Source organism: Qipengyuania sp. NPDC077563 (assembly GCF_044901345.1).
GTDB classification, from domain to species: Bacteria; Pseudomonadota; Alphaproteobacteria; order Sphingomonadales; family Sphingomonadaceae; genus Qipengyuania; species Qipengyuania aestuarii.
In genome coordinates, this window is record NZ_JBJDPC010000002.1 from 782051 (window position 1) to 838510 (window position 56460).

Annotated in this window: 54 protein-coding genes (2 of these 54 only partly in view); 30 read left to right on the plus strand and 24 right to left on the minus strand. The window is 63.0% G+C overall.

From position 1 onward, the window contains the following. The 6 genes from ACI2I1_RS09815 to rlmN all read right to left on the minus strand — a co-directional run. Positions 1-352, minus strand: the 5' portion of a protein-coding gene (locus ACI2I1_RS09815) for a glycine zipper 2TM domain-containing protein (protein WP_221541718.1). The gene continues 44 nt to the left of window position 1, outside the view; the window shows 352 of its 396 coding nt (coding positions 1-352); the start codon lies at positions 350-352; its stop codon lies beyond the left edge, outside the window. A gap of 127 nt (positions 353-479) precedes the next feature. Beyond that, a complete protein-coding gene (locus tag ACI2I1_RS09820; protein ID WP_404678944.1) occupies positions 480-1124 on the minus strand; it encodes an MOSC domain-containing protein in 645 nt (214 codons plus the stop codon). A gap of 164 nt (positions 1125-1288) precedes the next feature. Beyond that, positions 1289-1888, minus strand: a complete 600-nt coding sequence (locus tag ACI2I1_RS09825) for a class I SAM-dependent methyltransferase (RefSeq protein ID WP_404678945.1) — start codon at positions 1886-1888, stop codon at positions 1289-1291. Next, the gene (locus ACI2I1_RS09830) at positions 1885-2865 is read right to left on the minus strand and encodes an acyl-CoA thioester hydrolase/BAAT C-terminal domain-containing protein (protein ID WP_404678946.1); all 981 of its coding nucleotides are present in this window, start codon (positions 2863-2865) and stop codon (positions 1885-1887) included. Before ACI2I1_RS09830 ends, ACI2I1_RS09825 begins: the two co-directional genes overlap by 4 nt. Before the next feature lie 66 nt (positions 2866-2931). Next, positions 2932-3960, minus strand: a complete 1029-nt coding sequence (locus tag ACI2I1_RS09835) for a septation protein IspZ (protein WP_404678947.1) — start codon at positions 3958-3960, stop codon at positions 2932-2934. Between the two features lie 4 nt (positions 3961-3964). Next, the gene (rlmN, locus tag ACI2I1_RS09840) at positions 3965-5221 is read right to left on the minus strand and encodes a 23S rRNA (adenine(2503)-C(2))-methyltransferase RlmN (protein WP_404678948.1); all 1257 of its coding nucleotides are present in this window, start codon (positions 5219-5221) and stop codon (positions 3965-3967) included. A 296-nt stretch (positions 5222-5517) separates the two neighbouring features. Between rlmN and ACI2I1_RS09845 the strand changes: the two genes are divergently transcribed. Beyond that, positions 5518-6189 (plus strand): outer membrane protein, encoded by a 672-nt coding sequence (locus ACI2I1_RS09845; protein ID WP_404678949.1) that lies wholly within the window; start codon positions 5518-5520, stop codon positions 6187-6189. A gap of 110 nt (positions 6190-6299) precedes the next feature. Here the strand turns inward: ACI2I1_RS09845 and greB are convergent, their stop codons facing one another. Both greB and ACI2I1_RS09855 read right to left on the minus strand, forming a co-directional pair. Continuing rightward, positions 6300-6779, minus strand: a complete 480-nt coding sequence (gene greB, locus ACI2I1_RS09850; RefSeq protein ID WP_221541711.1) for a transcription elongation factor GreB — start codon at positions 6777-6779, stop codon at positions 6300-6302. 23 nt (positions 6780-6802) lie between these two features. Next, entirely contained in the window at positions 6803-8722 is a 1920-nt protein-coding gene (locus ACI2I1_RS09855; RefSeq protein ID WP_404678950.1) for a lytic transglycosylase domain-containing protein, read from the minus strand. A 137-nt stretch (positions 8723-8859) separates the two neighbouring features. Here ACI2I1_RS09855 and dapA point away from each other — a divergent pair, with 137 nt between their 5' ends. Beyond that, a complete protein-coding gene (dapA, locus tag ACI2I1_RS09860; RefSeq protein ID WP_221541709.1) occupies positions 8860-9741 on the plus strand; it encodes a 4-hydroxy-tetrahydrodipicolinate synthase in 882 nt (293 codons plus the stop codon). Positions 9742-9762: 21 nt separating this feature from the next. Here dapA and ACI2I1_RS09865 read toward each other — a convergent pair whose 3' ends face one another. Next, complete coding sequence (locus ACI2I1_RS09865) at positions 9763-11706, minus strand: alpha/beta hydrolase family protein (RefSeq protein WP_404678951.1); 1944 nt, start codon at positions 11704-11706, stop codon at positions 9763-9765. Positions 11707-11819: 113 nt separating this feature from the next. Between ACI2I1_RS09865 and smpB the strand changes: the two genes are divergently transcribed. From smpB to recA, 4 genes are all read left to right on the plus strand, one after another. Further along, positions 11820-12302 (plus strand): SsrA-binding protein SmpB, encoded by a 483-nt coding sequence (gene smpB / locus ACI2I1_RS09870; RefSeq protein ID WP_221541707.1) that lies wholly within the window; start codon positions 11820-11822, stop codon positions 12300-12302. Positions 12303-12433: 131 nt separating this feature from the next. Continuing rightward, entirely contained in the window at positions 12434-13009 is a 576-nt protein-coding gene (locus ACI2I1_RS09875) for a DUF2062 domain-containing protein (protein ID WP_404679164.1), read from the plus strand. Further along, positions 13006-15477, plus strand: coding sequence for a response regulator (locus tag ACI2I1_RS09880; RefSeq protein ID WP_404678952.1), 2472 nt, complete (start codon positions 13006-13008; stop codon positions 15475-15477). The genes ACI2I1_RS09875 and ACI2I1_RS09880 overlap by 4 nt, the downstream gene beginning before the upstream one ends. 157 nt (positions 15478-15634) lie before the next feature. Further along, positions 15635-16696 (plus strand): recombinase RecA, encoded by a 1062-nt coding sequence (gene recA, locus ACI2I1_RS09885; protein WP_221541706.1) that lies wholly within the window; start codon positions 15635-15637, stop codon positions 16694-16696. Positions 16697-17163: 467 nt separating this feature from the next. On the opposite strand, the gene ACI2I1_RS09890 is transcribed toward recA, so the two are convergent. The 3 genes from ACI2I1_RS09890 to purF all read right to left on the minus strand — a co-directional run bounded on the left by ACI2I1_RS09890 (position 17164) and on the right by purF (position 19810). Further along, the gene (locus tag ACI2I1_RS09890) at positions 17164-17511 is read right to left on the minus strand and encodes a PilZ domain-containing protein (RefSeq protein ID WP_221541705.1); all 348 of its coding nucleotides are present in this window, start codon (positions 17509-17511) and stop codon (positions 17164-17166) included. A 117-nt stretch (positions 17512-17628) separates the two neighbouring features. Next, positions 17629-18336 (minus strand): SDR family NAD(P)-dependent oxidoreductase, encoded by a 708-nt coding sequence (locus tag ACI2I1_RS09895; protein WP_404678953.1) that lies wholly within the window; start codon positions 18334-18336, stop codon positions 17629-17631. A 1-nt stretch (position 18337) separates the two neighbouring features. Further along, on the minus strand, positions 18338-19810 hold the full coding sequence (gene purF, locus ACI2I1_RS09900; RefSeq protein ID WP_404678954.1) for an amidophosphoribosyltransferase: 1473 nt from the start codon (positions 19808-19810) through the stop codon (positions 18338-18340). 179 nt (positions 19811-19989) lie between these two features. Here purF and ACI2I1_RS09905 point away from each other — a divergent pair, with 179 nt between their 5' ends. The 12 genes from ACI2I1_RS09905 (at position 19990) to ACI2I1_RS09960 (ending at position 31575) form a co-directional block, all read left to right on the plus strand. Continuing rightward, positions 19990-21231 carry a lipoprotein-releasing ABC transporter permease subunit gene (locus tag ACI2I1_RS09905; protein WP_221541702.1) on the plus strand — a complete coding sequence of 414 codons (1242 nt, stop codon included), beginning with the start codon at positions 19990-19992 and terminating at the stop codon, positions 21229-21231. Then, positions 21224-21898: an ABC transporter ATP-binding protein gene (locus ACI2I1_RS09910; protein ID WP_221541701.1), complete on the plus strand. Its 675-nt coding sequence runs from the start codon at positions 21224-21226 to the stop codon at positions 21896-21898. The genes ACI2I1_RS09905 and ACI2I1_RS09910 overlap by 8 nt, the downstream gene beginning before the upstream one ends. A 50-nt stretch (positions 21899-21948) precedes the next feature. Beyond that, complete coding sequence (locus tag ACI2I1_RS09915; protein WP_221541700.1) at positions 21949-22227, plus strand: hypothetical protein; 279 nt, start codon at positions 21949-21951, stop codon at positions 22225-22227. 16 nt (positions 22228-22243) lie between these two features. Further along, positions 22244-22723 carry a glutathione peroxidase gene (locus tag ACI2I1_RS09920; protein WP_404678955.1) on the plus strand — a complete coding sequence of 160 codons (480 nt, stop codon included), beginning with the start codon at positions 22244-22246 and terminating at the stop codon, positions 22721-22723. Between the two features lie 6 nt (positions 22724-22729). Continuing rightward, complete coding sequence (locus ACI2I1_RS09925; RefSeq protein ID WP_404678956.1) at positions 22730-23059, plus strand: hypothetical protein; 330 nt, start codon at positions 22730-22732, stop codon at positions 23057-23059. Between the two features lie 75 nt (positions 23060-23134). Next, on the plus strand, positions 23135-26608 hold the full coding sequence (gene dnaE, locus ACI2I1_RS09930) for a DNA polymerase III subunit alpha (RefSeq protein ID WP_404678957.1): 3474 nt from the start codon (positions 23135-23137) through the stop codon (positions 26606-26608). 47 nt (positions 26609-26655) lie between these two features. After that, a complete protein-coding gene (locus tag ACI2I1_RS09935) occupies positions 26656-28272 on the plus strand; it encodes a long-chain fatty acid--CoA ligase (RefSeq protein WP_404678958.1) in 1617 nt (538 codons plus the stop codon). 3 nt (positions 28273-28275) lie between these two features. After that, positions 28276-28821, plus strand: coding sequence for a pseudouridine synthase (locus ACI2I1_RS09940; RefSeq protein WP_404678959.1), 546 nt, complete (start codon positions 28276-28278; stop codon positions 28819-28821). A 78-nt stretch (positions 28822-28899) separates the two neighbouring features. Next, positions 28900-29331, plus strand: coding sequence for a DUF1330 domain-containing protein (locus ACI2I1_RS09945; RefSeq protein ID WP_404678960.1), 432 nt, complete (start codon positions 28900-28902; stop codon positions 29329-29331). A gap of 206 nt (positions 29332-29537) precedes the next feature. After that, positions 29538-30251 (plus strand): hypothetical protein, encoded by a 714-nt coding sequence (locus ACI2I1_RS09950; RefSeq protein ID WP_404678961.1) that lies wholly within the window; start codon positions 29538-29540, stop codon positions 30249-30251. A 253-nt stretch (positions 30252-30504) separates the two neighbouring features. Beyond that, complete coding sequence (locus tag ACI2I1_RS09955; protein WP_404678962.1) at positions 30505-31014, plus strand: hypothetical protein; 510 nt, start codon at positions 30505-30507, stop codon at positions 31012-31014. Between the two features lie 93 nt (positions 31015-31107). Then, entirely contained in the window at positions 31108-31575 is a 468-nt protein-coding gene (locus ACI2I1_RS09960; protein ID WP_404678963.1) for a DUF411 domain-containing protein, read from the plus strand. Here the strand turns inward: ACI2I1_RS09960 and ACI2I1_RS09965 are convergent. The 5 genes from ACI2I1_RS09965 to ACI2I1_RS09985 all read right to left on the minus strand — a co-directional run bounded on the left by ACI2I1_RS09965 (position 31572) and on the right by ACI2I1_RS09985 (position 36897). Beyond that, positions 31572-32669: a PA0069 family radical SAM protein gene (locus ACI2I1_RS09965; RefSeq protein WP_404678964.1), complete on the minus strand. Its 1098-nt coding sequence runs from the start codon at positions 32667-32669 to the stop codon at positions 31572-31574. The genes ACI2I1_RS09960 and ACI2I1_RS09965 overlap by 4 nt on opposite strands. A gap of 48 nt (positions 32670-32717) precedes the next feature. Next, a complete protein-coding gene (locus tag ACI2I1_RS09970) occupies positions 32718-33704 on the minus strand; it encodes a hypothetical protein (protein WP_404678965.1) in 987 nt (328 codons plus the stop codon). A gap of 133 nt (positions 33705-33837) precedes the next feature. After that, entirely contained in the window at positions 33838-34365 is a 528-nt protein-coding gene (gene moaB, locus ACI2I1_RS09975) for a molybdenum cofactor biosynthesis protein B (RefSeq protein ID WP_404678966.1), read from the minus strand. Positions 34366-34393: 28 nt separating this feature from the next. Beyond that, on the minus strand, positions 34394-36115 hold the full coding sequence (locus ACI2I1_RS09980) for a transglycosylase SLT domain-containing protein (protein ID WP_404678967.1): 1722 nt from the start codon (positions 36113-36115) through the stop codon (positions 34394-34396). Beyond that, a complete protein-coding gene (locus ACI2I1_RS09985; RefSeq protein ID WP_404678968.1) occupies positions 36112-36897 on the minus strand; it encodes a hypothetical protein in 786 nt (261 codons plus the stop codon). The genes ACI2I1_RS09980 and ACI2I1_RS09985 overlap by 4 nt, the downstream gene beginning before the upstream one ends. A gap of 82 nt (positions 36898-36979) precedes the next feature. Between ACI2I1_RS09985 and ACI2I1_RS09990 the strand changes: the two genes are divergently transcribed. The 6 genes from ACI2I1_RS09990 to ACI2I1_RS10015 all read left to right on the plus strand — a co-directional run bounded on the left by ACI2I1_RS09990 (position 36980) and on the right by ACI2I1_RS10015 (position 44892). Further along, the gene (locus ACI2I1_RS09990) at positions 36980-38626 is read left to right on the plus strand and encodes a 4Fe-4S dicluster domain-containing protein (protein ID WP_404678969.1); all 1647 of its coding nucleotides are present in this window, start codon (positions 36980-36982) and stop codon (positions 38624-38626) included. Between the two features lie 165 nt (positions 38627-38791). After that, entirely contained in the window at positions 38792-39601 is an 810-nt protein-coding gene (locus tag ACI2I1_RS09995) for a 4-(cytidine 5'-diphospho)-2-C-methyl-D-erythritol kinase (RefSeq protein WP_404678970.1), read from the plus strand. Next, complete coding sequence (locus ACI2I1_RS10000; RefSeq protein WP_404679165.1) at positions 39601-40326, plus strand: N-formylglutamate amidohydrolase; 726 nt, start codon at positions 39601-39603, stop codon at positions 40324-40326. The genes ACI2I1_RS09995 and ACI2I1_RS10000 overlap by 1 nt, the downstream gene beginning before the upstream one ends. Positions 40327-40415: 89 nt before the next feature. Next, positions 40416-42272 (plus strand): dihydroxy-acid dehydratase, encoded by a 1857-nt coding sequence (gene ilvD, locus ACI2I1_RS10005; protein WP_404678971.1) that lies wholly within the window; start codon positions 40416-40418, stop codon positions 42270-42272. A gap of 38 nt (positions 42273-42310) precedes the next feature. Continuing rightward, positions 42311-43699, plus strand: a complete 1389-nt coding sequence (locus ACI2I1_RS10010) for an NAD(P)H-hydrate epimerase (RefSeq protein ID WP_404678972.1) — start codon at positions 42311-42313, stop codon at positions 43697-43699. After that, positions 43696-44892 (plus strand): class I SAM-dependent RNA methyltransferase, encoded by a 1197-nt coding sequence (locus tag ACI2I1_RS10015; protein WP_404678973.1) that lies wholly within the window; start codon positions 43696-43698, stop codon positions 44890-44892. Before ACI2I1_RS10010 ends, ACI2I1_RS10015 begins: the two co-directional genes overlap by 4 nt. 3 nt (positions 44893-44895) lie before the next feature. Here the strand turns inward: ACI2I1_RS10015 and ACI2I1_RS10020 are convergent, their stop codons facing one another. Further along, positions 44896-45198, minus strand: coding sequence for an acyl carrier protein (locus ACI2I1_RS10020; protein ID WP_404678974.1), 303 nt, complete (start codon positions 45196-45198; stop codon positions 44896-44898). Between the two features lie 123 nt (positions 45199-45321). Between ACI2I1_RS10020 and ACI2I1_RS10025 the strand changes: the two genes are divergently transcribed. The 3 genes from ACI2I1_RS10025 to ACI2I1_RS10035 all read left to right on the plus strand — a co-directional run bounded on the left by ACI2I1_RS10025 (position 45322) and on the right by ACI2I1_RS10035 (position 49367). Continuing rightward, positions 45322-46851 (plus strand): acyl-CoA ligase (AMP-forming), exosortase A system-associated, encoded by a 1530-nt coding sequence (locus tag ACI2I1_RS10025; RefSeq protein ID WP_404678975.1) that lies wholly within the window; start codon positions 45322-45324, stop codon positions 46849-46851. Continuing rightward, entirely contained in the window at positions 46848-48074 is a 1227-nt protein-coding gene (locus ACI2I1_RS10030; RefSeq protein ID WP_404678976.1) for a pyridoxal-dependent decarboxylase, exosortase A system-associated, read from the plus strand. Before ACI2I1_RS10025 ends, ACI2I1_RS10030 begins: the two co-directional genes overlap by 4 nt. Before the next feature lie 72 nt (positions 48075-48146). Continuing rightward, positions 48147-49367 (plus strand): ExeA family protein, encoded by a 1221-nt coding sequence (locus tag ACI2I1_RS10035; RefSeq protein ID WP_404678977.1) that lies wholly within the window; start codon positions 48147-48149, stop codon positions 49365-49367. On the opposite strand, the gene zapE is transcribed toward ACI2I1_RS10035, so the two are convergent. From zapE to ACI2I1_RS10050, 3 genes are read right to left on the minus strand one after another with little or no spacing between them, the layout of a single operon-like run. Then, positions 49364-50479 carry a cell division protein ZapE gene (gene zapE / locus ACI2I1_RS10040; RefSeq protein ID WP_404678978.1) on the minus strand — a complete coding sequence of 372 codons (1116 nt, stop codon included), beginning with the start codon at positions 50477-50479 and terminating at the stop codon, positions 49364-49366. The genes ACI2I1_RS10035 and zapE overlap by 4 nt on opposite strands. Then, complete coding sequence (locus ACI2I1_RS10045) at positions 50476-50934, minus strand: PaaI family thioesterase (RefSeq protein WP_404678979.1); 459 nt, start codon at positions 50932-50934, stop codon at positions 50476-50478. The genes zapE and ACI2I1_RS10045 overlap by 4 nt, the downstream gene beginning before the upstream one ends. A 1-nt stretch (position 50935) precedes the next feature. Then, entirely contained in the window at positions 50936-51718 is a 783-nt protein-coding gene (locus ACI2I1_RS10050; protein ID WP_404678980.1) for a succinate dehydrogenase iron-sulfur subunit, read from the minus strand. Between the two features lie 103 nt (positions 51719-51821). On the opposite strand from ACI2I1_RS10050, the gene ACI2I1_RS10055 reads away from it, so the two are divergent. Next, positions 51822-52487, plus strand: coding sequence for an HAD family hydrolase (locus ACI2I1_RS10055; protein ID WP_404678981.1), 666 nt, complete (start codon positions 51822-51824; stop codon positions 52485-52487). Here ACI2I1_RS10055 and ACI2I1_RS10060 read toward each other — a convergent pair. After that, positions 52484-53833, minus strand: coding sequence for a lipopolysaccharide biosynthesis protein (locus ACI2I1_RS10060; RefSeq protein ID WP_404678982.1), 1350 nt, complete (start codon positions 53831-53833; stop codon positions 52484-52486). The two genes, ACI2I1_RS10055 and ACI2I1_RS10060, sit on opposite strands and share 4 nt — an antisense overlap. A gap of 107 nt (positions 53834-53940) precedes the next feature. On the opposite strand from ACI2I1_RS10060, the gene ACI2I1_RS10065 reads away from it, so the two are divergent. Beyond that, positions 53941-54687 (plus strand): sugar phosphate nucleotidyltransferase, encoded by a 747-nt coding sequence (locus ACI2I1_RS10065; protein WP_404678983.1) that lies wholly within the window; start codon positions 53941-53943, stop codon positions 54685-54687. On the opposite strand, the gene ACI2I1_RS10070 is transcribed toward ACI2I1_RS10065, so the two are convergent. Further along, positions 54688-55116, minus strand: coding sequence for an HIT family protein (locus ACI2I1_RS10070; protein WP_404678984.1), 429 nt, complete (start codon positions 55114-55116; stop codon positions 54688-54690). Then, positions 55113-56249 (minus strand): CDP-alcohol phosphatidyltransferase family protein, encoded by a 1137-nt coding sequence (locus ACI2I1_RS10075; RefSeq protein ID WP_404678985.1) that lies wholly within the window; start codon positions 56247-56249, stop codon positions 55113-55115. The genes ACI2I1_RS10070 and ACI2I1_RS10075 overlap by 4 nt, the downstream gene beginning before the upstream one ends. 177 nt (positions 56250-56426) lie before the next feature. On the opposite strand from ACI2I1_RS10075, the gene ACI2I1_RS10080 reads away from it, so the two are divergent. Next, positions 56427-56460: the start of a nucleotidyltransferase family protein gene (locus ACI2I1_RS10080; protein ID WP_404678986.1), read on the plus strand. It continues 716 nt past the right edge of the window; only the first 34 of its 750 coding nucleotides appear in the window; its start codon is at positions 56427-56429; its stop codon lies beyond the right edge, outside the window.

Sequence of the window (56460 nt, forward strand, 5' to 3'; positions counted from 1 at the left end):
CCGCACCCACGGCACCGCCGAGGATTGCGCCCAGCGTCCGGTCGCCACGGCCCGCCAGTTCATGTCCGGCGAGCGCGCCGACACCGGCGCCGATCACCAGACCGGTCGTGCCATTGTCGCGCTTGCAGTAATAGCGGCCATCGCGGCCGCGCCACATGTAGCTGTCGCGGGTGATGCGGCGCGGGGAGGAGTAATAGCCGCGATCGTCATACATGCGGTGCTGGGCCCGATCCTTGGCGCGCTTGCCATGCGCGGGCGCCCATGACGGCGGATCGGCTGCGGCCGGGGCTGCGGTTCCGATGCCGGTGAGTGCGAGAGTGGCTGCTCCAAGAGCGATGGCGACCTGTTTCATGTTACGTCCTTGTGTTCTCAACTTCGCCGCGCAATCTGCCGCCGCATTTACAACGGCGCATGAACGAATGCGCTTTACGGCATATTAGCGATGAGCCGACATATCCCGTGAGACGGGCCGTGGCCGCTCAGCGCAGCCTGGCGCGCAGCTTGTCTTGCCACTGCGGCCCGAGCTGCGGGACGGCGAGCAGATCGCGAATCTCCTCCTGCCCCGGCTTGCGTGCCTTGTCGAAGAGCAGGGCGAAGGCGTCCGCCACGCTCCAGCGATCCTGGCTGCGGGCGATGAGGGTGAGATTGTCACCCGCCTCCGCTTCGCCTTCCTCGATCACCCGGAAGTAGATGCCGCAGCGATGGTTGGCGATGATGCGTTTGACCATGTCCTTGCGCTGGAAATGTCGTTCCAGCGTGCTGCACGGCTGCCGGCCCATGCTGAGTTCGAGCAGCGCCGTGCCCATGCGGAAGCGGTCGCCGATATAGGCTTCGCCTTCCATCAGGCCCCGCGTGTGGAGGTTTTCGCCGAAAGCCCCCGGCGAAGCGAGCCGCGCCACGTCGGGAATCTCCTCGCGCCAATAGGCATAGTGGTCCGCCGCGTAGAGATGCACGGCCATGTGCTCGCCGCCGTGATATTTGCGGTTGGTCTGGGTATCTCCTTCGAGCCCCATGCGGGTGATGCGCACCGGCCCTTCCACGGCATGCTTGTCGATCGAACTGAGCTTTCCGTCGGCAAGCGGCGCAGGCTTGCCGGTGCATAGCGCGAGGACTTCGGCCGTCATGCCGCAGACCCCTTTCCTACAGGATGGAGCACATGGAGCACGGTCCAGGGGGTAAATAAGTCACCCCCCGCAAGCTGGCGGAAACCGGGGGTTTGAGGGCTATTCAAGAGGCGCATGAGAGCCTTCCAGCACAGCGGGCAAATGTAGGAAAGCGATATTCTGCCTCAGCGCGGCGGGCGGCGCAGGGTGAGGGCATACCAGTCGCGCTGGACGCCGTCGGCACCCCTGCCGGGATAGCGCTCGCTCGCGGCGATCTCGAAGCCGGCGGCGCGGTAGACCTGCTCCAGCCAGCCTTCGCCGGGCAGATTGGTGAGGCGGCCCAGCGGATCGCGTCCCTCGCCGCTGCCGAGCTTATAATTGGCGAAATGCCAGCCCCCCGGCCTCAGCGCGGCATGGATCGCGGACAGCACCTGCGGCAGATCGGCCCGGGCGACATGGAGCAGGCAGGCATGCGCCCAGACCGCGGCATAGGCTTCCTCGGCGCAAAGCTCGTCGAAGCGCATGACCCGGGCGCCGATGCCGAAGCGTTCATTGGCCTTGCGGACCATGGCCGGTGTGCCGTCGGTCGCATCGAGATCGAAACCGCGCTCGATGATCCGCGCCGAATCCCGCCCCGCGCCGCAGCCCAGTTCCAGGATGCGCGCGCCTGTATCGAGCCGGTCCAGAAATCCATCGAGATGGCGGCTGGGCGCCTGCTCGAAGCTCAAAGTGTAATGCGGCGCATTTGCCTCGTAATAGGCAATGGTCGCAGGATCGGCGCTCATGGCCGTTTGAGATGCGCAGCGAAGAAATCCAGCGTGGCGGGCCAGATCTGCTGCTGCGCCTCCAGCGTCGGCTCGTCATAGCGGAAGTCGCCTTCGGTCCGCTGGACCCCGGTGCCGGAGAGGGCATGCGTGGCGTCGGGAAAGATCAGGGCGACGGTTTCGAGATTGCCCGCCTCGGCCCGGCGCTCGGCAATGTTTTGCGCCATCGCGCCCGAATTCCACGTATTGTCTTGATCTCCGCCCGCAACCAGAACGGGCTCGTCGATATTTTCTACCTTGATACGCGCGTCCACCACCCGGTCGGGATGGGCGCGCCGTCCGGCATCCTGCGGAGTGCGCAGGCGGACGGTGGCACCGGGAATGGCGTATTTCTTGAACTCTTCTTCCATGCCGAGATAGGGCACGAAGGGCAGGGGGCGGCCCTGCCAGGAGAAACTGCTGACTTCGCCCGGCTTGGCATTCGGGCCCCAACCTTCCCAGATCACATCGCTGGGCACGATCGCGGCGACGGCGGCAAAGCCGTCGATCCGGCTGGCCCCTGCCAGAACGAATTCGGCACCTTTCGATACGCCATAAAGCCCGATGCTGTCGGCCTGCACATCCTTGCGTTTCCTCAGCCAGTCGCGGGCGATCTCCAGTTTTTCGAGTGGAATGGAATCGAAGGCCACCGGAAGGTCCGGCAATTGCCGTTCCTTGGGCAGATAGGCGGGCGAATAATAAGGCAGGCCCAAAATGGCATAGCCTTCGGACAGAAAGTGGGGGGCAGAGCCGCGCGATCCGAAATCACCGCCTTCGCTGCCGCCAAGGATGATAATGGCCGGAAAAGGCCCATCGCCTTCAGGCGTGGCGAAATAGGCATAGGGCAGGCTGTCGCCCACCATGACTTCGGTCGGCGCGACGGGCGGGCCGGGCTCGGCCGCGAGCGGTGAGGCGAGGGCGACGCACATTGCCGTAACGACACCAAACAGCTTGATCATGATAATGCCCTTCCTTGTGTATCAGTTGTATAATACACCTCGGAAGAGTTCATGCAAGACAGATATCTAGGGCTGACCTGGCCTTTCGGCGTGGGCGTGGCGGTATCTGGGATAGGTATCGGGCAGGACCTTGCCCTGCGAATAGCGGAAGACCAGCAGGATCAGGACCATCGAGACCGGGAAATCGGCAAAAGTGCTGTAGAAGAGCCAGACATCGGTCGAGGCATAGAGCGCCACCAGCAGATTGAGCGCCGCCAGAACGGCGCCGAACACGCCCATGCCGATCCCCAGCCTTGCGGCATCGATATCGCGATAGGGCAGATAGGCCATCAGCCTCGCCGCCAGCCGGTTGCCCCCGGCCAGACCGTCGACGAAGAACAGCGCGGCGCTCACCACGCCGACGATGGAGGAGCGGTATTTCACGGCCTCGTCCGACTGGAACACCAGCGCGAGCACGGCGGAAAGCAGCAACAGGCCGATGCCGAAAAGCGCCAGCCCGCCCAGCAAATCGACCTTGGTGATTTTCTGCGCGGCGAGCAGGGCAACCCCGAGCGCAGCACCGACGAATGCCGCAGTCGTCAGATCGGTCAGCTTGGCGACGACGAAGAACAGCAGGCCCAGCGCGATGTCGATCGCCAGCGGGATGCGGTTGCGCTTGAACGCGGACATATCGAGCGCGCCGGAAGAGGAGGCGCCGGAGGGGCCACCACCGAAATCTTGCGACAGCGCGCTGCCCATGGTCCCGTTCGCATAGGCTGCCATAGCCTCGCGATATTTTTCCGGATAGGCGATCGTGCGGCCGGGATGGCTTTCGTGGATCAGCTGCCCGTCGCGGCGCACTGCAATCCCGATGTTGACCGAGCTGACATAGCCTGCCTCGACCTCGATCGCGGAGCCGTCGGGCAGCGTGGCGGACAGATGGTGATTGCGCACCGCATCGGGGCCGACAGCCGGGGTGAAATCGCTCGCCGCGATCCGGCCATCCAGTTCGAGTTCGGAATCCAGCCCCGCGGTGCGCGAACGCGCCGTGACGGTTGCCCGCACGCCGTCCACCATAAAGCGGCGGCGATAGCGCCAGAGCGTCAGTCCGCCCATCGGCTTACGCTTCGACTGCCTCTGCCGCCTCGCGGTCCCTTTGTGCGCGGCTCTTCTTTTCGGCCGCGGTCTTAAGCTGGCCGCAAGCGGCATCGATGTCGCGGCCGCGCGGCGTGCGGACAGGGGCGGAAATGCCGCCTTCGAAGACGATGTTGGAAAAGCTGCGCACACGCTCCGGAGTAGAGGTATCGTATTGCGCGCCGGGCCAAGGGTTGAACGGAATGAGGTTCACCTTGGCGGGCAGATTATACTGCTTGAGCAGGCGAACGAGTTCGCGCGCATGTTCGTCGCTATCGTTCTTGTCCTTCAGCATCACATATTCGAACGTGATGCGGCGGGCATTGCTGGCGCCGGGATAGGCGGCGCAAGCCTCGAGCAGTTCCTCGATGCCGTATTTCTTGTTCAGCGGCACGATCTCGTCGCGGATTTCCTTGGTCACCGCGTGGAGCGAGACGGCAAGGTTGACGCCGATTTCCTCGCCGCATTTCTCCATCATCGGGACCACACCGCTGGTCGACAGCGTGATGCGGCGCTTGGACAGGGCCAGGCCTTCGCCGTCCATCACCAGCTTCAGTGCGCCTTTGACATTGTCGAAATTATAAAGCGGTTCGCCCATGCCCATCATCACGATGTTGGTGAGCAGACGGCCATCGGACCTGTATTCGGAGCTTTCCTCGATCTCGTCGAGATCGGCCCCGTAATCGAACTTCATATTGCCTTTGGGCCATTCGCCCAGCGCATCGCGCGCCAGCATGACCTGGCCGACGATCTCGCCCGGGGTGAGATTGCGGACCAGCTTCATCGTGCCGGTGTGGCAGAAGCGGCAATTCAGCGTGCAGCCGACCTGGCTGGAGACGCACAACGTGCCGCGATCGGCATCGGGGATGAACACCATTTCGAATTCGTGGCCATCGGCGGTCTTGAGCAACCATTTGCGCGTGCCGTCGGTCGAATGCTGCGCCTCGACCACCTCGGGGCGGCCGATCACGAACCGCTCGGTCAGCCAGGGGCGCATGGTCTTGGCGATATCGGTCATCGCTTCGAAATCGGTGACGCCGCGGTGATAGAGCCAGTGGAACACCTGCTTGGCGCGCAGCTTGGCCTGTTTGGCATCGAGGCCCGCTTCTTCGAACAGGTCGCGGATGCGGTCCTTGGGAAGGCCGATCAGATCCACGCGGCCATCGGCGCGCGGCGTGATGTCACGCGCGACGGGAACCGGGTCGATCTGCCCGGGAATGCTCATCAAAGTCGTATCTGTCATGGAGCCTGCGCATATAATAGGAGGCGCGCCGCTTTACCACCCACATCCTTTTACGGCCTTCAGACAGTATCATTGAGGATGCGAGGAGGGTGCGCGGAGAGCTTCCGCATTCAGGTTCCCGCCGGGGCAGGGTGTTTCCCCCACGGCTCATCGCCCCAATCGTTCATCTCGGCGCAATAATGTGTCTTTCTGGCAACATTTCCAAGTTGTCTGAGGTTAATGAAACTACTTCTGAAAACCTCCGTTTCATCAGTCCACGCGGCCGGAAAGCCGCGGGTAATAACGGAGTTAAAGTAATGAAAAAGACAGTCGCAATCATGGTCGCAACTTCGGCAGCAGCCCTTGCAGTGCCTGCCGCAGCGCAGGACGCAACCGCCGGAACCTTCACCGGTCCGCGCGCCGAAGTTCTGCTCGGCTATGACATCAGCAAGGCTGGCAGCACCGTCGATGACGACGTGAACGCTGACAATGACGAATCCATCGACGGTTTCGGCTACGGCGTGGGCGTCGGTTACGACTTCAATGCCGGCGGCGTTGTCCTGGGTGTCGAAGGCGAATGGACCGATTCCACCGCCAAGACCGAATTCACCGATGGCGATTTCGAAGGCTTTGGCCTCGGTAACGTCGAAACCGGCCGCGACCTTTATGTCGGCGCCCGCGTCGGTGTGCTCGCACAGCCCGACCTGCTGCTCTATGCGAAGGGTGGTTATACGAACGCACGCTACAACATCGAAAGCTCGTTCGACGGTGAAGAATACAACGCCAAGATCGATGCCGACGGCTACCGTCTCGGTGCCGGTGCGGAATACGCTTTGAGCACCAACACCTTCGCCAAGCTCGAGTACCGTTATTCGAACTACAGCGACGCTGAAGTCGATTTCGAGAACGACAACCTGGCCGACCAGGACATCGGCGAAATCGACACCGATCGTCACCAGGTGATGGTTGGCTTCGGCTACCGCTTCTAATCGAAGTGATCTGAACAACGAAGGCCCGGGGCGTGATTGCCCCGGGCCTTTCGTTTGTGCGGTGTGCGAATGCGTAAGTAGGGGAGAGCGCGCCGATCTGGCGGCTCTCTCTATACGTAGGTGATGGCCATCACTTCCCAGTCGCGCAGGCCTGCGGGCAGGCGCACCGAGCGGACATCGCCCACCGATGCGCCCTTGAGCGCGCGGGCGAGCGGGCTCGACCAGCCGATCTTCCCGCTGCCGGCATCCTGTTCGTCGTCACCCACCAGCGTGAAGGTCTTGCGGGCATCGTCCTCGTCGGCGACTTCGACCGTCGCTCCGAAGAACACGCGGTCCTTATCGGGCTGATCCGCCGGGGCGATCACTCTGGCCGCCTTCATCCGGCGCGCAAGATGCGCGAGCTCGCGGTCGATCTCGCGCATGCGCTTGCGGCCGTAAAGATAGTCGCCATTCTCGCTGCGGTCGCCGTTCCCGGCGGCCCAGCTGACGATTTCCACGATCTCCGGCCGCTCCGTGCCCAGCAGGTGGTCATACCTTGCCTGCAGCGCCCTGTAGCCTGCCGGAGTTATCGGATTTGTTCGTCCCGTCATGGGCGCGCCTTAGGCGCTAATCCTCAGGGAAGGTAGTGCTTCACATTGCGCTGCGCAGGATTGGATTTGTCCGGGTTCATGTTGGCATAGCTCACGGCGTTGCCGATCACGCGCATGACGTAATAGCGGGTCTCGAAATTGGACGGGATCTGCTCGATCCAGGTCACCCAGTCGACCGCGCCCGTGCGAGGATCGCCGTTGAGCGCCAGCCATTCGTTCACCCGGCCCGGCCCGGCATTATAGGCCGCGATGGCCAGCGGATAGGCACCGTTGTACCGGCTCATCAGCCGCGCGAAATGCTGGTCGCCCAAGCGGATATTGTAGGACGGATCGCCGGTGAGGCTGGCGGACATGTACTGGATACCGGCCTTCTGCGCTTCTTCGCGGGCCGTGCCCGGCATCAGCTGCATCATGCCGCGCGCGCCGGCGTGGCTAACGCGGGTGCGGTCGAATTCGCTTTCCTGCCGAGCGATGGCGTGGACCATGGTCCAGTTCGCGCCCGAATGAGTGGGAACGGTCGGGAAGCCGAGCCGCTCGAACCCGTCGACACCCTGTTCGCCCGCGACCATTCCGGCAACCACCGCCATCTCGTCGAGACCGGTCTCGCGCGCCAGTTCGGCGACGAGCGCCATTCTTTCGGGCGTCTTCGCATTTTCTGCGATCGCTTCGAAAAACGCACGCTCGGTCCGCCAGTCGCGGCGATCGCGCGCCATTGCCCGCAGCGCCTTGGTCAGCGGCTCATCATTGAACTGCGAGCGGGCCTGTTCGCTGATACCCGCAGTGAGAACCGGCGAGAAGGTCGGCACCGACCGGCCGAGTTCGCTCAGGGCAAGCTGGCCATAATAATAATCGGGATATTCGGCCGCCATATTCCAATAGCGCTGAGCTTCCTGCTGATTGCCCGAGCGCGCAGCGGCACGGCCAGCCCAGAAGAAGCCCTTGGAGCGGGTAAGGGGGGTCTTGGCCGCCGCACCGTAACGATAGAACAGCGGCGCAGCGCGCGAACCGTCACCGAGCGACCACAGCGCCTTGGTGCCGCCGAGCCACATCAGATCGGTATATTTGTCGCGCAGCGTGAAAGAGCCGTCCGAAATATCGGTACCCGGCGCAAAGAGATCGTCCACCTTGGATGCGATGTTCACCGCACTGCGGGCATCGGCACCCTGTGCCACACGCAGGGATTCGACCACGAAATCCGTGCCGTCATAGGCAGGGGTGGTGAAATTCGCCCGCGAGGACAGCAGGTTGATCGCGCTGGGCAGCTGTCCGCTGCTGCGATAATAGCGCGCCAGATTATAGACATAGCCGCTATCGCTCATGGCCGAAGCGGGGACCGGAAGACCGGCATTGGCCGGCATGCTTCCCTGCAGAAGGGCTAGGCGGGCCTGCGCCATTTCGCGATAGGCCGGCGAAACGCGCAGGATCTGGCGCGATGCGGCTTCGAGATTTTCCTGCCACAAAAGCGCGTCCATCCGCGCGTCCTGGTCTTCAGGAGAGAAGTTCTGGCCGAACAGGCCTTGCATGTAAGCTTCCGCCGGGCCGCTCATGGTGCCGTTGCGCCATGCCTCGCGGGCGAGTTCGCGTGCCTCGCCGCGGTTCATTGCGGCCAGCGCCAAGGCATAACGTGCCTTGGCGGAATTGGTGAGGGGCGGGTTGCTGTCGAAGAACTGGACCAGCGCCTGCGGCGTTGCCGCATCGCGATCAAGCGCGTTCTCCGCGCGCAGCTGCAGCAATTCCTGCTTCGGGAAATTGGGATAGCTGGTGATGAAGCCGGCATAATCGGCGAAAGACAGATTTTCCGCCTTGGTCAGATATTCCCAGCGATTGATCGCGGATGCAGCCTGCGTCGGCTGCTGCGCAACCATGGTGTTGCTGCCGTCAGGCCAGCTGGTGGGCGTCTGCGCGTGAGCGGCGACAGGAATGGCCAACGCGGAGCTTGCCATTAAAGCGTATGAAATATTTGTTTTTAGACCCATGCTGGACATAGTGCCCGGCCCCTCCTTATCAGGCGCTGAATGAAATGTGTTCGCGGATGCCTGAAAGGCCCGCTTTTCATACCTCTAACGCAGGACTGACGTAAATGTTCTCAGGCTCAATTCCGGCTCTGGCGACTCCCTTTCGCGACGGAGCGTTCGACGAGGCCGCTTTTCGCAAACTGGTCGACTGGCAGATAGAGAACGGGAGCAAGGGGCTGGTACCCTGCGGCACCACGGGCGAGGCGTCGACCCTGTCGAACGCGGAACATCACCGCGTGATCGAAGTCTGCATCGAACAGGCGGCCGGCCGAGTGCCGGTAATTGCCGGTTGCGGTTCTAACGATACGCGCAACGCCTTGTTGCACATGCAATTTTCCAAGAAGGCGGGGGCGGCGGCCGGGCTGTGCGTGGCGCCCTATTACAATCGTCCCAGCCAGGCGGGCCTCATCGCGCATTTCAGCTTCCTTGCCGAAAACAGCGACCTGCCGATTGTACTGTACAATGTGCCGGGCCGCACCGTGACCGATATCGAGGACGAGACCGTGGTCGAATTGGTGCGCAAATATCCCGACCGCATCGTTGCCATCAAGGACGCGAGCGGAGATCTCTCCCGCGTCGCCGATCACCGTATGGGAATTGGGCGCGACTTCTGCCAGCTGTCCGGCAATGACGAGCTCTGGCTGCCCCACTCGGCGGCAGGTGGATCGGGCTGCATTTCCGTCACTGCCAATGTGGCTCCTGCGCTATGTTCAGAATTCCACGATGCCATCGCGGCCAATGATCTGGTCAAGGCGCGCGAGATCAACGACCGGCTGTTCCCGCTGCATTACGCCATGTTCTCCGACGCAAGTCCTGCGCCGGTCAAATATGCGCTGAGCCGCGTACACGACTGGGTAAGCTGCGACGTTCGGCTGCCGCTTTGCAGTGCGAGCGAAGCAAGCCGCAAAGCGGTGGACGAAGCGCTGGAGCACGCGGGACTGCTCTAACGCAGCCCCGCGAGCGAGAACCTAGTCGGCCGGATTGTGCTTCTGCACGAAGCCGACTGCGGCTTCGAGCATCTGGAGGCGTGTCGTCGAGAGCGACAGCCAGTGATCTTCGCCTTCAAGCGCGATGATTTCGTACGGCTTGCCGGCATCTTTCAGCGCATCCGCCATCTTGTGGGAATGTGAATACGGCACCACCGTGTCGTCCTTGCCGTGGATCAGCATGATCGGAGCGTCAGCGCGATCGGCAAAGCGGCGCGGCGACACATCGTGCCACCTGTCCTTCGGTCCCAACTGATCGAGCAGCGCCGCCTTGGTGATCGGCTGCCCGCCCGAGGCGCGATAGTCTTCGTTGAACATGGCGGAGATATCGCTGACCGGAGCGACGGCGACTGCGCAGCGATAGAGATCCTGCTGCAATGTCACCCCGGCAAGAGCAGCATACCCGCCGTAGCTCGCGCCGACGATACAGGCGCGATCCGGATCCACGATCCCCTTGTCCGCCAACGCCGCCAGGCCATCCGAAAGATCGGTCTGCATCTTTCGGCCCCATTCGCCGTAGCCGGCGAGCTTGAAGGACTGGGAACGATTGGTCGAACCCCGGAAGTTTGGCTGGAACACGGCATAGCCGCGTGACGCGAAGGCCTGCGCCCACCAGTCGAACTGTTCGCGATCATGAGAGTGCGGCCCGCCGTGAGGCAGCATGACGAGTGGCAAATTACTGGCCTCCGTTCCCGGCGGAAGAGTCAGGATACCGTCCATCTCGAGGCCGTCAGCTGCGGTGAATTCGAAGGTGGAAACCTCACCTACGCGCTGGGGCGTGAGCGCTTCGCGTTCATAGGCAATTGCCTGCGCCTTGCCATTGGTGAGATCCACCACAAACCAAGAGCCACTGTCACCATTGCCGCTGGTCCGCACCAGGACCTTCTTGAAGTCCGGCGACCAGTCGACCATCCGGAGATCGAAATCGGCAAACGCCTTGCGTATTCCGGTGGCGGCTTTCTGATGCGCTGGGTCGTTGAAAACGGGGCCCTTTTCCACATCGAGATATCCGATCAGATGGCCCGTGCTTTCGTCCCAATACAGACGTTCGATATCGACTTCCCTCAGGAAAGGTCGCGCTTCACCACCTGCCAGAGGGATTTCGTACCATCTCGAGATGTTTTCCTCATCGCGGGCGGAGTAGATGACGGACCGACCATCGTAACCCAATCCGACGAGGCCGACCCGGCCATTACGCTCGTTACCTTGGGCGATGATGGTGTCATTGGCCTTCAGCACCCAGTCGCCGTCCTTGAGGCTTACGTCGAGTGTGGCGGCGACGTTTCCTGAGGCATCCACGACCCAGTCGCGGGATTCATCCTGTCGCGCCGAGTTGGAGATCCTGCGGGCCTGGCCCGAACGCGTGCCGAACTGATAGAGAAAAGGGCGTCCGTTATCCCAATTGTATCCGCCGGTGCGCCCTGTTCTCTGCAATTCGATGGCACCGAAATAGGCGGCCCATTCGCCATCGACTTTCCTCACACCGTAATTGCCGAGAACCGAATTCACGAGATCCCGGCGCTTGGCAAAAACCGTCTCGATTTCACCTTCGTAAGTCACCGGAATGAGCCGCGCGACCGAGAATTCTGCCTTGTCGGTGGTGAAGCCCCAGAGATCTTCCGTCTGACTGGTGACCAACAGCAACTGGTCATCACCGATCCAGTCGAAATAGCGCACCTTCGTCTCACCTGCGGCAACCCGCCGGATCAGCTTCATATCGGAATCGAAAAAGACCACCTGGCGCGTGCCATGGGCGGTAAGAAGTATCGCAATGTTGTTCCCGCTCGAAGATATGGCCGCGTCTTCGACCTCGGGAAGCGCGCCGTAAGCAGACAGGGGCGCAGGCTCCTGTGCATGGGCGTGTGGACTTGCGAACGTAGTAAAAAGTGCGGCAAATACTGCCAAAAAGTGAATGACGACTTTCATTTGAATCCCCCAATTCAATATCTTGTCTCTGGCGCGGGATTTTTCACAAAGCAAGTGTTGTGCGAAGCAGGGGGTTGGCGTTTTCAGCCTCAGCGCCTAAATGCGCCCGTTCTATGGCCCGTCCCAAACCCGCAACCTTCGACAAGCAGAAAACCGTCGCCGACAATCGGCGTGTGCGGTTCGATTATCACGTCGAGGAAACCTTCGAGGCGGGGCTGGCCCTGCAGGGTACCGAGGTGAAGGCACTGCGGGCGGGCGAGGCGAGCATCAAGGAAAGCTATGCCGAGGTGCGCGACGGGCAGGTCTGGCTGATCAATGCCAACGTGCCCGAATATTCGCACGGGAACCGGCTCAATCACGAACCGCGCCGGCCGCGCAAGCTGCTGCTGCACGAACGCGAGATCGAGAAGCTGTTCGGGGCGGTGGAGCGCAAGGGCATGACGCTGGTGCCGCTGTCGATCTATTTCAACTCGACCGGGCGCGCCAAGGTCGAACTGGCTCTGGCAAAGGGCAAGCAGGCCCACGACAAGCGCCAGACGATCAAGGATCGCGATTGGAAGCGCGACAAGGCGAGGTTAATGCGCGAAAAGGGCTGACTTCTTCCCCGTTGCCCCTTTCGAAACCATTTCTCGCCTACCACATCGGAGCCCATGCCAGTTTCGTCGCACCGCCATTGCCAGATGTCATGCCAGCGCTCATGGCGCCAGTGCATGGCTTGGGCATCTTTATGAGCGGTTCGCGTTCCAAAACCTTCCTTGCGGACCTCATCCGCAAACACATGCCCACGCGCGAGGAAATGGCGGAGAACCGCTTCCTCAAACCGATTGCCCACCGCTTCCTGTCGCCCGAATTGTGGCGCTTCACTAGGCGTAGCGTGCCGCGCGGCGTGGCGCTGGGGCTATTTGCGGCATTCATCGTCCCGATCGGGCAGATCTTCCTGGCGGCCTTCATGGCCTTGCCCACGCGCGCCAATGTGCCGCTCGCCTCGGTGGTCACCTTCGTGACTAATCCCTTCACGCTGCCCTTCTGGCTGATCTTCGCCAATCGCACGGGCCGCTTCGTCCTCAATCTGGACGCAGCTGTGGGCGCCGGGGCTGACCGGCTCGCCAGCGAGAGCGGCGTACTGGCGGGCTGGCTCGAAGTCGGCGGGGTAACCGCGCTGGGATTTCTCGTGCTGGCAATCGTCAGCGCCGGGGCAGGGTATCTCGTGGCCAGCCTGACGTGGAGATTCGTCGTGGCGCGCCGGAGGAAGAAACTGCTGAAGCAGCGCCACGAAGCAAGAGCGGGGAAGAGCGGCCAATGAACATTCGGCCCGTCCTCGATGGAGACAGCCTGCCACCGGTCCCGCTGATGCTGGGCATATTGCTGGCGTTCGCCGTGTCGATCGCGCTGGTCTGGCTCGCGGCCGGAACCGCACTGGCCGCTGCAGCCTATGCCGGGGCGCTGCTGGTCGTGGTTCTGACGCTGATGCTGTCGCCGCGCCTTGCGGCCTCGAATCCCGACGAAGATGTCACGCAGCCCGACTGGAGCCTTACCGCGTCCGCCATCGAAAACGAAGAGGCGGGTATTGCGGTGGTCGACCGGGCCAACCGCATGACCTGCGCCAATTCCACCTATGAACGCTGGTTCGGCGGCCCGCTGGCTCCGCATGAACTCGTTTTCCAGGGGAGCGGCAAGGCCATGGTGGCCGAGGCTGCGCGTCGCGCCTGGCGCGAGGGAACCGCCGAGGCTGACGGTCTGGTTCTGGAAGGCGGCGAAGACCAAATATTCCTCTCGGTCGAGCGTGCCGGGCGCGGCGAAGACTATCTCATCTGGCGCTTCGGAAAGATCGTGGAACTGGAGACCCATGAGGGCGTGGTCCAGTGGCTCGCCGGTCCTCTGAGCGAAATGCTATCCAATTCCGGCATCGAGGTGGCGCTGGTTGCCTCCGACGGGATCGTAAAGGCGACGACGCCCGGGCTGGCGGAGCGAACCACCGGCAACAGGGCACTGTCCCTCGCAGGCGAAGAGTTCGTCCAGCTGCTGCGCTCCGACGACCGCGACCGTATTTTCTTCGCGCGCGAAGGGCAGCAGGGTTCGCCCCAGACCCTGGTTCATGTTCCGATGGACAATCCTGCCCGGCCGGACGGCGAAAGGCCGCCGTCCCTGATGGTCCTGATCGACAATACCGTGGGCATTGGCGGCGGCGCGCACGGGGGCGGGAAGTCTGCCATCCCGCAGCTCGAGGCCCTGCTTTCCGCATTGCCGCTGGGCCTCGCGCTGACCGATCGGGACGGACGCTTCCTGTTCGCGAACAAGGCCTTCTTGCGTGCGGTGGAACGCGATGGAGAAGGGCTGCCGCAATATCCCTCGGACCTCGTCGTGCGCGAGGACAAGGCCGCTCTGGCAGATACCGTCCGGCGCTTTGCCAAGGGCGCGACCGCCAGCGGCGACATGGCGGTCCGGCTGGGAAACAACAAGGAAGAGCCGGTGTCGATCGGCCTGGCCGGCGTAAGAGGGCTGGGAGAGGCGGCGGTTCTGCTGTCGATTACCGATTCCTCTGAGGAAAAGCGGCTGCGACGCCAGGTTGCGCAGGCCACCAAGATGCAGGCTGTCGGCCAACTGGCGGGCGGCGTCGCGCATGATTTCAACAATGTGCTGACCGCGATCATCGGCTATTGCGATCTCATGCTGCTGCGCCACACACCCGGCGACAGCGACTATGACGACATTCAGCAGATCAAGGCGAATTCCAATCGCGCTGCCTCGCTGACGAGGCAATTGCTCGCCTTCAGCCGTCAGCAGACGCTGCGGCCGGTCGTTCTGCAGATGCCCGACGTTGTGAGCGAGGTCAGCCAGCTTCTGAAGCGATTGATGGGCGAAAAGATCGAATTCTCAGTGCGCCACGACCGCGAGCTCGGGGCGGTCCGGGCCGATCCTCAGCAGCTCGAACAGGTGATCATCAACCTCGCCGTGAATGCGCGCGACGCGATGCAAAGCAATGCCGAAAAGAAGGGGCATCAGGATTGGAAGGGGCGGCTGACCCTGGCCACACGGCGTGTGTCCGCGCGCGAGGTGCGCCGCATGGGTGTCGATGTGATGCCCGCCGACGATTACACGGTGCTGATCGTTCAGGACACTGGCGGCGGCATTCCGACCGACAATTTCAACAAGATCTTTGAACCCTTCTTCACCACCAAGGAGCAGGGGAAGGGAACGGGGCTGGGACTTTCGACGGTTTACGGGATCGTGAAACAGTCCAACGGCTTTATCTATGCCGACAATGTGCTCGACCCGCATGGCCGGCCAACCGGCGCGCGCTTCACCATCTACCTGCCTGTGCACAAGGGGCACGTGCGCGAGGCGCGCCGGGTTGAGGAGGCTGATGACGGGAAGGCGAGCGATTGGGCTGGCGGCGGAAAGCTCTTGCTGGTCGAGGACGAAGATATGGTCCGCGCCGTGGCGGAGCGCGCCTTGGCCCGTGCTGGCTATGTCGTCACCTCGGCCCGCGATGGCGAGGAAGGTCTGGCGATCGCCAAGGGCAAGGAAGATTTCGACCTGATCGTTTCCGACGTGGTCATGCCGGCGATGGATGGTCCGGCAATGGCACGCGCGATCCGGCGCATAAAGCCAAACATCCCCATCCTGTTCATGTCGGGCTATGCCGAAGAGCAATTGCGCAACGATATCGATATCGACAATATGCACTTCATTCCGAAGCCCTTCAGCGTGCAGCAGATCAATGCGAAGGTATCCGAAGTGCTGTCCGAACAGGGCAAGGGCAGCAAGTAGCCTTTCCGATTAGCATTTTCTCTCGTCCGCCCCATCCCTTCGGCACCCAATTGAAAAAAATTCCGTTCTCCTCTTGTTCTATTGGAACATAGTGGGTACATCACTTCGCAGTTGAAGAGTCGATACCGGCTCTAGAAAACCGAGAAGGGAATGTGTCATGGCGGCCAGTCTGAAGCTTGTAGAAGGAAAGAAAGTGGACGCAGACCGTCAGAAGGCATTGGATGCCGCCCTTTCGCAGATCGATCGTGCGTTCGGCAAAGGCTCCGCCATGAAGCTCGGCCAGAAAGAGGCCATGAATGTCGAGTCGATTTCCACCGGCTCGCTCGGGCTGGACATTGCTCTTGGCGTGGGTGGCCTTCCCAAGGGCCGCGTGATCGAAGTCTATGGGCCGGAAAGCTCGGGCAAGACCACGCTGGCTCTGCATTGCATTGCGGAAGCCCAGAAAGCCGGCGGTACGGCAGCTTTCGTGGATGCCGAACACGCGCTGGACCCGGTCTATGCGAAGAAGCTTGGCGTCGATATCGACGAGCTCATCGTCTCGCAGCCCGATACCGGGGAACAGGCGCTCGAAATCACCGATACTCTGGTCCGCTCGAATGCCATCGACGTTCTGGTCGTCGATTCGGTTGCCGCGCTGGTTCCCCGTGCTGAAATCGAAGGCGAGATGGGCGACAGTCATGTCGGTCTCCAGGCTCGTCTCATGTCCCAGTCGCTGCGCAAGCTGACGGGTTCGATCAACCGGTCCAAGTGCATGGTGATTTTCATCAATCAGCTGCGGATGAAGATCGGCGTGATGTACGGCAATCCGGAAACCACGACCGGCGGTAATGCGCTCAAGTTCTATGCATCGGTCCGCCTCGACATTCGCCGGACCGGACAGATCAAGGATCGCGACGAAGTGATCGGCAATGCCACCCGCGTAAAGGTGGTGAAGAACAAGGTCGCGCCGCCATTCAAGCAGGTCGAATTCGACATTATGTACGGCGAAGGTATTTCGAAGATCGGTGAAATTCTCGATCTCGGCGTGAAAGCCGGTGTGGTCGAAAAATCGGGAAGCTGGTTCAGTTACGACAGCGTCCGGATTGGCCAGGGCCGTGAAAACGCCAAGAACTTCCTTCGCGAGAACCCCGAAATGTGCGCCAAGTTGGAGGCTGCGATTCGCGGCAAAACCGACGAGGTCGCCGAAGAGATGATGACAGGCCCGGACGCGGAAGACTGATCACATCTCTTCAAGCGGGAACGCTTGTGGTTCCTCGTTCCCAACCACAAGTCATGCCGGACTGTCCCCCGGCGTTCCCGGATACACGGAAAGCCGGTGCGCGCTGCCTCGATGGCCGCCGCACCGGCTTTTCGCGTTTATAGCTGTCTTTTTCCGACATGGACGAGCGCGCAAGACCCGATCCCAAGGCCTCAGGGACAGAGACAGCACGCTTCAGCTCCGATGCGCGCAAGGGCTACTCGTCAGTTCGGTCGGATAGACCACGGCTCTGAGTCGCCGGGGCGACTCAATCGGCCTCCGGCATTATCACGCGGTTCGCGAAAGGGGGCCGTAGGCCTGCAGTTGGCAACGGATGCAAACCGCCTGAAGACGCGTTCGTCCCACCGGCATTCGATCCGAGAGCAAGCGGAAGCCGGCAATCCGAAGATGCGCTCCGGTGGGGCGCCGAGGCGTCCCGGACCGGTCGATCAGTAGGGGCGGTAAGCCGATGCGCCGCTATAGCGGGCGAGGATGTTGTCGTGCACGATCGGCGACAGCAGTTCGCTAAAGGCACAGCCGACCATGCAGTTTTCCCACCACACGACCTGGGCCTGAAGCGATTCGAGGCCGGGCAGGGTGAGCCAGCAAAGCTGGCCTTCATGCATGCGATTGATCGCCGCAGCAGAAAAGCCCGACATCGAAAGATCGTGGATCACGGTCTGGAAAGCGCGGCCACCACTGGCACGCAGCTGGCCTGGAATGGTGATCTTGGTCCGCGGCGCGCTACGATCTTCCTGCGCAGCCAGTGAATAGCGATCTCGCGTCTGGTAGGTCATGTGCAACGTTCCCTTGCCCTCGATGCAATTACGGCATCACGCGCGGAAGGCGTGAAGTAATTCCAAGCCCATACGCAGGCCCTAATTAAGAAACTGTTGCACGACAGGGTTAACGGATTAGTCGATCCGTTCGCGATGGCGCGTCTGGAAGTCAGTAATGACCAGATCGACAAGCCGCTTCGCCACGTCTTCGGGCGGCTTGACCGTCGCCGGATCTTCGCCCGGATAGGCCTTTGCGCGCATCGCGGTGCGCGTCGCGCCCGGATCGATCGTCGCCACCCGGACCTTGCTGATTTTCTCGACTTCCTGGGCATAGGCGTCAAGCAGATTGTCGAATGCGGCCTTGGTTGCGCCGTAAGCTGACCAATAGGCGCGAGGCGTCTCGCCCACGCTGCTGGTCAGGCCGATGACCCGGGCGGCATCGGCGCGCTTGAGCAGCGGGTCGAAGTTCGAAAGCAGCGCCTGCGTGGCGAGGAGGTTGGTGGTGACCGCCTGGCTGAACTGCTTGCCGTCGATCTGCGTAACCGGCGACAGGGTCGGCAAATAGGCAGCTGAAATGACGAGGTAATCGAGCTTGTCCCAGCGCCCAGCAATAGCGGATGCCAGGCGGGCGATCCCATCGCTTTCGGCAAGGTCGATCGGCGCGATGGTCGAAGCGCCGCCCGCTTCGTGAATGCGGTCCTCGGCCGCTTCCAACGCCCGCACATCGCGGGCCGTCAGCACCACGTGCGCGCCGGCTTCGGCGAACGCCAGTGCGGTTGCCGCACCGATACCCTTGCTCGCGCCAGTGACGAGGGCCAGCTTGCCTTCCAGTGCCTTCGTCATCTCAGGCGACCTTCTCGGTCGGGAAGGCCAGTTCCGCCTGCTTGTCCTCACGCTTGGCGAGATCGGTCAGCGAGGTGGGGTAATCGCCCGTAAAGCAGGCGTCGCAGAATTGCGGACATTCCTTCACGCGCGGCTTTTCGCCTACGGCCCGGTAGAGGCCATCGATCGAAACGAAGGCCAGGCTGTCGGCCTTGATGAATTCGCGCATCGGCTCGACATCCATCCGCGCGGCGAGGAGCTTGCTGCGTTCCGGCGTGTCGACGCCGTAGAAGCAGCTGTGCGCGGTGGGCGGGCTGGCGACGCGGAAATGCACTTCCTTCGCGCCCGCATCGCGCATCATCTCGACGATCTGCATCGAGGTGGTGCCGCGCACGATGGAATCGTCGATCAGCACGATGCGCTTGCCGGCTACAAGATTGCGATTGGCATTGTGCTTGCGCTTCACGCCCGCGTGCCGCGCGCCGTCCGATGGCTGGATGAAGGTGCGGCCGACGTAATGCGAGCGGATGATGCCCAGTTCGAAGGGAATGCCCGCTTCCTGCGCATAGCCGATGGCCGCCGGCACGCCGCTGTCGGGCACCGGCACGACGAGATCGGCCTCGACGGGCGTTTCCTTGGCCAGCTCGGCACCGATAGCCTTGCGCGCTTCATAAACGCTGCGGCCAGCGAAGAAGCTGTCCGGACGGCTGAAATAGACGTGTTCGAAGATGCAGGGGCGCGGGGAATGATTGCCGAAGGGATGCAACGAATCGACATTGCCGTCGTAATCGACCTTGATCAGTTCGCCCGGTTCGACTTCGCGGACCATTTCCGCACCCACCACGTCGAAGGCCACGCTCTCGCTCGCGAACACCGTCGCATCGCCCATCTTGCCCATGACAAGCGGGCGGATGCCGAGCGGGTCGCGGCAGGCGATCATGCCTTCCGGGGTCATCACGATCAGCGCATAGGCACCTTCGAGCAGGCGCAGCGCATCGACCAGGCGGTCGACGATCGTGGGATAGCGGCTCGTCGCCACGAGATGGATGATGACTTCGGTGTCGGACGTCGACTGGAAGATCGCCCCGCGCTGGACGAGTTCCTGCCGCAGCGTGCCCGCGTTCGAGATATTGCCATTATGCGCGACCGCAAAGCCGCCACTCGCCAGATCGGCGTAAAGCGGCTGCACATTGCGCAGGCCCGATCCGCCGGTGGTAGAATAGCGCACGTGGCCAGCAGCCATGTGGCCAGGCAGTTCTGCGATCGCTTCCTGCGAGGAGAAGTTTTCCGCAACATGGCCAAGGCCGCGGCGGGTGCGGAATTCAACGCCGTCCCAAGCCACTATTCCGGCGGCTTCCTGCCCCCGGTGCTGCAGGGCGTGCAGGCCGAGCGCAGTCGCGGCGGCGGCATCTGCTGCGTTGATGGCGCCGAAAACGCCACATTCTTCGCGCAGCTTATCGCCATCCGCATCGAGGAAGGGGTGGGTGCAATTCATGGTGCTGTCCGCGATGATGAATGATGGCGCCCCAATGGCGATGTTACGCCGTGATTACAAGGTTTGTGCGCCGGTTTGCGGACAAGATTTTGCAGCCATTCATTGCGCCGCCAGAAATCTCTGCCTAAACGCCCACTCCACGAGATATCCTATCTGCGAACCATTTCATCGGGACCGCCTTGCTGCTCTCACCTTTCGAACGGACCATTGCCAAACGCTATCTGCTTCCGGGCAGGAGCGAGGCCTTCATTGCGCTCGTCGCCGGCATATCGATAACGGTCGTCATGCTCTCGGTTGCCATGCTGGTGATCGTGATGAGCGTGATGAACGGTTTCCGTGCCGAACTGCTCGACAAGATCGTGGGTCTGAACGGCCACGCCATCGTGCAGGCCTATGGCGGACGGCTCGATGACTGGGAGAACGTGCTTCAGGAAGTGAAGCAGACGCCGGGCGTCACCGAAGCGTCTCCCCTGATCGAACAGCCCTTGCTGACGACGTTCAATGGCCGGGTCGAGGCGATTCTGCTGCGGGGCAATACTCCGGCAGATATCCGCGAACTGGGGCAGAAGGTCGTTGCCGGCAATATCGATGCGCTTCAGCCAGGAGCGAGCAAGGTCGCCATCGGCGTCCGCCTGGCCGAGAACATCGGCGCACGTGTGGGCGACACGATCACCATCATCAATCCGCAGGGCCGATCCACCCCGTTCGGCACCGTTCCGCGCCAAGTGGGATATGAAGTCGCCGCAATTTTCGAGGTCGGGGTGTATGATTATGACGGCGCGTTCGTCGTCATGCCCATGCAGGATGCCCAGACCCTGCTGCTGATCGGCGATACGATCGGCATGATCGAGGTGAAGGTAACCGACCCCGACAAGGTGGAGGACATCCTTGCTCCGGTGGAGCAAGCCCTGGCCGGAAGGGCCGTGGTGCGAGACTGGAAGACTATCAATGCGACGCTGTTCGAAGCGCTGCAGGTGGAACGTGCCGCGATGGCCTTCGCCCTGAGCTTCATGGTGCTGGTGGCCGCATTCAACATCCTGTCGAGCCTCGTCATGCTGGTGCGCGCCAAGACCCGCGACATCGCTATCATGCGTACCATGGGGGCCACCCGGCGCAGCCTCACGAAGATATTCGTCACCACGGGTTTCACGGTGGGAGCGATCGGCACCATCGCCGGGCTTATCCTGGGCGCACTGGTGCTCGGTTTCCGCGAGCAGATCGTGACCGCGATCAGCTGGCTGACCGGAGCCGATCTGTGGGATCCGCAGGTGCGCTTCCTCAGCACGATCCCGTCCAAACCCGATCCGGTGGAAATCGCCATGATCGTCGGTCTCGCGCTGATCATGAGCTTTCTGGCGACGCTTTATCCGGCGCTGAAGGCTGCCAGCACCGATCCGGTACAGGTTCTGCGTTATGAATGATCCCATCGTCCAGCTTCGCGGCCTGACCCGCAGTTTCGAACAGGGCGGGGTGCGCATCGACGTGCTGCGGGGTGTCAATCTCGACATCATGCCGGGCGAGATCGTCGCGCTGCTTGGTCCGTCGGGTTCAGGTAAATCGACGCTGCTTCAGGCAGTTGGCCTGCTCGAAGGCGGCTTCGGTGGCGAAATCCTCATCTCCGGCAATTCGGCCGAAAAGAGCGATGCCAATGCGCGCACCACGCTGCGCCGCGATCACCTGGGTTTCGTTTATCAATTCCATCACCTGCTGCCCGATTTCGATGCGCGGGAAAATGTGATTCTGCCGCAGCTCGTCGCCGGGAAACCCCGCGCGCAGGCCGAGGTGCGGGCGGAAGAATTGCTGACCGCACTGGGCCTCGGTCACCGGCTCGACCACCGGCCCAGCCAGCTTTCCGGCGGTGAGCAGCAGCGGGTCGCTGTCGCACGCGGCTTGGCCAATCGGCCCGATCTCGTGCTGGCCGACGAACCCACCGGAAACCTAGACGAGGCGACTTCCGACAAGGTTCTTGAACAGTTCCTGTCGCTGGTCAGGGGCGAAGGAAGCGCCGCTTTGATCGCAACGCATAACGAACGCCTTGCAGCGCGGATGGACCGTGTCGTGCGTCTGCACGAAGGCGTGCTTGGATAGTGGACCCGAAACGCCCGTCGCACGTTAGGGCGAAAAAGGAGTTTGATTGAATGACCGACCACCCCAGCACCTATAAAGGCGACGGCTGCCATCGCCAGGGTATTCAATGGGATGACCGCGCTTCCTTGCACCGCAAGGATGATAATGACGGCGTGCTCGATGGCGCCAAGGGCCTGCGCTCGGGATCTTTTGCCGAGCTGGTCCGCCACATGATGCTGATGCCGGAAGACGAACGCTCGGCCTATTACATCGAGAAGCTGGGTGACCGCGAATTCCACGCCGAAGAAATCGCCGAGCTTTCTCAGCGCAGCGATTTCCCCGCTGCCTGACGGGACACCAGCGCCAGTGACCACCATTGCCGACTTTTCCGTAGAGACCAACAAGGGCGAAAAGCTCGATCTGAAGGACAAGGTCGGCAAGGTATTGCTGGTGGTGAACACGGCCAGCAAATGCGGCTTTACCCCGCAATATGACGGGCTGGAAAAGCTGTATCAAAATTACCGGGAGCAGGGGTTCGAGGTGCTTGCCTTCCCCTGCAACCAGTTCGGCGGGCAGGAGCCTGGCAATGCCGAAGAGATCGAGCAGTTCTGCAAGGTCAATTTCGGCCTGACTTTCCCGTTGATGCAAAAGATCGATGTAAACGGCGCCGATGCGAGCCCGCTGTTCGATTGGATGAAGCGCGAGGCGCCGGGCCTGATGGGCTCGAAAGCGATCAAGTGGAATTTCACCAAGTTCCTGATCGATCGCGAGGGCAATGTCGTGAAGCGTTATGGTCCGACCGATGCGCCGGCGGCCATCGCCAGCGACATCGAAAAGCTGCTCTGAATAATCATGCTGGCCGATATCAATCAGTGGTTCCTCTCGCTCGGTGAGCAGTACGGGGTGAATCCGTATATCTTTGGCGCGATCTACGTCGGTGCCATTCCTTTCTTCCTTGCCTCAATTGCCTGGCTGGTGAAGCGGGCGAGGGCGGGGCGATCAACTGTTCTGCCCACCATGCTGGCCGGATTCTTTTTCGTGTCGGCGTATCTCTATCTCGCGATTGCCGGGCGCAACATTCCCGTCTGGGTCTGGATCTTCCTGGCGGTTCTCGTCGCCTACGGCGCGTGGTCTACCATTCGCGATACGCGGCGGAAAATAGCGCTTTCCGACAAGGAATAGAATTCTCCACGCCCTGTGGAGAATAACCTTGCAGCGCCTCTTTGAGATCGGCGCCGGAAAACCTATTTTGCCTGCATGCCATACAAGCCTTTCGTACCCTTGCGCGTTCTTTCGGCCTATTCGATGCTGGAGGGCGCAATCGATCCGAAGGCGATGGCCAAACTGGCGAAAGAGCGCGGATTTCCGGCAATTGCCATGGCCGATCGCAACGGTCTTTACGGCGCGGTCATGTTCGCCAATGCCTGCAAGGCGGAAGGGATTCAGCCGATCACCGGAACGCTGCTCGGGGTCGCACGGGACGAGGATGGCAAATATGTCGATTATCTGCCGCTCTATGCCCAGAGCGAGGCAGGTTATGACAATCTTTGCCATCTGGTGTCGAAGGCACATCTGGACCGTCCGCTCGAATACGAACCGCATATCGCGCTGCGCGATCTCGAAGGGCGGACCGACGGGTTGATCGCGCTGACAGGTGCGAGCGAGGGCGGCGTCACTCGCCTGCTTGCAGATGGGCAGGCAAGCCACGCTGCCGAAATGTTAGGCAGGCTGGAGGCGCTGTTTCCCGGCAGGCTGTATGTCGAACTGGCGCGGCGCGGGAACCCCGTGGAGGAGGCGGCAGAGGCTGCGCTGATCGACCTGGCCTATGCCCGCGATCTTCCGCTGGTGGCGACCAACCCTGCCAATTTCGCCGAACCGCATATGTACAAGGCGCATGACGCCATGCTGTGTATCGCGAACTCGACCCACATCGATGCCGAGGAGCGGCCGAAGTCGAACCCCGAAAGCTACGTCAAGACCGCCCATATGATGGAAGAGGCGTTCGACGACCTGCCCGAGGCAGTATCCAACACGCTCGTCATAGCGCAGCGCTGTGCCTACGCGCCGCCCTATCGCAAGCCCATCCTGCCCAGTCTCGCCGGCGATCTGGAGGGCGAGGCAAGGATGCTGGAGGAAGATGCGCGCAAGGGCCTGGAAAAGCGGCTCGAACCTTATGGGGAGATGAGCGAGGAAGACCGCAAGGTCTATTTCGATCGGCTCGATTACGAGGTCGGCATCATCAACCAGATGGGCTTTCCCGGCTACTTCCTGATCGTTGCCGACTTCATCAAATGGGCCAAGGATCACGATATTCCGGTCGGACCGGGCCGTGGTTCTGGTGCCGGCAGCCTGGTCGCCTGGGCGCTGACGATTACCGATCTGGACCCGATCCAGCTGGGCCTGCTGTTCGAACGCTTCCTCAATCCGGAACGCGTGTCGATGCCCGACTTCGACATCGACTTCTGCGAAACCCGCCGCGGCGAGGTGATCCGCTATGTGCAGGCCAAATATGGCCATGACCACGTGGCGCAGATCATCACCTTCGGTAAGCTGAAGGCGCGCGCCGTGCTGCGCGATACGGGCCGCATCCTCCAGATGAGCTACGGCCATGTGGACCGGATCTGCAAGATGGTGCCCAACCATCCGACCGATCCGTGGACCCTGCCGCGCGCGCTCAACGGAGCCGCCGATTTCAAGGCGGAGTACGATAACGACAACGAGGTCAAACGCCTGATCGACCTCGCGATGCAGCTCGAAGGCTTCCCGCGCAACAGCTCGACCCACGCGGCGGGCGTGGTGATCGGCGATCGCCCGCTGGCCAAGCTGGTGCCGCTTTATCGCGATCCGCGCTCGGACATGCCAGTGACGCAATACGACATGAAGAATGTCGAGAGCAGCGGTCTGGTCAAGTTCGACTTCCTCGGTCTCAAGACCCTGTCGGTGCTCAAGAAGGCGACCGACCTCTTGGAAAAGCGCGGCGTCCAGATCGACCTTTCCAAGCTCCAACTCGACGATCCGGCGGTCTATGAACTGATGAAGGCGGGTAACACGGTCGGCGTGTTCCAGCTGGAATCGGAAGGCATGCGGCGCACGCTGACGGCGGTGAAGCCGACCAATTTCGGCGACATCATCGCGCTCGTCTCGCTCTATCGTCCGGGCCCGATGGACAACATCCCGCTGTTCGGCAAGCGCAAGGCGGGCGAGGTTGAGATCGAATATCCGCACGCCAAGCTCGAAGGCATCCTCGCCGAGACTTACGGCATTTTCGTCTACCAGGAACAGGTCATGCAGGCCGCGCAGATCCTGGCCGGCTATTCGCTCGGCGACGCAGACTTGCTGCGCCGGGCAATGGGTAAGAAGGTTCAGGCCGAAATGGACGCGCAGCGCGAACGTTTCGTGGCAGGCTGCAAGGAAGTTAGCGGGATCGAGAAGGCCAAGGCCAACGAGCTGTTCGACTTGATCGACAAGTTCGCCGGTTACGGTTTCAACAAATCGCACGCAGCGGCCTATGCGCTGTTGGCCTATCAGACGGCGTGGATGAAGGCGCATTATCCGGAAGAATTCTACGCCGCTTCCATGTGTTTCGACATGCACCAGTCGGAAAAGCTGACCATTTTCGTCGACGATGCGCGGCGTCAGGGCATTGCGGTGGAGCCGCCCTGCATCAACCGGTCGGAAGCCGAATTCACGGTCGAACAGACCGATAGGGGCTATGCCGTCCGTTATGCGCTGGCAGGTATCCGCAATGTCGGCGAGCGGACGATGGAAACCATCGTTGCCGAGCGCGAGGTGTCGGGCCAGTTCGACAGCCTGCAGGATCTGTTTGAGCGCATTCCCAAGGGATCGATGAATTCGCGTCAGCTCGAAGCGTTGGCCTGCGCCGGCGGGCTCGATGCGCTCGAGCCGAACCGGGCGAAGGTCTTCGCCAATGCGGATATGCTGCTGGCGGTCGCCGATGCCGCTGCGCGCGAACGCACGAGCGGTCAGGCGAGCATGTTCGGCGGCGATGATGCGCCGGGCGAAACCCTGCGGCTGCGCGAGGTAGAGGACTGGCCCCGGGCCGAGCGGATGGCCCGCGAACGCGAGAATTTCGGCTTCTATTTCTCCAACCATCCGGTCGCAGCCTGGAGGGATATTGCCTCGGCCAACGGTGCGCGCACCTACGCTTCGCTGATTGCGGGCGGGGCGCCTGTCGGCGGACGATCCAACGCGGTGATGGCCGCCATGGTGGAGAAGGTGAACAAGGGCACCACGCGCCGCGGAAAACCTTTCATCCGGGCAGATTTCTCCGATGCCACCGGACAGTTCAGCGCCGCCTGCTTCGAAGAAAGCATGGTCGATCGCTTCCTGAAGTGGGCGGAGGACCAGACCTGCGTCCTGCTGCAGGTGGAACTCGATTCGCCCAGCCCGGATGAACCGCCGCGCATAACCGTGCGCGGGGGAACGCCGCTGAGCGAGGTGAAAGGCGCGACGCCGATGATCCTCACTCTCGATATCCTCGAGATCGGCGCGGTCGAAACCCTGAAGCGCGAATTGTCCGAGGCGGGCAAGGGGCAGGATGAAGTCATGGTGACGCTACGGCTCGGCAGCGATGCCGAACCCGCCATGCGACTGGGCCGTGATTTCGCGCTCGACGGGGAGCTGGCAGAACGCTTGGCAAGCGTGCCCGGCCTTGCCAAGGTGCAGCTCGACAAGCGGCGCGGCGGCTCCCACCTTCGCCTCGTCGCCTGAAGCAGGCGCCCGCGAAAGGGCGCTGCCGGACGAGGAGAGAGAGGCAGATGCTCGGAGCCATGCAGGACTGGACCATGCGCGTGACGCATGTGGTGGATCACGCCGCGCGCGAAGCGGGTAATCGGGAGATCGTGACCCGCTGGGCCGATGGCAGCGAAACCCGCACCAATTGGGCGGGTATCCGCCGCGATGCGCTGAAGATGGCGCAGGCGCTGGAACGGCTCGGCCTCAAACCGGGGGACAAGGTCGCCAGCATCGCGATGAACCATTCGCGGCATCTGGTCAGCTGGTTCGGCGTGGCCGGAATGGGCGGGGTGCTCCACACGGTGAATCCGCGGCTGTTCGAGGACCAGCTCGAATACATCGTGAACCATGCCGAAGACCGGGTGGTCATCTATGATGCCATGTTCCAGCCGATCATCGACCTGATGAAGGACCGCTGGCCGAAGGTGGAGCATTACATCTGCTTCGACCCCGGACCGGGAAGAGCCGAGGGCGCGACTTCCTTCGAGGACTGGATCGGCGCGGAGGACGGCGATTATCGCTGGGCTGAAGGCAGCGAGCGCGATCCCTGCATGATCTGCTACACCAGCGGCACCACGGGCAATCCAAAGGGCGTGCAGTATGAACACCGTAGCACCCTGATGCATGCGATGGCCGGTCTCCAGTCGGCCGCTTTCGCCTTCAGCGCGGCCAGCGTGATGCTGCCCGTCGTGCCCATGTTCCACGCCGCCAGCTGGGGCCTGCCCTATGCCGGGGGGATGGCGGGGATCAAATTCGTCTTCAGCGCGGTCAACGATCCTGCCGTCCTGCACGAGATGATGATCAAGGAAGGGGTGACCGACAGCGCCGGCGTGCCCACCGTGTGGCTGGCCCATTTCCAGTATTGCGACGCCGAGGGCATCGATCTGCCCCCGCTCAAGGTGGCGACCATCGGCGGCTCCGCAGCGCCCAAATCCATGATCGAGCGGCTGATGAAGAGCGGCATCCGCGTCCAGCACGCCTGGGGCATGACCGAGACTTCGCCCATCGGCACCGTGGGCGGGCCGACGCATGACTGGGAGCAGATGAGCTTCGACGAGAAGGTCGCCAAGATCCAGATGCAGGGCCGCCCGATCTTCGGCGTCGAACTGCGCACTGTCGATCTCGACAATTTTACCAAGGTCCTGCCGCGCGATGGCAAGACCTCCGGCGCGCTCCAGATCCGCGGCCCCTGGGTGGTGAAGCGCTATTTCAAGGCCGAGGAAGACGCGGTCACCGAAGACGGCTGGTTCGACACGGGCGATGTCGGCATCCTGCATCCCGACGGCACGCTGCAGCTGACCGACCGGACCAAGGACGTCATCAAATCGGGCGGCGAATGGATTTCCTCGGTCGAACTGGAAAATGCCGCCGTGGGCCATCCCGCCGTCGCCGAGGCCGCCTGCATCGGCATGGCGCATCCCCGGTGGGACGAGCGCCCGGTGCTCTTCGTCGTCAGGAAGCCGGGTCAGGAATGCGATGCGGAGAGCGTGATCGCCTTCCTGTCCGACAAGGTCGCCAAATGGTGGCTGCCCGATGCGGTGGAGTTCGTGGATGATATTCCCCACACCGCCACTGGCAAGATCAGCAAGAAAGATCTTCGTGCGCGCTTTGCCGATTACCGCCTGCCCGATACGGAATAGCGTGTGAGCCGGCTGATCCTGCTCAACAAGCCCTTTGGCGTGCTGTCCCAATTCACCGGCGGCAAGGAGGGGGTGGAGGACACGCTGGCGCATCTGGTCGATGTGCCGGGCGTCTATCCCGCAGGCCGGCTGGACAAGGACAGCGAAGGCCTTCTCCTGCTGACCGATGACGGGCGGCTGCAATCGCGGATTGCCGAACCGCGCCACAAGATGGCCAAGACCTATCTGGTGCAGGTCGAGGGGGAGGCCGGCGATGAAGCGCTTGATCGGCTGGCGAAGGGCGTCGCGTTGAAGGACGGGATGACCCGGCCCGCGCGCGCCCGCCGGATCGACCCTCCGCCCGTCTGGGACCGCGATCCGCCGGTGCGCTTCCGCAAGAGCGTGCCCGACAGCTGGATCGCGCTGGAAATCACCGAGGGCCGCAATCGCCAGGTCCGCCGTATGACCGCTGCCGTCGGACTGCCGACCCTGCGCCTCGTCCGCTGGCGCATCGGCGAATGGAGCGTCGATGGCATCGCGCCCGGCGAATGGCGGGAGCTGGTGGTTTAGGCAATCAACCCGAGGGGCGACAGCGCGTGCGGCCATGGATTGCCGCGCTACGCTCGCAATGACAGAGAGGAGCAGAGCATGACCGATACCTACATCGACCCGAGCCCCGCCAACTTCCAGGCCTTCAAGGACCTGCCGCGCGACGAGCCGATCCAGATGCTCAACCTCCTCCAGTACCGCGAGGATGCCGCCTATCCCGAAGGCCACGAACATGCGGCCAAGGGCTGGAGCGGCCGCCGCGCCTATGAGGAATACGGCAAGACCAGCGGTCCGATCTTCCGCCGGGTAGGCGGCACCATCGTGTGGCGCGGAGCTTTCGAGGCGGTCCTGACAGGCCCCGAGGCGATGCAATGGCACGACGGCTTCGTGGCCGAATATCCTAACGCAGGCGCCTTCTTCGAAATGATCAAGGACCCGGATTACCAGAGCGCCGTGGTGAACCGCACGGCGGCGCTGCTGGATAGCCGGCTGGTGCGTTTCAAGCCGGGCGCTGCGGGCGAGGGGTTTTAATCTGTCGGAACCGCCCATCGGGTTTCTCGGTGGCCGGAAAGGATTACGGTGAAAATCGCCGGCGTTGCCGCTGATGTTTTCTAATTTTGTTATTCAGATAAATGCTGTTTCCGGCAGGACTGAAAATACGTGGGAATCTTGACGAAATCTTCAAAAATAGGTGAACAAAATGTCTTGATGCACATCGATGGGAATAGGGTGGCTCAGTGAAAGTACTTAAGATTTTGGCTGTATCCGCTCTGGTTATCTTTTTATCCATGAAAGCGTGCGGTTACAGGGAAGACGTTACACGCTACAAAATGACGGTGGAGGTGGAAACACCTTCGGGTATTCGCAGCGGTAGTGGCGTGCGACAGATGTCCTTGGTCACACCTCCCTTTTTACCAATTCCCGTAAACAGCAGGTCGACTTGGCATCTAAAAGGAGAGGCTGTGACGGTCGAGCTACCGGACGGGCGTCTGTTGTTTGCAATCAATCTTGGTGAACATGTCGACTTCATGCAGCCTACCGACGGGATGAGTAGATTGTTTAGAAGATACGGGAGGGGCGCGCCCAAGCCCATTTCTATCTGGTCGAATTCGCGGCGGCTCAAGGCATCGGATTACGATAATTTCATGCCGATGCTGGTGACATTCGACGACGTGAATGACCCCTCGACAGCGAGACTGGTCGAACCGGATGAGCTGGATGCCGAGTTCGGTCCCGGTTTCAAGCTTCATCGAATAACCATCAATCAAACCAATGAGCGTGTGACTGAGGGCATCGAAAAATATTTGCCTTGGATGCTTGAAGCTAAAAGAGGAAACTTGGACGGAAGTCAGTTTACAAACATGCAAACTGACGAACTATATGAGCAAATAGGCTACTGGCATTTCAGCACTGAATTGGTCGATAGAGGATTTTTTGAACGTATTTTTTAGGTGCGATGTAATTGGCGAAAGCTGAGAGAAAATTAGCCCAAGCAGCCGTCGCACTCGTTGATTGGCTTCACTCCGCCTACTCTCCACGCCAAACGCGCGCGTGGCTTGGCAGTGATAACGGCTGTCCCGCCGCCTCGAAGCGGCCAATCTCCGCCCCAAGTATCCGGGCTGTGCTAGTCTTTACTTTTCAAAGAGCTTTCGTGATCTTTACCTGTCTTGCGGAACGCTTTTAGTCCGGATCGGTATAGCCGGAATGAAACACTCTATTCTTTGCGCTCCGCTTGTTCTTGTCCTTGCTGCCTGCTCGCAAAGCGATGCGGGTGATGAGGCAAGTATGCCCGCCAGTGAGCAGGCCTCACCCTCCGCCGCTCAGACCGCCCCGCCAGCTGCAAGCGATGACGAGCAGCCAGCGCCCGATAACGGCGGCCAGAAGAATGCCGATGACGAGATGGCCGAGCGCGCACCGCTTCAGGACAGCGTGCCCGAGCGGTTCCGCGGGACCTATGCAGAGAGCATCGCCAAATGCGACGAGCCGAGCCACGGGCTGTTCACGGTCGAGGCCAAGGCGATCAAATTCTTCGAAAGCACCGGCGAAGTGCGCAATGTCCGCGCGGATGGCCCCGCCGCCGCGCTCACCGTCTATGAGCAATATGCCGAGGATCCCGGCACCACCTATGCCTTCTACATGCGCCTGCTGCCCGACGGTTCGCTGCGCTACCGCTATGACGACAACGAGCGCATGACCTGGGTGCGCTGCCCCTGATCGCGAAGGGCGGCTGGCCGACTTCTGCGTGCCGCTGAACGATCGGCCCGGATAGTCATTGCCGGTCAAGGATCGGCAAGCCACTATCACCGGATGAAAAGCTTTCGAATCGCCTCCTTGGTCGCGCCCCTGGCGCTGATCGCCTGTGCGCAGGCCGCCAGCGCCACGGTCATCGAAGTCATGAAAAGCCCCTATTGCGGATGCTGCACCGAATGGGTCGAGCGGATGCGCGCTGCGGGGTTCACGGTCGAAGTCACCGAGGTTGAAGATACCGCGCCCGCCGCGAAATCGGCGGGTATCCCGGACAATCTGCGCTCCTGCCACACGGCCACGGTGGAAGGCTATGCCATCGAAGGCCACGTTCCGGCCGAGGACATTCGCACCTTGCTGGCGAAGAAGCCCGATGCGGTCGGCCTGGCGGTTCCGGGGATGCCGGTGGGATCGCCCGGCATGGAAATGGAGGGCAGGGCGGAGCGCTATCAGGTCGTCCTCGTCGCCAGGGACGGGCAGCACCGCGTCTTCGCGACCCATGGCGGCACGGCCGACGCGCACGTTCACTAGAGCAACCGTAACTGCCCGCCCACCGCAGGCGGCCTGAACTGCGTGCAATCCAGTTCGAACTTCGTCTTGCCGAGGCCCGCCCGCTTGCAGGCCAGGCGGAAGCGGGAGCGGAAAAGATCGGCCCAGACGCCGGTGGGGCGCAGGCGGGTGAAGAAATCGGGATCGTTGTCCTTCCCGCCGCGGATCGACTGGACGATGCTCATCACCTTGTCCCCGCGATCGGGGTAATGGACCGCCAGCCATTCACGGAACAGTGGGGCGACCTCGTGCGGCAGGCGCAGCGGGATCCAGCCGACGCTGTGCACGCCGATGGCGGCGGCTCGCTGGACGATTTCCTCCATGAACTCGTCGGTCACCGCCGGGATCACTGGGGCGACCGAACAATGGTTGGGCACGCCCGCCTCGACCAGTTTCTGCAGCGCAACCAGACGCTTGGCAGGCGCAGCTGCGCGCGGTTCGAGCTTGCCCGACAGTTTCGGATCGAGGCTGGTCACCGAAATCGCCACCGCCACCAGCCGCCGCTCGGCCATTTCGGCAAGCAGGTCGAGATCGTCGAGCACGCGGTCCGACTTGGTCGTGATGGTGACCGGATGGCGGGCATCGAGGCACACTTCGAGCACGTCGCGCGTGATGCGGTACTGCCGCTCGATCGGCTGATAGGGATCGGTATTGGTCCCCATGGCGATCGGGCGGGGGCGGTACTTCGGCTTGGCCAGCGTGGCGCGCAGCAGTTCGGCCGCATTGGGCTTGGCGAAGAGCTGCGTCTCGAAGTCCAGCCCGGGCGACAGATCGTGATAGGCGTGGGTGGGCCGCGCAAAGCAGTAGACGCAGCCATGCTCGCAGCCGCGATAGGCATTGATCGACCGGTCGAAAAAGATGTCGGGCGACTGGTTGAAGCTGAGGATCGTGCGCGGATGCTCCTCGGTGACCTTGGTGCGCAGCTTGGCGGGCGGTTCGCCCTCGCTCAGCGCCAGCGCCTCCATGTAATCGCGCCAGTCGCCATCGGTCTCGCGAGTCGCCAGGCCGAAGCGCGTCGGCACCTCGGCCCCCTGCGCCCCGCGGCCGGGAATGGCTGGTTCTAATCGGCGGTCCATGCATGAGAACATATATGGAACATGGGAGCTTTGCCAGCGGTTAAACGCCTAGCCCGCCGGCCTGCCGGCCTGAAGCATGCGCGGGGCGGTGAAGGGGGAGCGAGAAGGAGCGCCGCCGAGGCCGGCGACCAGCGCGGTTGCCAGGGTGGAGGTTGACACAGTTGACACTGTCCTGGGGAATGAAAACCCGCGGCCCGAACGCGCATTCTGCCTGCTGCGGGCTGGCGCCGTTTGCGCGGTGAAGCCTTCGGCCACACGGTCGAGCGTTTCGGGCGCGGCGCGCGGCGCGGTGAAGGCGGGCGCGCCCCAGCGTTTGCTCAGCACATGCTCCGGCTTGCGGCATAGCCGGTCGACCGCGCCATAGACGCTGCGCAGCCGTTCTTCCCGCTCGCCAGGGGCAGGTTCGGGCTTCTTGGCTTCCTCGGCCTTTTCCAGCTCTTCCATTTCGGCCAGCGACATGTGTTCGAACCCCTCTTCCTCCAGCATGCCGAGGAACGCCCGGTCCTCGCCGAAGCTGTCGGCGGCCTGCGGGGTCAAGCCGATTTCCTCGAGGAAGGCGAGATAGTCTTCCAGCAGGAGTTGTTCCGGCGATGGCTTGGGCGCGGCGGCCGCTCTGCTCGCCCTGTCGGGGCGCGGCGCCAGTTCGGTGCGCGGATCGGCCACGCTGGCGAGGATTTCGTCGAAGCGGCCCGCATCCGATCCCGCGCCGTCCTCGTCCACCAGCCGGTCGAGCCGGGCAAGGTGCGCGAGCAGCAGGCGGCTGTCATAGCGGCGGCGCGTGCCGACCAGTTCGCCGCGGTAGAAGATCTCCTCCTCCACGCCCTCGACCGCGCGTTCGCCCAGCACCTGTTCGCAATTCTGCCGCGCCAGCACCAGCGCCGCCGCCCAGCCGCGCGCGAACATCGCATCGCGGCGGCGCAGGCGATAGGCCGCCTCGGCGGACAGGCCGACACAGCTGCACGCCTCGCGCACATTGCCGTGCACCGCCAGCCGATCGAGAAAGCGCGCCTTGCGCCCGGGCGTCCAGCCGCGCACGGGAATGTCCTGGGGGATGTGGGTCTTGGTGGTCCGTCTCCTGTGAAAATGGGAAGCGAACCGGATCCCTTATGCAGGGATGGGCGTGTAGGAAAATGGTATTTTTTGGGGGAAGGTCCGGAGCCGTTAGCCCCTATCTCTCCCGCAACCGCGGCATCAGTTCCACGAAATTGCAGGGGCGGTGGCGGCTGTCGAGCTGGAAGGCGAGGATCTTGTCCCAGCCGTCCTTCACCGCGCCGTTCGAGCCGGGCAGGGCGAAGATATAGGTCCCGCGCGACAGGACGGCGCAGGCGCGGCTCTGGATCGTGCTGGTGCCGATGCTGTCGTAGCTGAGCATGCGGAACAGTTCGCCGAAGCCGGGGATGTCCTTGTCTTTCACCCGGTCGAGCGCTTCGGGGGTGACATCGCGGCCGGTCAGGCCCGTGCCGCCGGTGGTGAGGATCACGTCGATTTCCTCGTCGTCGATCCAGCGGTGGAGATGGGCGGCGATCTCGTTCTTGTCGTCCTTGCTGATCTCGCGCACGGCGAGCATGTGGCCAGCCGAGGCGATCCGTTCGGCGAGGATATCGCCCGAGGTATCGTCCTTCAGCTCGCGGCTGTCGGAGATGGTCAGCAGGGCGATATTGACCGGTTTGAAGGTCCGGCTCTCGTCGATTGGCATCGGCGGGTACTCGTGTGGATGGAAAGACTTAGCGGGTGCGCGGGAACTGCGGCCAGTCGTTCTCGGCCAGTTCCTTGCGGCTGGGCGCGGCGGCATTGGCCTGGCGCAGATACATCCAGTAATTGCGCATCACGATGGCGACATAGCTGCGTGTTTCCCAATAGGGGATCGATTCCATCCATAGCAGCGGATCGCCCTGGTCGTTCACCTCGCTGTTCCAGCGCGAAACCGGGGTGGGCCCGGCGTTATAGGCAGCCATGATCTTGGGCAGATGGCCATTGGTGTAACTGGCCTGCGCCAGCGCCTCGAGCGTGCGTTGCCCGAAGGCAAGATTGGTGCGCGGGTCCTTCAGATCGGCATTCGCGCTCATATTGATCGACCCGGCATATTCGCGCGCAGCGATCGGGCGGATCTGCATCAGGCCGATGGCATTGGCAGGGCTCACCACGCGTTCGCGGAAATTGGATTCCTGCAGCGCATGGGCGAAGGCCAATGCCGGGTCGACGCGCCAGCCGCCATGCGGCGTGTGATAGGCGACCGGCCAGCGCAGATTGGGCGGCGAGGTGGTGCCGCGCGGCGCGTTATAGGCCATGTAGGTCTGCGTGCCCGCCAGCCCCAGCGCGCGGGCGAGGCGGGTGAGGGCGGCGAAATCGTCGGGATCGCCGTAGCGGACCTGCCAGCGCAGCACGTCGTCCGCCACATCGCGGCGGCCGACTTCGGCCAGCATCACCGCCTCGCGCACGGCGGGTTCGTCGGACAATCGCTGCCAGTCGGCGGCGGTAAGGTCGGGCGCGGTGTGATCGGCGGGCAGATCCTTGCCCAGCTGTTCGGCGGCGAGCATGCCGTAGAGCGTCTCGTCATATTGCGTGGCGGCGCGCAGATGCGCCTGCGCCGCCTGCGGTTCGCGGCAGCGGATGAGCGCGCGCGCCGCCCAGTAATGCGCCGCGACGCGCAATTCGGGATTGTCCGCCCCCTTGGCCGATGTGGCGAAGAATTCCCCGGCGCGGGCGCAATCGCCGATCCGCCAGGCGGCGAGGCCCGCCACCCAGTCGCCTTCCGCGACCCATGGGCCCGATCCTTGCGAGACCAGCTGCGCCATGCCGTAGGCTTCGGCATCGCGGTTCTCGATATAATAGCTCCACGCCACGCGCTGGCGCCATTCGGCCCGCGCCTGGGGGGACAGCGAGGCATCCACCCCGTCGAGCAGGAGGCGGGCCCCGTCGGGATCGTCATTCTTGATCCGGTCGAGAATGGCCAAGCTGACGCTGGCGGGCATGGTTCCGTCGTTTATGTTGCGCGGCAGGGCGCGGCGGGTGATCCCCGGCTGGCGGGTCAGCGACTGTTCGCGCGGCAGGCCCGGCTGCCATGTCAGGCCGCGGGTCTGGCCGAGGCGCACGATGCCTTCGACCTGCGGATTGCGCGGATAGCGCCGCAGCCAGTCCTCGATCCGCGGCAATTCGATGCGCGGGCTGTTGGGATCGAGGAAATAGGTCGCCAGCGCTGCGCCGTGCAGCGGGCCGTCGGGGCGCTGCGAGAAGGCGAGTTCGACCCGCTCCCAGTTCTGCGCCTCGATCGCCTCGAACAGGGAAGCGTAATAAGCCCGGTCGTCGGTGGAGAGGAGCTGCGGCAGGGCCGAGGAATGCGACCGGGTGAAATAGGCCACGCTATCCGACTGGGCGAGCGCAGGGGCGGAGGCGGCAAGCGTGCAGAGACTTGCAGTGGCAGCGAAGAGCAGGGGGCGTAGGGTCATGCGGTCCATTCCAGCCAGCGGTTCCAGAAATTGCGGCGGCGCGGGGCGGAGCGGGCCAGTTCGGCCAGCTCCGGCGCAAGCAGCAGCGGAAGGGTGTTGTCGCCCGCCGTCACCACGGCAGGCTCGCGCGCCATTTCGGGCGCAACATTGAACAGGGGCGCTAGCGACCGCCCGAAGGCGAGCACGCGGTGCGGGGCGGCCAGCGCGATGTGATGGCGCGTGACATCGGCCAGCCCGCGCTCGGCCAGCCGGTCCCAGTCGGGCAGCGAGAGCGGTGCGGGCAGCGCGCTGGCGAGATAGGCTTCGTGCGGGGCGATCCCCATGGCGCCCAGAATGGCTTCCAGGAAGCGGCCGGGCGCGCCCGACAGCAGCGCCTCGCTCTCGCCGTCCACCGGTTCGGGCACCAGCACCATCAGTTTCGCACCCGCCACGCCGCGCGGCGGCAGGCGCTGTTCGGGCCCGGCATGGTGGAGCGATTTCTCGCTCATCCACCATTCGCGAAAATTTTCGAGACTGGCGGGCAGCGCGCCATCACCGGCGCCGATCGCCGCTTCGCCCGCCGTGCCTTCGAAAGCGCGTTCGAGCGGGGTCTGCTTGGGTTCTTCGGGCGGTTTCTTCGGCTTGGGCGACGCTACGGCCTGCTTTTCTTCCGGCTCTGCCAGCCAGCTGGTCGCTTCATTGCTGTAATCGTCTTCCACACCGGCTTCGCGCCACCAGTCGAGGGCGGCTTCCAGCGCATCTGCGGGCGATAATTCGCGGGTTTCCGGTGTGTCTGCGAGCATAATCCGTCCGCGCAAGGTCTTGACCTCAAACCGCCCAGCAATCAAGGCAATGACAAAGTTTAAGCGACGAAAAGAGAGAGACATGAGCGAACGCGAATCGATGCCCTGCGACGTCGTCATCATCGGCGGCGGCCCGGCCGGCCTTTCGGCGGCGATCCGGTTGAAACAGATCAACGAGGATCTCGAGGTCGTCGTGCTGGAAAAGGGCAGCGAAATCGGCGCGCACATCCTGTCGGGCGCCGTGGTCGACCCCAAGGCGATGGACGAGCTGTTCCCCGAATGGCGCACGATGGACTGCCCGCTGGCCGAAACCCCGGTGACCGAGAACCACCACTGGGTGATGTCGGAATCCGGCAAGTCGGACATGCCCGAATTCCTGCTGCCGCCCTTCATGAGCAATGACGGCAATTACACCGCCTCGCTCGGCAACACCTGCCGCTGGCTGGCCGAACAGGCCGAAGGGCTGGGCGTGATGGTCTTCCCCGGCTTCCCCGCCGCCGAAGTGCTGTTCGACGATAAGGGCGCGGTCACCGGCGTGGTGACACAGGACATGGGCATTGCCGAGGATGGCAGCCACAAGCCCGATTACCAGCCGGGCATGGAAATCCACGCGAAATACACGCTCTTCGCAGAGGGCGCGCGCGGCAATCTGACCAAGAAGATGAAGGCGCAGTTCGACCTCGAGGCCGATTGCGAGCCGCAGGTCTACGGGCTTGGCGTCAAGGAACTGTGGGATGTCGACCCTGCGAAGTACGAGCAGGGCAAGGTCATCCACACGCAGGGCTGGCCCCTGTCGGAAACCGGCACCTGGGGCGGCGGCTTCATCTACCACCAGGCGAACGGCCAGGTCGCATTGGGCTTCGTCACCGCGCTCGATTACAAGAACCCTTACGTCTCGCCCTATCAGGAATTCCAGCGCTGGAAGCACCATCCTGAAATCGCGGCGCTGCTCGAAGGCGGCAAGCGCGTGGCCTATGGCGGGCGCGTGATCAACGAGGGCGGCTGGCAGTCCGTCCCCAAGCTGGCTTTCCCGGGCGGCGCGCTGATCGGCTGTTCTGCGGGCTTCGTGAACGTGCCGCGCATCAAGGGCACGCATACCGCGATGAAGAGCGGCATGCTCGCCGCCGAAAGCATCGCTGCCGCGATCGCCGATGGGCATGAGCATACCGAGCTGATGGATTACGATGCCGCCGTGCGCGACAGCTGGATCGCCACCGAGCTCGAGATGGTGAAGAACGCGCAGCCCGCCGTGGCAAAATATGGCGAGGATCTGGGCACCGTGCTGGCGGGCATCGACATGTGGATGCGCACGCTCAAGATCGGTCTGCCGATCACGATGAAGCATCACCGCGACCACGAAATGCTCGAACGCGCGGATCTTTTCGCGCCGATCAAATATCCCAAGCCCGACGGGACGCTCAGCTTCGACCGCCTGACCAATGTGGCCTTCAGCTATACCAATCACGCCGAAGACCAGCCGGTCCATCTCAAGGTCTGCGACCGTGAATTGCAGCGGGAAAGCGAGCTGGAGGTCTATGGCGGCCCCTCGACCCGCTATTGCCCCGCCGGTGTCTATGAATGGATCGAGGAAGAGGGGAAGGAACCCAAGTTCCAGATCAATTCGCAGAACTGCATCCACTGCAAGACCTGCGACATCAAGGACCCGAACCAGAACATCGAATGGACCACCCCCGAAGGCGGCGGCGGGCCGAACTATCCGAATATGTGAGGGTGTCGAAGGCGGCCCAGGGCCGCCCGGCAATCCAAGGGTATGTGTAGCCAAGGTCCATGGATTGGTTGGCCTTTGGCCTGCTACGCAACCGCTTCGCTCGCAATGACGTGGAGTTTGAGTAAGTGAGCGTATGAGGGACAGATCGCTCGCAGAGGCAGAAAAATGACGCGCGAAACCGCCTACGCCAAGATCAATCTCGCTCTCCATCTGCGGCGACGTCGTGACGATGGCTATCACGAACTCGAAACGCTGTTCGCCTTCGTCGATGCAGGCGATATCCTCACTGCGAAACCGGCGGCGCAGGACCGGTTGGCGACGCTGGGCGAGTTCGGCGGGGCGCTGACCGATCCGTTTGGCAATATCGTGATGCAGGCGCTGAGCGCGCTGCCGCGGGCGCAGGGGCTCGACATTACGCTCGAAAAGAACCTGCCGGTGGCGGCGGGGCTGGGCGGGGGATCGGCCGATGCAGGCGCGATCTTCCGCATCGTACGCGAGCTTCATGGCCTGCCTGATGACTGGCGCGAGCGTGCAGGGAGGCTTGGGGCGGATGTTCCCGCCTGCGTCGAGAGCCGCACCTGTATTGGCCGCGGCACAGGGACCGAGCTGGAACCCGCCGACGACAGCCTCGCCGCAACGCCCGTGCTGCTGGTCAATCCGCGCATACCGTTGGCAACCGGCCCGGTATTCAAGGTATGGGACGGCAAGGATCGCGGCGCCATGCCCGAAGTTGACAGCCGCGCCATCGCGCTGGAAGGGCGCAACGACATGGAAGCGCCCGCGATATCGCTGGTACCCGAAATCGCGCAAGTGCTGGCCGCGCTGCGCGGAACTTCGCCGTTTCTCGCCCGTATGTCCGGTTCCGGCGCGACCTGTTTCGCGCTTTACGACAGCAATTCCGCGCGCGACGAAGCCGCCGCGCGTATCGCCGCCGATCATTCCGGCTGGTGGCACATAAAGGGTAATCTTCGATGATGATCGACAATCTGCCGTATCGCCAGGTCGGTACGGAGGGCGCGCGTACCGGTGGGCTTCTCTGCGTGGTCGATCACGCGTCCAATTATGTGCCCGACGGCATCGAACTGGGTATCGACCAGAAGCTGCTGAACGATCACATCGCGATCGACATCGGGGTGGAGGGGATTGCCGACCGGCTGGCCCGGCAGCATGACATTCCCGCCCATATCGCCTGCGTCAGCCGGCTGGTGTGTGATTTCCATCGCAAGGAAGACGATGCGGCGGTCGTCCCCACCGAAAGCGACGGGCACCTGATCCCGGGCAATATCGGCGCCGATGTGGAGGCGCGGCTGAACCTGTTCCACCGCCCCTATCATTACGAGCTGGGACAGCTGATCGAGCGGTTGCAGCCGCGCATGATCATCGCGCTGCACAGCTTTACGCCCAGCCTGGCGACGAGCGGGGAAGAGCGCCCCTGGGAAGTGGGCCTGCTCTACAATCAGGACGATCGCGCGGCGCGCCACGCCATCCGCCTGTTCGGCGAACAGGGGCTGACGGTGGGCGATAACGAGCCTTATTCCGGCAAGCAGCTCAATGCGACGATGGACCGCCACGCGGAGACCAGGGGCATTCCCTATTGCACGGTCGAGATCCGCCAGGACCAGATCAATACCAAGGCTGGACAATCGCGCTGGGCGGTCATGCTGGCCGATGTGCTGGGGCGTGTGGCGCTCGAAGTTTGAGCGCCCCCAAGCAAAAGCTGTTTCGCATGGGCGGTTTGCTGGCCTAGGCTCCGCGCTCCTTTCAGACGACCGATCCGAAGAGAGCAGCCATGCCGCAATACCGTTCCCGCACCACCACCCACGGCCGCAACATGGCGGGCGCGCGCGGGCTCTGGCGCGCAACCGGCATGAAGGACGAGGATTTCGGCAAGCCGATCATCGCCGTGGTCAACAGCTTCACCCAGTTCGTGCCGGGTCATGTCCACCTCAAGGATCTGGGCCAGCTGGTCGCCCGCGAGATCGAGGCGGCGGGCGGCGTGGCCAAGGAATTCAACACTATCGCGGTGGATGACGGCATCGCCATGGGCCACGACGGCATGCTTTATTCGCTGCCCAGCCGCGACCTTATCGCCGACAGCGTCGAATATATGGTCAATGCGCACTGCGCCGATGCGATGGTGTGCATTTCCAATTGCGACAAGATCACGCCCGGCATGCTGATGGCGAGCATGCGGATCAACATCCCCACCGTCTTCGTGTCCGGGGGCCCGATGGAAGCGGGCAAGGTGGTGATGAAGGGCAAGGAAGTGGCGCTCGATCTCGTCGATGCGATGGTCGCCGCCGCGGACGAAAGCTATTCCGACGAGGAAGTGACCGCGATCGAGCAGAACGCCTGCCCCACCTGCGGCAGCTGTTCGGGCATGTTCACCGCCAATTCGATGAACTGCCTGACCGAAGCGCTGGGCCTGTCGCTGCCGGGCAATGGCTCGACGCTGGCGACCCATGCCGACCGCAAGGGCCTGTTCGAGCGGGCGGGGCGGCTCGCCGTGACATTGGCGCGCCGTTATTACGAGGAAGAGGAAGAGGGCGTGCTGCCGCGCTCCATCGCGACATTCGAGGCTTTCGAGAACGCGATGAGCCTCGACATCGCCATGGGCGGATCGACCAATACGGTCCTCCACCTGCTCGCCGCCGCGCATGAGGCCGGGGTGGATTTCACCATGGCGGATATCGACCGACTCAGCCGCAAGGTGCCGTGCCTGTCCAAGGTCGCCCCGGCGAAGAACGATGTGCACATGGAAGACGTGCACCGGGCGGGCGGGATCATGTCGATCCTGGGCGAACTGGAAAAGGCGGGCCTGCTCCATACCGCGCTGCCCACCGTGCACAGCCCGACCATGGGCGATGCGCTGGACGATTGGGACATCGGCCGCACGCAGAACAACAAGGTGCGCGAATTCTATGCCGCGGCGCCGGGCGGCGTGCCGACGCAGACCGCCTTCAGCCAGTCGGCGCGCTGGGAAAGCCTCGACATTGACCGCGAGAACGGTGTCATCCGCAGCGCGGACCACGCCTTCAGCAAGGACGGCGGGCTGGCCGTGCTGTACGGCAATATCGCGCGCGACGGCTGCATCGTGAAGACGGCGGGCGTGGACGAGAGCATTCTCGATTTCTCGGGCCCGGCCAAGGTCTATGAAAGCCAGGACGATGCGGTGACCGCGATCCTTACCGGCCAGGTCATCGAAGGCGATGTGGTGGTGATCCGCTACGAAGGGCCGCGCGGCGGGCCGGGGATGCAGGAAATGCTCTATCCCACCAGCTATCTCAAGTCGAAGGGGCTGGGCGCGGCCTGCGCGCTGCTGACCGACGGGCGCTTTTCGGGCGGGACCTCCGGCCTGTCGATCGGCCATGTCTCGCCCGAAGCGGCAGAAGGCGGCGAAATCGGCCTGGTCGAGAATGGCGACAGGATCGAAATCTCGATCCCGAACCGCACGATCAATCTGGCTGTCAGCGACGAGGAACTGACCCGGCGCCGAGCCGAGATGGAAGCGAAGGGCGATGCTGGCTGGGCTCCGGCGGCAGAGCGGCCGCGCAAGGTCAGCCCGGCACTCGAAGCCTATGCCGCGATGACGACTTCGGCCGCCAAGGGTGCAATCCGCGACGTTTCGCAGCTCAAACGCCGCTAGGCCTTGCCCAACGCCCCGCAGCGTGGCAGCCGCGCGGCATGCCTAGCGAAGCGATACTCACCGTCGACCAGATGCGCGCTGCCGAACAGGCGGCAATGGACAGCGGCACCAGCGAATGGGACCTCATGCAACGCGCCGGCAAGGGCGCGGGCCAGTGGGTCGCCCGCATGGCGGCAGGCCGCGCGGTCTGCGTGCTCTGCGGCCCCGGCAACAATGGCGGCGATGGCTATGTGATCGCCGAATTCCTGCGCGCGCAGGGCAATGACGTTAAGGTGATCGCCCCCAAGCCGCCGGGAAGCGAGACCGCCCGCACGGCGCGCGATATTTTTTGCGGCACGGTGCTGGAAGAAGGCGAACTCGATGCGCCGGTGATCGTCGATTGCTTGTTCGGCTATGGCCTTTCGCGCGAGGTGAAATGGGCCTTCGCCGTGCTGCTCAAGGAACTGGAGAGCGCCGAGGCCTTCAAGATTGCGGTCGATGTTCCCAGCAGCATCGCCAGCGACACGGGAGAGGCGATGGGGCCGGTGGTTGGCTACGACCTGACGCTCGCGCTCGGGGCGTGGAAGCACGCGCATGTCACCATGCCCGCCATGGCCCGGATGGGCATGAAGAGGCTGGTTGATATCGGCCTTTCTCCGCCCCGCGACGCGCCGAGCCTGTCGCAGGCACCGCGCCTGTCGGCCCCGGCCGCCGATGCCCACAAATACCGGCGCGGGCTGCTCGCGGTGGTGGCGGGCGAAATGCCGGGCGCGCCGATCCTTGCTGCACAGGCGGCGATGCGCTGCGGGGCGGGTTATGTGAAGCTCTTCAGCGATCATTCGCACCCTGATGCGCCGGTCGATCTGGTGATCGAGGACGGGCCGCTGAACGAAGGTCTGGCCGATGACCGCATTGCTGCCGTGCTGATCGGCCCCGGCCTCGGGCGCAGCGAGGCTTCGCGCCAGCGGCTCGAACAGGCGCTCGCCTGCGGCCACCGCGCCATTCTCGATGCCGATGCGCTTCATTTGCTGGATGCGGCGCTGCTGGAGCGTGCGGATGCGCGCAAGATCGTCGTTACGCCGCATGAGGGCGAACTGGCGGCGCTGTGCAAGGCGTTCGGCATTGCCGGTAACACCAAGCTGGAGCGGGCAAGGGCGCTGCACGAAGCGACCGGCATGAGCGTGCTCGCCAAGGGACCGGACACCGTGCTGGTCGGCGCGGAAGGCGCGAAGTTCTTCCCTCGCGGTTCCAGCTGGCTCTCGGTCGCGGGATCGGGCGATGTGCTGGCGGGCATGGCGGCCTCGCGCCTTGCCGTTGATGGTGACGGCTTCTCGGCGTGCGAGGAGGCGGTCTGGTTGCACCACGAGGCCGCGCGGCTGAGCAAGCCGGCCTTCACCGCGAGCGAGCTTGCCGATAACGCAGCCGCAGCTCTGGAGGCATTCCTGTGAGCGAGACGGAAACCGTTCTGCGCATCGCCGCGAAAGGCGACGGCGTCACCGAAAGCGGGCGGCATATCGCCGGGGCCGTCACCGGCGACCGGATCGATGCCAGCGGCGCGATCGAGCCGGGACCGCATCATCAGACACCGCCCTGCCGCCATTTCGGCACCTGCGGCGGCTGCCAGCTGCAGCATGCCGATGACGAGGCGCTGCGCCAGTTCGTGACCGAGCGGGTCGCCTTTGCCGCGCAGTCGCAGGAGATCGCGGTCGGGGAATTGCTGCCGACCCATCTTTCGCCGCCGCGTTCGCGCCGCCGCGCCAGCCTTCATGCGCTGTCCACAGCCAAGGGCGCGGTCCTGGGCTTTCGCGAAGGCCGCAGCAATCGCATCGTTGACATGCGCGAGTGCCATATCCTCGAGCCGCGCCTGTTCGCGCTGGTCGCACCTCTGCGCAAGCTCATCGCCGCCCATGCGGGAAAAGGCCCGGTCGATATCTCGCTGACCATCGCCGATCGCGGGGTCGACTGCCTGCTCAAGGGCTTCGTGGCCGAGGGCCTTGCGGCGACCGAAGCGCTGCTCGATTTCGCGCGGGAGCATGAGCTGGCACGGCTTGCCGTCGATCAGGGTTATGGCGTCGAGACGGTGTGGGAGCCTGAACCGGCCACGATCACTTTGGGTAACGTCCCGGTCGGTCTACCGGCCAATGCCTTCCTCCAACCCACGGTTGAGGGCGAGCACGTGCTGGTAGAAGACGCAAAGGCCTTTCTCGACGGCGCAGCCACGATCGCCGATCTGTTCGCGGGGCTGGGCACGTTCGCCTTCTCGCTCGCCGGCCCGGCCAAGGCGCTGGCGGTGGAGGCGGCGCGCGATGCCCATCTCGCATGCCAGAGCGCGGCGAATGCGCGCGGCATTCCCGTCCACTCGCTGCACCGCGACCTTTTCCGCAACCCGCTGACCGCTGATGAAATCTCGCGCTTCGGCGGCATTCTGCTCGACCCGCCGCGCGCCGGTGCGCGCGAACAGGTGGCGCAGATCGCGCAGAGCAGCACGACCCGTGTCGCTTACATCAGCTGCAACCCGTCAAGCTGGGCGCGCGACGCAAAGACTTTGGTGGATGCGGGCTTCAGGCTGGAAAAGCTGCGCCCGGTGGGCCAGTTCCGCTGGTCGACCCATGTCGAGCTGACCAGTTATTTTACCCGCTGAGGCCTAGATCTCGACGGCCTTGGCTTCTGCAAAAGCCAGCAATCCACCGTAGGTTTCCAGCATTTCGCCATCGACATCCTCGTCCTCGATCACGAAGCCGAGGCGGTCTTCCATCTCGGTGAAGAGCGTGGCGACGGCCATCGAATCCAGTTCGGGCAGATGGCCGAACAGGCCGGTGTCCGCATCGAATTCGGCAACGCGCGCCGCGTCGAGCGCAAGCACGTCGACCAGGATGGCACGCAACTGTGTATCGATTGCGTTCCGGCTCGGACCGGTCGGATCGGCGGTGGCAGTCTGAGAGGTCATATGTCTGGCGGGTTTCCCAAGCTCCAAGGCGGGCATGCCCTTAGCTGCGCGCGGGTAGCGGTGCAAGGTGGCGCATTCCGGCCACTTGCACTCGGTGAGCGTTGGAGAGATAGCGGGCGCGCAATGTCCGATATTCCAGATCACGATCAATTGCCGCTGCCGCTGGATCACTTGGCGGAGCGCGGCCCCCGCGATGCGCCTGCGCTGGTGCTGAAGGATCGCACGCTCAGCCATGCCGATCTGGCGCAGCGTGTGGCACTGCTCGCCGGATGGCTTGGTGCACAGCTGGACAAGGGCGACCGGGTGGCAAGCTGGGCGGCGAAGGGCGAGCTGACCTGTATGCTGCCGCTGGCTGCGGCGCGAGCGGGGATGGTCCACGTGCCGATCAATCCGCTGCTCAAGCGCGCGCAGGTGGCGCATATCCTTGGCGATAGCGGGGCGAGGCTGCTGATCGGTACAAAGGCCCGGCTCGGCACGCTGGAAGCTTCGGACAGTCCTCCCGGCTGCGCAATTCTCGACGAGGATGGGGCGTGGTCGGCGGCGGAGCAGACCAGTCACGCACTGCCTGCGTCCGCTCACGATCCGGAGCAGCTAGCCGCCATTCTCTATACCAGCGGATCGACCGGCAAGCCAAAGGGCGTCATGCTGAGCCATGCGAATATGTGGCTGGGCGCCGTGTCGGTGGCGCATTATCTCGGATTGGCAGATGACGATGTGACGCTGGCCGTGCTGCCGCTGAGCTTCGATTACGGGCAGAGCCAGCTGCTTTCCACCTGGTATGCCGGTGGCTGCGCCGTGCCGCTCGATTATCTCTTCCCGCGCGATGTTCCGAAGGCCTGCGCCCGGCACGCCATCACCACACTGGCGGCAGTGCCGCCGCTATGGGTGCAGCTGATCGAGGCGGAGTGGCCGGAAGACGCGGTGACGTCGCTGCGCCGCGTCACGAATAGCGGCGGGGCGCTAACCCCGGAAATCATCTCAGCTTTGCGTTCTATCCTGCCGGAAACGCGGATATTTCCTATGTACGGTCTGACCGAAGCGTTTCGATCAACCTATCTCGATCCGGCGCTGGTGGCCGACCACCCAACTTCTATGGGGCGGGCCATTCCTTTCGCCGAAATCCTTGTCGTCGATCAGGCCGGCGAGATTTGCGGCGCGGGGCAGGAAGGCGAACTGGTCCATTGCGGCCCGCTGGTGGCGCAGGGCTATTGGCAGGATGCCGAACGCACCGCCGAGCGCTTCCGGCCTGCGCCTGCGGCATCGCATTATGGCGGTACCGCCGTGTGGTCCGGCGACCGGGTGATGCGCGACGAGGACGGCCTGCTCTATTTCGTCGGGCGGCGCGATGCGATGATCAAGAGTTCGGGTAACCGGATCAGCCCGCAGGAAATCGAGAGTGCGGCGCTGGCCACCGGGCTGGTGGCCGAAGCCGTCGCTCTGGGAATTGCCGATGAGCGTCTGGGTCAGGCGATACATCTGGTTGTGCGCGCGGCGGAGGGTACGCCCGATGCCGGGGAGTTGCTGCCCAAGGCGCTTGCACGGGAGCTGCCCAACTTCATGCAGCCTCACACAATCCACTGGTGCAAGGAACTGCCGTTGAACCCCAATGGAAAGATCGACCGGACTACTCTGGCGCAGGAGATCGGTGCATGAAGCCGCTCGGCCCCATTCCAGAAGGCTTCGAAGCCTTGGACGGTGAGCTCGCCATATCGGGGCGCAAGGTGAGCGATCTGGTGGCCGAGGCTGGCCGGACCCCGTTGTTCGTCTATTCCCGGCCCATGATCGAGCAGCGCGTCGCCCTGCTGCGCGCGGCCATGCCCGAACGGCTCAAGATCAATTACGCGATCAAGGCGAACAGCTTCGCGCCGCTGTTGGCGCATGGGGCCGGGCTGGTCGACGGGCTTGACATAGCATCGGGCGGCGAACTCGCCATGGTGCAGGCGCTCGGCATCGACGGCGCAAGGGTGAGTTTCGCCGGGCCGGGCAAGCGCGACGAGGAATTGCGCGCGGCGATCGCGGCGGGGGTGACGCTCAATCTGGAGAGCGAGAACGAGGCGCGGCGCGCGCTGACGATCGCGGGTGAAGTGGGCAGGACGCCCCGGCTCGCCATACGCGTCAATCCGGATTTCGAACTCAAGGGCTCGGGCATGAAGATGGGCGGCGGGGCCAAACCCTTCGGCGTCGATGCCGAGCGGGTCCCGGCGCTGGCGCGCGAGATCATCGCTGCGGGCTGCGATTGGCGCGGACTGCACATCTTCACCGGCAGCCAGGCGCTCGATGCCGAGGCAATCATAGAGACGCAGGCGAATGTGCTGGACCTCGCCGACCGTCTGGCGAGCGAGGCGGGCACCGATCTTCCCAAGCTGAACATGGGGGGCGGTTTCGGCATCCCCTATTTCCGCGGCGATACGCCGCTGGACGTCCACCGCGTTGGTCGGGAACTTGAGAAAAGATTTGAAAGCCTTCCGCAAACTCTTGTGAATGCGGAAATCTTCATCGAGCTCGGTCGCTATATCGTGGGCGAGGCCGGCGTCTATCTGACGCGGATCCTCGACCGCAAGGACAGCCATGGCGAAACGTATCTCGTGACCGATGGCGGTCTGCATCACCAGCTTGCCGCCTCGGGCAATTTCGGCACGGTCGTCCGCCGCAACTATCCGCTCGCCATCGCGAGCCGCTTCGACGCACCTGCGGAGGAAGAGGCCAATGTCGTGGGCTGCCTGTGCACCCCGCTCGACCGTCTGGCCGACAAGGCACATCTGCCGCGCGCCGAGGTGGGCGATCTGGTCGCCGTATTCTGCGCCGGTGCCTATGGAGCGAGCGCTTCGCCGGCAGCCTTTCTCGGACAGGGACAAGCCGAAGAAATTATCGTGTGAGTTTTCTATCAACCTTTTAGGGATAATTCGCCGCTAGGACAGCGCGCACCCAGAGGATTTTGCAGAGCAGACATGTACGAGGATTTCTACGGCTTCAGCGAGCGCCCTTTCCAGCTCACGCCCGACCCGTCGTTCTATTTCGAGAGCGCGACGCACAAGAAGGCGCTGAGCTATCTCGGTTACGGCCTGAACCAGGGTGAAGGCTTCATCGTGATCACCGGCGAGGTGGGCGCGGGCAAGTCGACGCTTGTCGGCCATCTGCGCAACCGGCTCGACTGGCACAGCGTGACCGTGGGCGAGGTCGTGACCAGCGCTCTGGGCAGCGACGAGATGATCGGCATGGCCGCGCACAGTTTTGGCCTCAATGTCGACAGTTCGGACAAGGCCAGCGCGCTCGCCGAGATCGAAAACTTCCTGCAGGACGAGGCCCGCGCAGGCCGCAAGGTGCTTCTGGTGGTGGACGAGGCGCAGAATTTGACGGTGGGCGCGCTCGAAGAATTGCGCATGCTGTCCAATTTTCATCTCGGCGCGCAGCCGCTGCTGCAGATGCTGCTGCTCGGCCAGCCCGAATTCCGCCAGCTGCTGACCGAATGGGACCAGCTCGAACAATTGCGCCAGCGCGTGATCGCGACCCACCATCTCGAAGCGATGCAGCCCGAAGAAATCGAGCCTTACGTCATGCACCGGCTCGAACATGTCGGATACAAGCTGTGTCCGCGCTTCCAGGGCGATGTCTGGCGGCTGATCCATCGCGAAAGCCGGGGCATTCCCCGTCTCGTCAACCGGATCATGTCGCGGGTGTTGATGAAGGGCGCGATGGAGCAGCGCGAGGTCATCGCTGAAGACACGCTGCGTGCGGTGCTCGACGAGATCAACGGACGCGTGGCGGAAACGCCGCCCGCTGGCGGTATCCATCTCGTATCGGAAGACACGCAGCCCTACCGGCGCGATGAGCACCAAAGCGCGCCCGAGCCAGAACACGAGCAGCAATCAATGTCGCAGCACGAGCCGAACCAAGCCGAACAGGCGGAAGGAAACGCGTTGCTCGATGCGCAGATTGAGGCGATCGAGCAGGCTTTCTACGAGCATGACAGCCAGATTTCGGCCCTGCGCGAGGAACTGGGGCAGATTGCCCATGGCATGCCCGCCAAAGCTGCGGATTCGGATACGGTGCAGAGGCTGGCAGCGCTTGAGGCGCGGCTCGACGATCAGGAGCGGACCCTCCGGCAGGTCCTGACCATGATGATCAACTATTTCGAGACAAATGCGACCCGTGACCGCGACGCCGCCTAGGCGGAAACACCGTGGCCGCGGGCCATGTAGTCTTCGCTCTGCATTTCCTCCAAACGGCTGACAGTGCGCTCGAATTCGAACGCGCCATCGCCGGAGGTGTAGAGATCTTCCGGTTCGGCAGCGGCAGTGACGAACAGCTTCACGCTGTTTTCGTAAAGCGCGTCGACCAGCTTGGTGAAGCGGATCGCCTCGTTGCGGCTTTCGGGTGACAGGCGCGGTATGCCGACCACGATAACCGTATGAAAAGCGTGAGCCAGAGCGAGGTAATCTGCCGCTCCGCGATTTTCGCCGCATAGCCGCTTGAAACTGAATACGCCGACGCCCTTAAGGCTTTTGGGCACGTGAAGGCTGCGCCCGCCGCCAAGGTCGATTTCGCCGCTGGGCACGTGGTCGGCATCTTCCGGCGCATAATCAGTGAGGCGGAAAAAGGCCTCGCGGACCTGCGCGGTGGCTTCGTCGCCGAGCGGAGTATGCCAGCTGTCGATATCGCCCAACCGGTCGCGGCGATAGTCGGTCGGCCCGTTGAGCGGCACCACATCGAGTTCCGCCTGCACCAGATCGATGAAGGGTAGAAAGAGCGAGCGGTTCAGCCCGTCCTTGTAAAGATCAGCAGGGGGGCGGTTGCTGGTGGTCACCACCGTCACGCCCTGATCGCAGATGAGCGCGGTGAACAGCCGCGCCATGATTGCCGCATCGGCAGTGTTGTTCACCACCATTTCGTCGAAGGCGAGGCAGCGCACATCGGCGGCAAGGCGCGCGGCGACCGGGGCGATGGGATCGCCCGCTTCCTTCTTGCGCTCATCGCGGATCAGGCGATCCACTTCGAGCATGAATTCGTGGAAATGGGCACGCCGCTTCTCAGCAATGCCGAGCGTCTCTACGAACAGATCCATCAGCATGGATTTGCCGCGGCCCACGCCGCCCCACATGTAAACGCCCTGTGGCCGGGTCTTTTTCGGCCGGAACAGCTGGCTGAGAAGACCGCCCGAGCTTTCTGCCTCGAGGTCTTTTTGCAGCCGGTCCAGCCGCTCGGCCGCGCGCCGCTGGTCCGGATCGGAACGGAGCTCTCCGGCAGCGACCAGTTTTTCATAACGCGCCAGCATGCCGGTCATTCGGCACGCCTTTTCTTCACGATGCCGGAAAAGGACGCGACGACATTGTCCTCCTGCTCGACCATGCCGCGGACGAAAACGAGGCTCCCAGTTTCCCGGACGATCTCGGTCACTGCATCCAGGGGGCGATCGGGCATTCCTGCGCCGGTGAACTGGGTTGAAAGTTCCAGCGTGACCGACGGGCCAGCGTTGCCACTGCCCAGAGTGTGCATCGTGGTGAACAGCGATATGTCGATCAGCGACAGGGTGACCGCGCCGTGGATGATACCCTGCAGGTTCTCGTGGCGTCGCTCGGGCAACATGCGCAGGCGGGAATGGCGGCCATCCTCGTCAACGCGGGTGATGAGCTTGCCCATTACCGCGCCGTTGAACAGCGTCGGGTCCTTCAGGTTCCAGTGGCGCCAGCCGGGATTGTCCGGATCTGGACCGTGCTCGAAAACGTCGCCAAGCAGCACGTCAGATCGCGCGTTCGGCCATCATCTTCTTGGTTTCGGCAATCGCCTTCGCCGGGCTGAGGCCCTTGGGGCAGACATTGGCGCAGTTCATGATGGTGTGGCAGCGATAGAGGCGGAAGGGATCTTCCAGCTGATCGAGCCGCTCACCGGTCATTTCGTCACGGCTGTCGGCCAGCCAGCGATAGGCCTGTAGCAGGATGGCCGGGCCAAGGAACTTGTCGCTGTTCCACCAATAGCTGGGGCAGGCTGTCGAGCAGCAGGCGCACAGGATGCATTCGTACAGGCCATCCAGCTTTTCGCGCTGTTCGGGCGACTGCAGGCGTTCCTTGCCGCTTGGCGTGGTCGAGACGGTCTGCAACCAAGGGCGGATGCTGGCATATTGCGCATAGAAATGGGTAAAATCGGGAACGAGATCCTTCACAACCTCCATATGCGGCAGCGGGGTGATGCGGATTTCACCCTTGAGATCTTCGATCGCGGTGGTGCAGGCGAGGCCGTTCTTGCCGTTCATGTTCATCGAACACGAACCGCAGATGCCTTCGCGGCAGGACCGGCGGAAGGTCAGCGTGGGGTCGATCTCGTTCTTGATCTTGAACAGAGCGTCGAGCACCATCGGGCCGCAGGCATCGAGATCGATCTCGAACGTGTCGTAACGCGGGTTTTCTCCCAGATCCGGATCGTAGCGATAGATCTTGAATTTCATCACGCGGCCCGCATTCTCCGCCTTGTGGGTGCGGGTCTTGCCGGTGATCTTGGAGTTCTTCGGAAGAGTGAAGGTCGCCATGGGGTATTTTCGATCCTGTCTGCGGTTGCGCCCTCTCTAGCCGTTGCGGCGCGCTGTGCAAGGGGGAGGCCGTCGCGAAATATGCATCGCTTGATGCATGGCGGTGAAACTGCCACTCCGCGCGGCCATGAAAGTGGCGATCTACGACCTCGACAAGACGCTGGTGCGAAAGGCTACGTTTACGCCCTTCCTGGCCTTCGCAGCGCGCCGTCTGGCGCCCTGGCGGCTGCTGTTCCTGCCCGTTTGGATCGGCTTGATGATAGGCTATCGAGCCAAATTCTACGATCGCACCACGCTCAAGACCATGGGCATGAAACTTATGCTGGGGCGGCAGGAGTTATCCCAGCTCGAGAAAGTCGGGCATGCCTTTGCCGCTCGGCATATCTCTACGGCAGGCTGGATCCCGGAAGTGAGCGCGCTGGTGGAAGATGACCGCCGCCAGGGCGCGCGCCTGGTAATCGCCACCGCCGCATTTGAATTTTACGCCCGCGCTTTTGCGCGCATGCTCGATATCGACACCGTGATCGCCACGCGGTGGGATGGCCGCCAGATCCCCGGTGGCAATTGCTACGGCGAGGAAAAACGGCGCCGGGTGCTGGAGGCCCTGGGGGATACAGGACCCGATACCACCCTGCGTTTCGTGAGCGACAGTTTCGCCGATGCGCCCATGCTGAACGAGGCGCAGGAGGCGATTTTCATAACGTCCAGTGCGCGCAAGGCGAATCGCGCGGCATCGCGAGGCTGGGCGGTTATCGCGCCGCAGGGCTAGATTTCGGGATCGGCGTGGATGTCGATCGAATGGGCCCGGCGAAGCGCGACGAAGGCCATCGCTCCCATCACCAGATAGCCCACCGTTGCCCCGACGACGAGCGACCACGCAATGCCTTGTTCCGCATAGGTGTTGACCACGAGTGACAGGCAGATTGCCGCCGTGGCGACCGTGATGGCACGGGCAATCAGCGATAGCCGCGCCCGCCCGGTCGAATGGAGGACCGGCTCGAAAGCCACGCCTGCAAGCTCGATGCTCGACACGATGACGAGCGGTAGCAGGATCGTATATCCATTGCGGAATTCCTCGCCGCCGAGAAGTGCAAGGATCTGTCCGCCGATGGTCGCTGCGGCCACCACGACGATCGCGCCGCCAATCGCCGCGAGCTTGGTCGTTTGCGCCGCGAGCCTGCGAAACTCGTCGGCCGCCGAAGCCACGCTTGCGCGGGCAATCTGGGCGTAGGCTGCGCGGCTCAGTAGAGCGGAGAGTTTGGATAAGCCCTGAGCAAGCTGGTGGGCGAGGCGGTAGAGGCCTGCTGCACTCGTGCCGACGAAATAGCCTACGGCCAGAAGCGGACCGTGCTTGAATATCGCATCGAGAGTGGCGCCGAGGTAAGTTATCCCGAAAAAATGGACGAGGCCCGGATTTTCGTGGCGAGCCCTGAATGCCGTCGGCAAATATTTCAGCCGGATCGCTTGGGGACTGAGCCGGCGAGCCACGATCCAGTAGACCGCGGCTTCGATCAGATCGATGACGGCCCAGGCCACCAGAAAGAGGGCCAGGCTGGGTCCGGCAAAGGCGATCACACCCGCTGCAATCAGGCGCAGCGCAGGCACCAGCGCCTCGACATAAACGGCCACATCGAAGCGATCGAGCGCCCGGACAATGCCAGTGGGGGTTGAAACGAGCGCCCAGAGCGCCGCGACATTGAACCAGAACGCGGTATCTATCAGCCGCGGATTGAGGCTGAGCTCTGCAGCGAAATGATAAAAGGCGACATAGGCGACGAGGCATCCGGCCAGTGCCCCGAAGACGTCGAAGACGAAGCTCATCATGCTGAGCCGCCCGAATGCGCCCCAATTTTCCGTGTGAATATGCTTCACGCCGAAGCGCACCACCGTACGCCAGGTCTGAAAGCCGGCGAGAGCGATCAAGGCCTGGGACGTGCCGAAGATCAGCGCGAAATGTCCGAAATCCTTCAGGCCCAGCGAGCGTGTGAGGATTGCCAGATACGCCAGCGAGCAGACGGCCCCGAAGCCTTTGCCGCCAATGAGCCAGGCTACATTGGTCAGCATCCGCGCCATGAGCGAACGCGGCTGATCGTGGGTAACTACGGAGTCGTCCATCTGGCGCGCGCTTTGGACGAGCGTTGGCGCCTGCGCAAGCTTGCCTGGCCCCGGCAGCGACCAGCACGGCGTTGCAGTAGGCAGTTTGTGCGATTAAGGCGCCCCGCATGATAGAACATGCCATCCTTCTGAGCGCAGGGCAGGGCTCCCGCCTGCTGCCGCTCACTGCCGAACGTCCCAAATGCCTGATCGATTTTTCGGGCAAATCCCTCATTGAATGGCAGGTGGAAATGCTGGCCCGTGCAGGGGTGAAGCGGATCGACGTCGTCACCGGTTTCATGACCGATCAGGTTGAAGAGCATGTCGCACGGATCGACGATCAGAGGGTGGAAATCACCTGCCATTTCAACCCCTTCTTCAAGGTTGCCGACAATCTTGGTTCGTGCTGGATTGTGCGCGAGCGGATGAAAGGCGACTTCCTCATCCTCAATGGCGATACGCTGGTTTCGGAAGACATCGTGCGCCGGGTGCAGGAAGGCAGCGACTGGCCAATCGCGGTGACGGTGGATGTGAAGCCCGCTTACGATAGTGACGACATGAAGGTGAGCCGGGGCCAGAATGGCCGGCTTGCGCGCATCGGCAAGACGCTGACGGCCGAAGTCAGCAATGCGGAATCCATCGGTTTCCTCGCCTTTCGCGGCGAAGGGGTGGAACTGTTCCGCGAAACCGTACGCCAGACGATGCGGACGCCCGACGGCGTCAATCACTGGTATCTCAAAGTGATCGACATGATCGCGGACAGCGGGAAGGTCGGCACCAAATCCATCGAAGGCATGGACTGGGCCGAAGTCGATTTCTCGAACGATATCGAGACCGCGACCGAACTGACCGATCGCTGGGCCAAGGAAGGCTGATCAGCTGAAGAGTGGGGTGAGTTCTGCCTTGAGCAGATCTACCTCATCCGCGCCTAGTGCATGTGCACTGCCGAGGTCGGGCAGCTTGGGCCAGCCTGCGTCTTCGAACGCTACACCGTTGAATTCGCGGCTCCCGTCATAGCGCGGGATGACGTGGAAATGGACCTGCGGATCGACCATCATCAACATGAGGTAGTTGATCTTCGCATAATCGACGAAGGACTTGAGCGCGGTCTCTATCAGCCGTGTTGCCTGCGAAAGTTCCGCATGCGCTTCCGGGGGAAGGCCGGAAAACTCGGTGGCGTCCGATTTTGCGGCGAGCACCAGGCTGCCCAGTGTGGGCTGGGAAGGGCGCAGCAGGATTACCCAGTGGTCCAGTTCGCGCAGCAAGGTGGCCGGATAGCCGAATTTTTCGATCGTCTCGTTCATGCTTCGTCTCCTGCAAGCCAGCTGGTCAACTGTTCGCCCTTGCGCGCCCGTGCGATCTCCGCCTGAACCAGCTGGACTGTATGGACGGCAAGCGAAATGACCGTCCACCACGCGACGGCAATGATGCCTAAGTCGGGCCGGGCAAAGAGCAGCGAGACGAACAGAATGACCATGTTCGGATTTCGCCGCGCGGTAATGAGCCGGAACCAGCTGTCGAACGGTCGCCAGACGTGGATATGCATCATGCCGTTGCGGCGCATGAAGACGCCCTCGATCAGGCGTTGCAGGACATAGCCGCCCTGAATCGCGCCCTGCACCCACCAGAAGGTGGTGCTGTCCAGCGCGAGGCCCCAATAGACGAGGCCGGTTGTCCAGAACCACCACCAGAAAGGTGGGTGGACCAGATCGATGCCGTGGTCGAAAATATTGCCCCACCAGCTGGAAGTGATCGTGCAGCGCGCAAGCTTTCCGTCCACGGTATCCAGCACCATGAACACCAGTCCCATTGCGATGCCGGCCCAATAATGGCCGAAAGCAAACGCCACTGTCGCAGCGACGCACAGGATCGCGCCAATTGCTGTCACCATATTTGGTGTCATGCCGATCCTGGCCGTGATACGGGTCAGGAATAGCGCCCATTCCGGCCAGAGGTACTTGGTCAAAACATCCGTTACGCCTTTGTAGGCGCCGAAATAACTAGCGCGTTCAATGCTTTTCAGCGTCTGCGGCTGCAGTTCGGCGAGGAAAGGCGTCTCCCGCTTTCGCAGCTGCTTGTTCTCGATCGTCGGGCCATCTTCGTAGCGATAGACGGTCAGTTCCAGGCCTTCCGGCACTGCCGAACCGGACCGCATTGCCTGGCGCAGCGCTTTGGCAGAAGGCTGGTCCACGGCGTGCGCGAGCGCTGGGGTCCCGTCGATGGTAAGGACGAGACCGGGATTGGCGGCCAAGTGACGGACCCAGGCCGGATCGGCCACATAGGCCGCATTGACCAGCAGGACTGCATCACCGGCCGAACCGTCGTAGCCATTCGCCGCGCCGATCCTGCGATGCCGTTCCTCCATCGACAGGCCCCATAATTTCGTTGGGTTGGTGCCGATGGTTTCGATGGCGGGCATGCGCTGCGTCTTGCTCATGGCGGGCCGAATAAGCCGGGAATGGCGGATCGGCAATGGCCGCTGAGCGAAGTCTGCCGAATGCAGCGGGTTTGTATTGTGTGCGGCGCGCGGAGGACGCTACAGCCGCTTCATGATCGAGAGTTACCCAGAGGCCGCATCCGCCCGCAATTGGCGCGTAGAACCGGGCAGGACAGAGTGACTGCCGCGCTCGTACTCGCCGGAACCAGAC

Excerpts from the sequence above, each read along its gene's own strand:
- ACI2I1_RS09820 (WP_404678944.1), bottom strand. The coding sequence starts at position 1,124 with ATGACGGCCGAAGTCCTCGCGCTATGCACCGGCAAGCCTGCGCCGCTT.
- ACI2I1_RS09825 (WP_404678945.1), bottom strand. The coding sequence starts at position 1,888 with ATGAGCGCCGATCCTGCGACCATTGCCTATTACGAGGCAAATGCGCCG.
- ACI2I1_RS09830 (WP_404678946.1), bottom strand. The coding sequence starts at position 2,865 with ATGATCAAGCTGTTTGGTGTCGTTACGGCAATGTGCGTCGCCCTCGCC.
- ACI2I1_RS09835 (WP_404678947.1), bottom strand. The coding sequence starts at position 3,960 with ATGGGCGGACTGACGCTCTGGCGCTATCGCCGCCGCTTTATGGTGGAC.
- rlmN (WP_404678948.1), bottom strand. The coding sequence starts at position 5,221 with ATGACAGATACGACTTTGATGAGCATTCCCGGGCAGATCGACCCGGTT.
- ACI2I1_RS09845 (WP_404678949.1), top strand. The coding sequence starts at position 5,518 with ATGAAAAAGACAGTCGCAATCATGGTCGCAACTTCGGCAGCAGCCCTT.
- greB (WP_221541711.1), bottom strand. The coding sequence starts at position 6,779 with ATGACGGGACGAACAAATCCGATAACTCCGGCAGGCTACAGGGCGCTG.
- ACI2I1_RS09855 (WP_404678950.1), bottom strand. The coding sequence starts at position 8,722 with ATGGCAAGCTCCGCGTTGGCCATTCCTGTCGCCGCTCACGCGCAGACG.
- dapA (WP_221541709.1), top strand. The coding sequence starts at position 8,860 with ATGTTCTCAGGCTCAATTCCGGCTCTGGCGACTCCCTTTCGCGACGGA.
- ACI2I1_RS09865 (WP_404678951.1), bottom strand. The coding sequence starts at position 11,706 with ATGAAAGTCGTCATTCACTTTTTGGCAGTATTTGCCGCACTTTTTACT.
- smpB (WP_221541707.1), top strand. The coding sequence starts at position 11,820 with ATGGCCCGTCCCAAACCCGCAACCTTCGACAAGCAGAAAACCGTCGCC.
- ACI2I1_RS09875 (WP_404679164.1), top strand. The coding sequence starts at position 12,434 with ATGAGCGGTTCGCGTTCCAAAACCTTCCTTGCGGACCTCATCCGCAAA.
- ACI2I1_RS09880 (WP_404678952.1), top strand. The coding sequence starts at position 13,006 with ATGAACATTCGGCCCGTCCTCGATGGAGACAGCCTGCCACCGGTCCCG.
- recA (WP_221541706.1), top strand. The coding sequence starts at position 15,635 with ATGGCGGCCAGTCTGAAGCTTGTAGAAGGAAAGAAAGTGGACGCAGAC.
- ACI2I1_RS09890 (WP_221541705.1), bottom strand. The coding sequence starts at position 17,511 with ATGACCTACCAGACGCGAGATCGCTATTCACTGGCTGCGCAGGAAGAT.
- ACI2I1_RS09895 (WP_404678953.1), bottom strand. The coding sequence starts at position 18,336 with ATGACGAAGGCACTGGAAGGCAAGCTGGCCCTCGTCACTGGCGCGAGC.
- purF (WP_404678954.1), bottom strand. The coding sequence starts at position 19,810 with ATGAATTGCACCCACCCCTTCCTCGATGCGGATGGCGATAAGCTGCGC.
- ACI2I1_RS09910 (WP_221541701.1), top strand. The coding sequence starts at position 21,224 with ATGAATGATCCCATCGTCCAGCTTCGCGGCCTGACCCGCAGTTTCGAA.
- ACI2I1_RS09915 (WP_221541700.1), top strand. The coding sequence starts at position 21,949 with ATGACCGACCACCCCAGCACCTATAAAGGCGACGGCTGCCATCGCCAG.
- ACI2I1_RS09925 (WP_404678956.1), top strand. The coding sequence starts at position 22,730 with ATGCTGGCCGATATCAATCAGTGGTTCCTCTCGCTCGGTGAGCAGTAC.
- dnaE (WP_404678957.1), top strand. The coding sequence starts at position 23,135 with ATGCCATACAAGCCTTTCGTACCCTTGCGCGTTCTTTCGGCCTATTCG.
- ACI2I1_RS09935 (WP_404678958.1), top strand. The coding sequence starts at position 26,656 with ATGCTCGGAGCCATGCAGGACTGGACCATGCGCGTGACGCATGTGGTG.
- ACI2I1_RS09945 (WP_404678960.1), top strand. The coding sequence starts at position 28,900 with ATGACCGATACCTACATCGACCCGAGCCCCGCCAACTTCCAGGCCTTC.
- ACI2I1_RS09955 (WP_404678962.1), top strand. The coding sequence starts at position 30,505 with ATGAAACACTCTATTCTTTGCGCTCCGCTTGTTCTTGTCCTTGCTGCC.
- ACI2I1_RS09960 (WP_404678963.1), top strand. The coding sequence starts at position 31,108 with ATGAAAAGCTTTCGAATCGCCTCCTTGGTCGCGCCCCTGGCGCTGATC.
- ACI2I1_RS09965 (WP_404678964.1), bottom strand. The coding sequence starts at position 32,669 with ATGGACCGCCGATTAGAACCAGCCATTCCCGGCCGCGGGGCGCAGGGG.
- moaB (WP_404678966.1), bottom strand. The coding sequence starts at position 34,365 with ATGCCAATCGACGAGAGCCGGACCTTCAAACCGGTCAATATCGCCCTG.
- ACI2I1_RS09980 (WP_404678967.1), bottom strand. The coding sequence starts at position 36,115 with ATGACCCTACGCCCCCTGCTCTTCGCTGCCACTGCAAGTCTCTGCACG.
- ACI2I1_RS09985 (WP_404678968.1), bottom strand. The coding sequence starts at position 36,897 with ATGCTCGCAGACACACCGGAAACCCGCGAATTATCGCCCGCAGATGCG.
- ACI2I1_RS09990 (WP_404678969.1), top strand. The coding sequence starts at position 36,980 with ATGAGCGAACGCGAATCGATGCCCTGCGACGTCGTCATCATCGGCGGC.
- ACI2I1_RS09995 (WP_404678970.1), top strand. The coding sequence starts at position 38,792 with ATGACGCGCGAAACCGCCTACGCCAAGATCAATCTCGCTCTCCATCTG.
- ACI2I1_RS10000 (WP_404679165.1), top strand. The coding sequence starts at position 39,601 with ATGATCGACAATCTGCCGTATCGCCAGGTCGGTACGGAGGGCGCGCGT.
- ilvD (WP_404678971.1), top strand. The coding sequence starts at position 40,416 with ATGCCGCAATACCGTTCCCGCACCACCACCCACGGCCGCAACATGGCG.
- ACI2I1_RS10010 (WP_404678972.1), top strand. The coding sequence starts at position 42,311 with ATGCCTAGCGAAGCGATACTCACCGTCGACCAGATGCGCGCTGCCGAA.
- ACI2I1_RS10020 (WP_404678974.1), bottom strand. The coding sequence starts at position 45,198 with ATGACCTCTCAGACTGCCACCGCCGATCCGACCGGTCCGAGCCGGAAC.
- ACI2I1_RS10025 (WP_404678975.1), top strand. The coding sequence starts at position 45,322 with ATGTCCGATATTCCAGATCACGATCAATTGCCGCTGCCGCTGGATCAC.
- ACI2I1_RS10030 (WP_404678976.1), top strand. The coding sequence starts at position 46,848 with ATGAAGCCGCTCGGCCCCATTCCAGAAGGCTTCGAAGCCTTGGACGGT.
- ACI2I1_RS10035 (WP_404678977.1), top strand. The coding sequence starts at position 48,147 with ATGTACGAGGATTTCTACGGCTTCAGCGAGCGCCCTTTCCAGCTCACG.
- zapE (WP_404678978.1), bottom strand. The coding sequence starts at position 50,479 with ATGACCGGCATGCTGGCGCGTTATGAAAAACTGGTCGCTGCCGGAGAG.
- ACI2I1_RS10050 (WP_404678980.1), bottom strand. The coding sequence starts at position 51,718 with ATGGCGACCTTCACTCTTCCGAAGAACTCCAAGATCACCGGCAAGACC.
- ACI2I1_RS10060 (WP_404678982.1), bottom strand. The coding sequence starts at position 53,833 with ATGGACGACTCCGTAGTTACCCACGATCAGCCGCGTTCGCTCATGGCG.
- ACI2I1_RS10065 (WP_404678983.1), top strand. The coding sequence starts at position 53,941 with ATGATAGAACATGCCATCCTTCTGAGCGCAGGGCAGGGCTCCCGCCTG.
- ACI2I1_RS10070 (WP_404678984.1), bottom strand. The coding sequence starts at position 55,116 with ATGAACGAGACGATCGAAAAATTCGGCTATCCGGCCACCTTGCTGCGC.
- ACI2I1_RS10075 (WP_404678985.1), bottom strand. The coding sequence starts at position 56,249 with ATGAGCAAGACGCAGCGCATGCCCGCCATCGAAACCATCGGCACCAAC.